Here is a 57,671-nt window from a genome sequence, read left to right as displayed (position 1 = left end):
CATTGACCGGTGACCGGGACACCCCGATTCGGTCGGCCAGAACACTCTCCGCAAGGTGATCGCCGGCGCGAAGCGCGTCCAGGCGCGCCAAGGCAACGATTTCCCGCGCCACGCGAGTTTGCAGTTGAGAGAGATTCATGGTTCGACCGGCGGTAAGAGGTAGGGCCACCGAGTCATTTTGGGCACCCGGCGTCATGGATTCAAATGGCATTTTGCCATGACAGCCGTCAATCGCCCACGCTCCCGCCGGATCAGTCAATGCGCATCCCCAATTGCTGGATTAGCTTAGACCACTTGTCGTTTTCTTTGCGAATCAGGGCGGCGAACTCGGCTCCGCCGGCTGCCGTCGGCTCGTAGAGTTGGCTCCGAAGCTTGTTCGCGTTCTCGGGGTCCTTCAGCGCAGCCAAAAGCGCCTGGCTCAGCTTTTGGCTTACCGCCGCAGGCGTGCCCTTCGGTACAACCGCACCCGCCCAGGAAGTTGCCTCGTATCCCGGGACCGCTTCTGCCATGGCGGGTACGTCGGGCAATGCGCTGGCCCGCTTTGCCGAAGTGACAGCCAAGGCCCGGAGTTTGCCAGACTTGATGTGCGGCAGTGCAGCAAGTGGGTCCGCAATACATGCGTCTACTTCTCCCCCCAGAACAGCCACGACCGCCGGGGCACCGCCTTTGTAAGGCACATGGACAAGGTCGATCTTTGCCAGCGACTTGAGCATCTCCCCGCCGAGGTGGTTGCCGCTTCCATTGCCGGCGGAGCTGTACGCGAGCTTGCCGGGCTTGGACTTTGCCAGCGCAATGAACTCCCGCAGACTCTTTGCCGCCACGTTCGGATTGACCACCAGGATGTTCGCTACCGATGCCATCCACACCAGGGGATCGAAATCGCTCACCGAATACCCCGGCCGAGAATAGAGATGTGGATTCAGCGCCATCGTGGACAGGTTGACGAAGGTCATCGTGTAGCCATCGGGTGCTGCACGGGCGCCAAGGACGGTTCCAATGTTCCCGGCAGCTCCCGGCCGGTTGTCGATCACGATCGGCTGGCCAAGCAACCCTTGGGCTTTGCCTTGGACCGTCCGACACAGCAAATCCGCGCCACCGCCAGCAGCCTGCGGCACGATGAACGTAATGGGTTTCGACGGAAAGGCGCTCTCTGCCATCGCAAGACGTGGCGACATCGATGCAATAGCGGCCAGCGGCGCTGCCAGGACACCCTGCACGAGAGCCCGACGTCGTTGATTAGGGACCGAAGTCATGTGTTGTCTCCTATTTGACCTTGTTTACATATCGCTTTTTATGATCATAGAATGCATAAAAACGTCTGACAACTCATTCATGGCCGTTGGATGCGACCGGCGTGGCCCTTGCGCCACGGAATTCGGCACATCTAGGGTTTACATGGGTGAAATCTGCTACATCCGTCCTTACAAGAGACGGATGTTCGGCGATCCCCATGCCGCTAGAAACGCAATGAGCTTTCTTACATTGCCTTTCAGGATCTATAAATGCACTTATGCGCACGGTTTGACGCGAGCGCAGATCAGGACGAGACATGCCAACGATTGCTTATACGGGTTGCCGCACGACGGCCAAACGCAATGCACGAGGCCAGGGAATCGAAGTGTTCCTCCTCGCTGCCGAAGGTAGGTGGACCCACCAGCAGAGCGTTGCGGGTCTGGTTAATCCATCGTATTTGTTGGTCGACCAGGCGCGGCATCGCCTTTTCTGCGTGCATGGCGACGAAAGCGAGGTCAGCGCATTTCGCATTGACGAGACAAATGGTTCCCTGACCAAACTAAATACCCAATCCACGCACGGCAAGAACCCCGTCCACCTTTGCTTGACTCGGTCGGGCACTGCCCTAGTGATCGCGAACTATGCGACGGGAACGGCTGTCGCACTTCCTGTCATAGACGACGGCCATCTGGGACCCGTTGCGAGCTCCCTCCAATTCACCGGCCAACCCGGTCCGAACGTTGGTGAGCAGCGCGGTCCGCACCCCCATCAAGTTTTGCGCTTGCCTGGCACAGACCGTTTCGTTTTCCCTGATAAGGGGACCGATGCCATTTGGTTTGCCGAGTTCGACGGCATCCGCGGGATTTGGCGGCAAGACTCTGTTCGGCGCGTTGCTGCTCGCCCGGGTGCCGGCCCCCGTCACGGGATCGTTCACCCTTCTCGCCCTTTGCTCTACATCGTCAACGAGCTAGATTCAACGCTCGCCACGTACCAGATCGACGAATTGGATTGCAAACTCGTGGGCATGTCGGACTTGCTGCCAAGAGGTTTTAAGGGACACAACCAGGCCGCAGGCATTGCTTTGGACCGGAAAGGCGAGCGTCTGTTTGTGAGCAATCGTGGGCACGAGACGATTTCGACGTTAGCCATCGCCCCTATGACCGGGATACCGCAATTGACGGGATGGGTGCCCTGCGACGGAAAGACTCCGAGGTTCATCGCTCTCGGCCCTGCACAGGCCAGTCTGGTTGTCGCACATGAGGGGTCGGACACTATCCGCAACTTTCCAATCCATGACGCTTCAGTCCGAAGCCCATTGGGAGCCTCCCAGCAAGTAGCCGTTACGGGCAGTCCCACTTGCGTGGCTTTTGTAACGATCTGACGCATGAAGCAAAAAAACGACCGCAGTACTTGCGGTCGAATAAGTGCCTCATGAAGAAGCTTCCCAATCAGACGATCTGTTCTTCCTAGAACCGATGCTGAATACCCATCGTCACGGCGAGTTGAGTGTTGGCGACGGGCGTACGATCCCCGGCGCGCATCACGCCAACCGGCGTAAAGGTTCCGTCACCATTTTTTTTCGAACGCGCGTATGCCACGGTCGTATAGACGCTCGTACGCTTCGAGAACGAGTACATTCCCTGGACGAGGAACATCATCGGATCGGATGCGGTGTCCTTCTTATCTTCGTAGTAGACGGCTCCCGTCAAGCGGAACGCCGGTGTCAACGCATAGCGGACGCCGGCCCACCACAGATCACTGCGCGCGCTGGCGCCTGTCGCCGGCTTCAGTTGATACCAGCGGTAACCACCCATCAGCGTCGCAGCGCCCACTGCGTAGGCACCGGAGACTGTCACGTCCCTTGCCTTCGAATAGTCGCCGGCCGTAGTGAGTGCACCGTTTCCTTGGTCATAGACAACTCCAACGCTCGCGGGCCCGTTGTCATACCGAGCGCCACCACCGAACGCCGCATTGGCCTGACTGCCGCCGACCTGCTCGCCGAGGCTGTAGTGCGCCATAGTGGTCACCGGGCCGAAGACACCAGTGTACTTCGCAGTGTTGTCCAGCCGGGTTTTGTAGCCGGTGGACGGCGAGGAGCCTGTACTGGTCACCCATGAATACTGCGGCGCATATCCCATCGGGTCGTGGGGAAGCACCAGGTCATACATCGAGGACGTTTGGCGACCCAACGCCACTTGCCCGTACTGGCTCTCGAGCCCAACGAACGCAAGGCGACCGAACAACCGTCCATCGGATGAGTTGCCGGTATCGGAGTCAATGCCGCTCTCGAGCGTGAAGAAAGATTTGAGCCCGCCGCCGAGATCCTCTTTACCGCGAATCCCCCAACGGGACGAGTTCATGCCGCCCGAATTCACACGATAGGCGTTGCCAAGCCCGGAAGCGGCAGACTTTCCGTCCTTCGCATTGTGGTTTGAGAACTCGATATTCGTATCGATCAAACCATAGAGCGTGACCGACGACTGCGCCAATGCAGGGGACGCCATCATCGCGATACTGCAGCCGAGCGCCACCGACGTCATGGTGCATGCATTGTGCAAATTTCTCTTCATTACTCCTCCGTTGTAGTAGGGGTTGGTTATTAGTTAGTCGTCCTCGGACAACCGAATGCCTTTACGGCGGAGGAAAACAGGGACGAGCAGAATCAGTGCTGTCGCCGCGAAGACCGCCGCTACGATGGGTTGAGTCAGAATTGCCAGCCAGTCGCCCTGACTGATCGAAAGCGCATTGCGCAACTGCTTCTCCGCCATGGGTCCGAGAATCATCCCGACAATGACCGGGGCGACGGGGAAGTCGAATCTACGCAGAAGTACCCCCATCCAACCAATAGCGAACATCAGCAGGAGGTCGAACCAGGACTGGCGCATGCCGTACACGCCGATAGAGGCAAACAGCAAGATTCCGGCATAGAGATACGGTCGTGGTATGGCCAGCAACTTCACCCATACGCGCACCAGAGGCAGGTTGAGCACCAGCAGAATGAGGTTGCCAACGTAGAGGGATGCGATCAGACCCCATACGAGTTCTGGTGATGTCTGGAAAAGCAACGGACCCGGCTGCAGGTTGTAGTTCTGAAAGGCAGCGAGCAGGATCGCCGCGGTGGCAGATGTGGGAATGCCCAGGGTCAACAGCGGCACCAGCGACCCGGTTGCGGTGGCGTTGTTCGCTGCCTCGGGACCAGCAACTCCTTCGATTGCACCGCAACCCTTGTTCGCCGCGAACTCTGCAGGGGACTTCGACAAACGCTTTTCGAGCGCGTATGAGAGGAATGTCGGAATCTCTGCTCCACCGGCGGGAATGGAACCAAACGGGAAGCCAATCACTGTTCCTCGCAGCCAAGCCGGGAAAGACCGGCGCCAGTCCTGCTTCGTCATCCACAGGGACGTCATCCGATTCATAGAGCTGTCGGCAGCTTGCGGGTACATCAGTGAGTAGAGCGACTCAGCGACAGCAAACAAGCCGACGGCGACTAGTACTACCTCGATGCCGTCGACAAGCTCAGGAATGCCAAACGTGTATCGAGCAATGCCGGAGATGGAATCCATGCCAATCAGACCGATGGACAGGCCGATGGCGAGACTGGCCAGGCCACGCAGCATCGAGGCGCCAAGCACTGCCGACACGGTCACGAATGCAAGCACGAGAATGGCGAAATACTCCGCAGGTCCGAACCGAAGTGCAAACTCCGCAACCGTCGGCGCAAACAACGTAAGGCCCACCGTCGCAAGCGTGCCTGCCACAAATGAACCAATCGCGGCGGTAGCAAGGGCAGGCCCCGCGCGCCCGTGCTTGGCCATCAGGTTTCCTTCCATCGCCGTGACCATGGAGGCGGACTCCCCTGGCGTGTTTAGCAAAATCGATGTCGTGGAGCCGCCAAACATGGCGCCGTAATAGATGCCCGCAAACATGATCAGTGCGCTGGTCGGTTCCAGCGAGGCGGTCACGGGCAACAGCATTGCGACGGTCAACGCCGGCCCAATTCCGGGCAGAACGCCAACGGCAGTTCCGAGGAGGCAGCCCAGAAAGCCCCAAAGCAGATTCATAGGGGCGAGCGCCGCCCCAAAGCCCTGTATCAGGGCATTCGATAGTTCACTCATGATGGTCCGGGAAGTGCTGCGCCCGACCGTGCGCAGCGTCAGTCGATCGCTAGATCCATTGATTTGATAGGCGAGGCAGCGAGACACCGAGCCCTATACCGAACGCCCAATAGACGGGAAGAGCAACAGATGCGGCCACGAGAAAGTTGGTGACCCATCGCCGACTGCCGAATCCACGAGCGGCGAGAGCGAATAGGAGCGTCCCCGCAAGTACGAAGCCGATTCGATCGATCAAGATGGCATTCAGTACCAGCCCAGCGGAAACCCACGCCACCCCCAAGCGGGAACCGCTTGGGACGGACGCGTCCACTGACAGGTTCCGAAAGCCTCCTGTCATGGCCTGCAGTAGCAAGCCAATGGACAGCATCCCTGCGAATGTCGCAATAGCGAACGGCACGACGCTTGGACCCATGACCGAGAACCCAGCATCTACGGGAAAACGCGACGCGCCGACCGCCAGACCGAGTGCGATGCACCCTAGGGACGCACCAATCACGATTTGCGACATTTGGATGCGAGGCGTCATCAGATCAACCCGACCTCGGCCAGCGTGGTGCTGAGCCGGGAATGCTCCTCTTCTACAAACTTGGAGAAGCCTTCGCCAATCTGCACATCAGGGGTCCACAGATTGTCCTTCACTGCGGTCTGCCAGACCTTGGTCTTCGTGGCCATCACCACCGCATCCGCAAGAGCCTTCTGCTGGTCCGCCGTCAGGCCTGGGGCACCATAGACGCCGCGCCAATTGCCGATCACCACATCGATTCCCTGCTCCTTCAGCGTGGGAGCCGAAACATCTGGCAATCGAGTCGGGGAAGTCACTGCCAAGGCGCGCATTTGTCCCGCCTGGATGTACTTGGCAAGCTCGGAATAGCCGCCCGTAATCACGGAAATGTGGCCGCCCAGCATTGCGGCCGTGCCCTCGCCACCGCCGCCGAAGGGGATGTAGTTGATTTTGTTGGCCGGGATAGCGCTCGCACGCGCCAGTTCGGCAACGCCGATATGGTCGGTAGATCCTTTGGAACCGCCGCCCCATTTGATTGAGGCGGGGTCTTTCTTGAACGCAGTCATGAGATCAGCCATCGACCGAAATGGCGACGCCTTGTTGACTGCAATGACGTTGTACTCGGTGAAGAGCTTCGCGATCGGTGTCGCGTTGGCAAGGGTGATTGGTGGCTTGTTCTGGACCACTCCTGTCACCATGATCGCGCCCATTACACACAGCGCATTCGCGTCCCCCTTGCTGCTGTTCACGAACTGGGCCAAGCCTAGCGTGCCACCAGCACCCGGCTTGTTCTCATAGATAGCTCCCTTCGCCTGCCCTGCCTCCTGCAGGGCCTTTCCCAGCGTCCGGGCGGTCTGGTCATAGCCTCCTCCCGGTGCGCCGGGAACCATGATCTTTGCGGTGTCCAGTGCCCAGGCGGAACCTGCCAGCATCAGCATGGCTACAGCATTGAACAGTGCGAATGATCGAGTCCAATCTCTCATTTTACGGTCTCCTTTAGCTTTTTATGATGATGTAGTGCAATGCAAAACCAAAAAAAAAGGCGGATGTACCGGCGGGTAATGTATTTATATGGAAACAGCCAGCCGCGTTGTGCCTTTTGTGATTATGAAGTGCAATTAAGGCAGCGAGCAACCAGTTCTTCACTAGGGATATCCCGAGGGCACAGGGCGCGCAAACATCGAGACAACAGTCTGGAACAGGACTGTTAGCGACCTCAAACCGGACGCTCAAAATTCGCCGGTCGATGGCAGGATCGGGTCGAGAGCCGTCGATTGAGCCGCGCTTGCCTGTGAATGTGGGCCGACGACCGGGTCAGGCTGGGGATTCAATCGGTCGATGCAACTCATCAAGAGTCTGCATCGACTCAAAAGCGGGCCGACGTCTTTGAGCACGAAATCGTGGTTGATCTCTTGGGCGCGTGATGGATGTCAGAGAGAAAAAGCCCCGTCGAACTTGCGGACCTTGCGCCTGGCGACTTGATGCTCATGAGCGCCCGCCCTCAGTGCAGGTCGTGGCTCGCCCCGTAGCTGAGATGTAGAAGCGGCTGGGTGACTCCGCTGCCTGGGTCGCGGGCGCGGGAACCCGGCTGGCCTCTTGTTCGGCACAGGTCAGCAGTTCCGCCTGCCGCCACTCTTCGCCATCCCATTGTTGGAACACCAACTCGGATACTGGGATGATCTCGAGCGTACCCGATCAGTCCGTGGGGCTGGCTCCCACTTGGAGCGCGCGGGTCACCAAGGCAATCGACTCAGGAATTGCCATCCCGGCGAGGCTGGTGATTGTCGGCCACGGCGCCAGCCGCTTGTCGCCTGCGGCGAGGCCGAAGCGGTACAGGCCTTGCTGTCTGGACTCGCGCTGTGTCGGCGGGAAAGCCTTCCCGGAACTGCGCTTCCACGACAGGGTCGCGGCCGCCGGCTCCCACGTCTGGGCCTTCGAGAGCCACAGGATCCGGCGGCCGGTGTTGGCATACGGTGCGGTCGTGGGCAAAAGCTTCATGGTTTGGGTAATGGCTGGCAGGTGCGTGCCCACGGTGTAGTGCCAGACCAATGGGGTCGACATCATTGCTCCTTTCGTTGTTTGCTCAACTTGAGAATGGGCTACACCGGCTTCCCAAACAAGCAAGGGCACGGCTCATGGCGAGCACGACAATAGAGCGTCGCGTCTAGTTCTGTGGGCGATAAGCGCATGGGCGCCCTGTTCCGATCCTCCCACAAGAATCCGCGACGCTACCAAGGAACTCTCCAGCAGAGCGCGCCGAATGGCCCTTCCCGACGCCGAGCATTCGACGCTGCGAAACGGACCGACATGCTGACTTGGTTTGGGCGGCGAACTGTTTTCAATCGCCTCGCTCGAGAATGCGTACGATTGCGCACATTCAACATCATGAGACATTTGCATACTCGCGGGGCAGGCTATGACCTAGCCTGCAGGCCCTTGAACGCCCCGCAGGTCCCCCGGCCGTGGGGCCTCTTTTTCGTTGCCCATTCATGACAACCCTGCTCACGCAAGCCAATGCCATAACGGGTTGCAGAATTTTGTGTAGTCAGATTGATGGACTACCATGCATGCGTCTCCAGCCCAATTAACTCCTCCATGATTGGGCCCTCCGTAGCTACGCCTGTTTCTGGGCGTAGCTTTTTTCGCGGAGGCTGCTGACCTCGCCAACCAGGGACGATCGTACTTTTGGTGCATGTATGGCCCCGACGCTTTTTGCAAGCTTCTTGTTCGTGATGTTGAAACGGTCTGCATGCATGTATCCGGCTTGCCCGATTGGCGCTTACCGAAGCACGCCCGCAGCCTTGATGAGATCCGCGCACCCTGTCCTTAGCAAAATCGCGGCATACCTGACAACTGTCGCCGGCACGAAAAGCAGGCTTTAGGATGCTGGTTCAACCAATTTCGTCATCGCTTTGAGAAGCTTCGCAAACCTGGGTGGGTATCCTCCTCCTTGCAAGCGGCTTTTCGGCTTTTCGGCTTTTCGGCTTTTCGGCTATGCGGCTATGCGGCTATGCGGCTATGCGGCTATGCGGTGGCGCAGCGCGTTACGTAGGTAGAGTCGCTGCTGAGTAGCACTTGGACGACGCGTGCGTTTTTGTTGGCTAGCGCAACCGCGGCGCAGTAGTATCCTCGTCGCGCGATCAATTGCTGTAGCCAGACGCTCTGCGGATCGGCCTTCTTCATGGCATAACGCAGGACGGCTCGGGCGCCATGGATGAGCAGGGTCCGCAAGTAGGTGTCACCGCGCCGGCTGATGCCGTGCAGCCGAGACTTGCCTCCCGACGAGTGCTGGCGTGGTACGAGGCCGAGCCAAGCTGCAAGATGCCGACCGTTGCGAAATTGCTTGGCGTCGCCGACGGCGGCAACCATGGCCGTGGCAGTGATTGGACCGATGCCAGGCACTTGCGCGATCTTCTTGCATAGCGTCGATTGCTTCATGAAGGACTGGATCGAGGCCTCGATTAGATGGACACGTTCCTCGATGGCCTTCAGGTGCTGCAGCAGTTCGGTTAGTAGCGTCTGGCAGAACGACGTCAGTTCATCGGCGCTCTTGCTAAGCAGATCCGGGATTGCACGCTTGAACGCCTCTGGTGAGCGCGAAATCGTGAGACCTCGCTCGCCGAGCAAGCCGCGCATCTGGTTGATGAGGGCGGTCCGGTGGCGGATCAGGATTGCGCGCATCCGGTGTGCGGCTTGGATGTCCTGTTGTTCGACCGATTTTATTGCAACGAAGCGCATGGCTGGCCGGCTGCCGGCCTCAACAATTGCCTCGGCATCGTTGCGATCGTTCTTGTTTGTCTTGACGAAGGGCGACACATACTGCGGGCTGATCAGCCGAACCTCAATGCCAAGCGATCGGAAGCGCCGTGCCCAGTGATGGGCAGTGCCGCAGGCTTCCATGATGACCATCCGCGGCTTCAGTGTGCGCACGGCCTCTAGCAGCGAGCCTCGCGAGATCTTCACTCGATGCACAGGCCGTCCGCGGCGGTCGGCGCCATGGAGCTGGAACACATGCTTCGCGAGATCGATGCCGAGGATGTCGATTTCCATGATGAACCTCCACGTGTCAGGGTATGCCGACAGTGTCCCCCGAAGGGAGGCGCCGGGTCCTCGCCGGTGATGGACCTGTGCAACGGTGAGATCTTGGCGTACCAGACAAGCCGTCAGCCTCACTTTAATCTGGTAGGGTCCATGCTCAGGAAGGCAATGGACCAGGCTGACTGGCTCCCAACGTCCACTGTTGCACTCCGACCAGGGCTGGCAATACCAAATGCCGGCCTACCGGCGGATTCTGGCCGAGCACGGCGTCAGGCAGAGCATGTCACGTAGGGGAAACTGCCTGGATAACGCGGCCATGGAGAGCTTCTTTGGGACGCTCAAGTCCGAGTGCTTCTACCTGAGCAAGTTCAGCAGTGTTAGCCAGTTGCAGGATGCACTGCGTCGCTATATCCACTATTACAATCACCAACGCATCAGGACCAAGCTGAAAGGGCTGAGCCCTGTGCAATACAGAACTCAGCCCTTCACGGCTTAGCCCACCGTTTCAACTGTCCAAGTTATTGGGGTCAGTTCACTTCCGCGCCGAAATAGCCCCCGACAATGGCCGCTCCCTGTTACAACGGAGCAAGCAATGTCCCTTCCCCCACCGCTCAGATGTTCGTCAACCTGGCCCGCGAACGCGACCGCGCAGAACTGCGGCAGTCCTACGTCAAATTCCCTGGCCCGCTCGGCGTGGAGCTCGGGCAGCCTAACCAGGCAGCGCAGCGTGCCCTCGAAACGGAAAAGCTCACCGACGAGGAATATGCACTGCGCCTCGGGGTTGAGCCACCTGTAACGGAAGCGGGCCGGCCGTCCCGCTCGTTCAACTCACGGCTTCGGTTCGACAATGGCAATGGCCGAGTTGCCTTGCATCGACGGGAAAGGACTTCCCGGCATGGGCGTCAGGGAACCTGTGTTGTTGTCTATCACGTACCCGGTCAAGAGGCCGTTAAAGCTTGCAGAGTACAGGAACCGTCCCCCTGAATCGATGCGCATTCGCCCCTCATTCTGGCCGCCAAGCCAGCTGTTAGCCATGGGGGCGACGGTGCCACCGCTCAATTGATACCCAACGATGCTGCCGTTGGCACTGCCCAACACATAGGCGTACTGTCCGGACGGCGTTATCACGACGTCGACAGGGCCACCTGCTGAAGATGGCAAGGTCGTAACGGCTAGCAATCGATCTGTTGTGGGATCTATATTCGCGATACCGAGTAAGTTATCGACTGTACTTGCGTAAAGCAGGCTTCGCCCATCTGGCGTAATGGCGAGCGAAGTTGGTCGTGTCACACCGGAGGCAAACTTCTGGCCGAGGGGCACCGATGCATAGGTTGCATTCGGGTCAAAGGCAAATAAGTCGATGTCTCCTTCGCTCGCATTGGCAGCGTAGATGTTGCGACCGCTGGCTGCCAACGCCACGCGCAGTGTTTGCCCGCCGCCTACGAAGATGGCGCCGCCGGTGGCACTCAAGCCGAAAGTAACGGGATCGGCGCGATAGGCCGCCACTCCGCCCTGCGTGCCCACCAAGACGTTTTGGCCGCTGATCGCAATCGTTTGCGGCAGCGTCCATAAGCTAGCCGCGTCGCCACCTTGCACTCTGGATAGTGCACCGGTGGAAGGATCCAGCTGAAACCTCGCGATGGCATTTTGGCTCGGCATGGTCGCGTACCCGACCATCCCGTTTTGCAGGAAAGCAATGTCGCTGAAACTGTCACCGCCGGCGAATGGACTCCCCGGCACGGCAGTGAGTGCGCCGCTCGCAGGATCTGCCCGGTAGACCGCGAGGGTATTGGTAGCGCTATTTGCCACCACCACGAATTGCGCTTGCACGCAGGTGATTACGATGCCCGCGACGTTGGCCGCAGCAACCGTGCCGGCGCCATTCGCCACCGTGCAGGTCTGCCCGGCCGGCTGCGCGGCCACGGTCACCGCATAGGAAGAGGCGGCCTGCCGCGGCGTGGGTAGGGTGAATCCGCCATTGGCGCTGATCACCTGGGTGTCGCCATTGGTGTCCGCGAGTTGCAGGCTCTTGCCCGTGGCGAGGCCCGACACCGTGCCGCCTACCCTATAGGTCGGCGGCAGCGCGGCATTGCGCGTCAGCGCCGCGTTCGCGCAGAGTCGGCCTCCGGCCGGGGCGTCGGCGCAGGTGGTCAGTGTCGCGGCGCCAGCCGCGGTGGCTGAGTTCGGACTCGCCACCTGGGCACTGCGGCCGTCGGCGGCCGGCGTCGCCACGAAGCTCGCGTCATCGCTGGTCCACGACCAGTGGGTGAGATCCGCTACCCCGTCCACGCCGTCCGACCGGCGCACCGCGACAGTCACAGTCTGTGCTGCGCCGCCCGCGCTCACGGCAACGGTGGCTGGACTCAGCACGAGGGTGTACGACTTGGCAGGCGCCGCCTGGACCACCAGGTGCGTGACGCTGGTGATGCGGCTGCCGTCGGCGAGCGTCGCCGTGGCCGTGATGTCGGCTGCGCCGGCGGCCAGGGTCTGGACCGTTGCATAGGTGCCGACCGTCGTCGGAGCGGCCGCCATCACCGACGCCGACACCGCAGCCGGCGCCTTGTCCGCGGCGGACACCACGGTAGCCACGGTTGGGTCGGAGGACGTCCACGCAAAGCTGGCGCCTTTCAGCTCGCTGCCATCAGCCGCCAGCAAGGTCGCCTTCAGGGTCAGCGTGCCGCCGGCCACCGGCGCGGCGCTGCCCGTGTCGACCACCAGGCGCGAGGCCGCCGGCGTGGCGGCCGGTGTCGGGGGACTGTCGTCGGAACCGCAGGCAGCGAGTAGCGCCGCGGTGAGCAAGGCGAGGCCGGCAGCGCGCGCGCCGGCAAGAGCGTGTGGAAACATGGACCCAACCCGTATTTATATAGAAGGGGCCGCCCTCCCTTTCCGGGGCGCGCGGCCAGTGGCGCCCTCGTCGGGGCGGCTTGCGCGCGACTGTAGCAGCGCGAGAGGGGCGGCACATCCCCCAGTTGGGGGTGACTCATCAACCACGTGCCCCTTACATCACTAGCCGCGATAAGACGCCGTTTTTACGGTTCTTGATAATCTTTCTTATCAAAAACTGAGCAAAGCGAGTACACGTCACGCGCGACCACATGCGCCCGATGTGGAAGATGAAGCCAGGCACAGTGGGTAGCGCGGTTGGCACCGTACTATGGAGAAGCCGGCAGGAGCTTATTTTGCCGCACGGCGCGGAGCCGGGAGGGCGTCGTTCGTGCTCTGGCGTCAATGCCTGCGATCGGTCCGGGCGGAGGCAGCCCCCCTGTGACCGCGGCTGGCCGCGTGCGGCCAACAGCAGCCGGTCGACATGCGAGATCGATTGCATACAAACTGCGGCCGTATAGCAAGCCAAAGTTCGACAGCCTAATCTAAGGTTGCCCCGGCCTCCTTCACGACCTCTCTCCAAAGAAGCAACTCACGCTCCTGCCTCTGCGCAAGCTGCTGGGGCCCATCTAGAAGCAGTGTGACGCCGAGCTGATCGAAACGCTGCTGCAATGCTGGCGAGGACGTTGCCGTCTTTACGGCTGCATAGAGCTTGTCGATTACCGACTGCGGTGTTCCTCGGGGCGCGTATAGCGCGACCCAGAGATCGCCGCTGAATCCCGGAATTTCCTCTCCGATCGCGGCGACCCCAGGAAGTAACGGTACCCGTTTCACGCTGCTCACGCCAATGGCTCGTAGCTTTCCGGCCTTAACCGCTTCCAGTGCGGAAGGCAGGCTCGCAAACAACATCGGCACTTGGTTGCCCAGCACGTCGGCCATTGCAGGCGAGACACCCTTATAGGCGACGTGCTGTAACTTCAATCCGCCCTTCTCTCGCAACATGACGCCAAGTAAATGATTAAGCGTGCCGCTTCCCGCGGACGCATACTGATACGCGTCCGGATGCGACTTGACGACGGCAATGAACTCCTTAAGATTCTTTGCAGGAAACGACGGGTGGACGCACAGGACGTTCGGTACCAGTCCAACCGCAGCGATAGGCACAAAGTCCCGAAGCGGGTCGAAGCCTGGATTTTTGTATACCCAGGGCACAATCAGTTGATTGCTGTTCGCGGTAAACAACAGATTGTAGCCATCATGCTGTTCGCGCTTTGCCGCTTGGGTGCCAACTATGCCGCCTGCCCCTGGCTTGTTGTTGACTACTATAGGTTGCCCGAGGGTGGCTCCTATTTGCTCGGCGAGGATGCGTCCCACAATATCCACCGTGCCGCCGGGCGCCGTGGGCACGGTCATCAGGATGGGACGTTCGGGGTATGCTGCCCGCGCCACAGGGTCCGCACCTATCGAGGCGGCTATGCACCCTAGTGTCAGGGCGAATTTGGTCAGCTTGCGTGAAATCGGAATCATCGCCGTCTCTTTGGTTACACTTCGTTCGTGGATGTTGCTGTCAGTCGCTGTCTCGCCTCTCGACGATCTATCCTCGGATGCAGCGCCTGCGCCCAGCGCAGTAGTCGGAGATCGGCGCCTGGCCTCGCGACAAGCATGACGCCCACCGGCAAGCCTGTCGGTGTAGCGGTCGTCGGGAGGTGCAAACACGGCCAGCCAAGTACCGACCATGCCTTGTTGAACCCCGACGATCCCGTGTGTTGTAGCCCGGAGGGTGCAGGGCCAAGTGCCCCGGTGGTCAGAATCAGGTCGCAGTCGGAGAAATTCTCGCTCCAGCTCTCGCTCGCCGCCGAGCGAAGTGCTGACGCCCGACGGTAGGCCGATAGCGACACGTTCCGGCCACATTCGACCGTCTCTTGCAGACGGGCACTCAGGCCCGCCCGCGCCGACGCGTCGAGCCGGGAAAGCGTCCGTGCGAGCTCGTACTCAGCAAGGATGCGATGCGCCTCTAGTAGCGCTTCTGGGTGATGCGGTGGTGGTACGGTGCCGAGTGAGAATCCCGCCGCGCACAGCCTGTCCCGCGCATCGTGCAGCGCCTGCAATGCCGACGGGGCCAATTGGCCGCCGGGATGCTCACTGATGACACCGATGCGATGCGGTGCCGAGGGTCCGTTGCACGTCGCGTCGCCAGGCAGCAATACCCTGCCAACACGCTCTGCTACCTCCACGTCTCGCGCGTGCCAACCAATTACGTCCAAGGACGGGCACATGACTCGCATCCCGATACGCGAGACGACGCCAAAAGTTGGCTTAAACCCGACAACTCCGCAGAATGATGCCGGTCGAATCATCGATCCGCCGGTTTGTGTGCCGAGCGCAAACGGCACCATGCCTGCCGCAACTGCTGCTGCCGACCCGCTCGACGACCCGCCAGGAGTATGCGACACGTTCGCAGGGTTACGCGTCGGACCCGGCGTCACGTGGGCGAACTCGGCCGTTACGGTCTTCCCAATCGGCACGGCACCCGCATCCCGCAGCATTCGGACACACGCCGCATCAGCCTTTGCGGCCACTCCTGACGTGATGTCGGAACCGCAGCGCGTTGGCAGGCCCGCGACGTCAATTACATCCTTGACGCCAAAGAAAAGACCAGACAGCGGACCAACGTTAAGGTCCTGCTGATGGATGGTCCCAGCAACGGCCACCCAGGCATGTAGTGCTCGGTCTGCTTTGATGATGGCTTCGCGCTTCGCCACCCAAGAGGCCACCTGACAAGCAGATGATGATGAATTCATGGCAAGGGAATAGCAATGACGGGAATGGCTGGATGTTAGTTGGTAGAATTACACATCGTCCAATTCATAATTCAACATCGATTATGACGAATCCCGACATACATTTCCTTGACGCGCACGGCCTCGCCTGTTTTTGCGCGGCGGCGGAAGAACTGCACTTTGGTCGCGCTGCGGCGAGGATGTTTATGAGCCAACCGCCGTTCAGCCAACAGATCAAACGACTCGAGCAGCAGGTCGGTGTTGCGCTCTTCGTCCGCACCACGCGTTCCGTCCGCTTAACCCCTGCCGGCATGGTGATGCTTCGACATGCGAAGAAGATCGCTGGAGAGACGGCCAGGATGTTGCGAGAGACAGAGATGGCGGCTCGTGGAGAAGCGGGTTCGCTGGTTATTGGATTGGCGCCGACGGTAGCCTATGCGCCCATTGCGGAGACGCTCTACCGATTCCGAATCGATCATCCGAGTATCGAGGTCGAGCTACGGGAAATGAATTCGGTCAGTATGGAAGCGAAGATTCAACAGCGGGACATCGACCTCGCCTTGATGCGCCCGATAGAGATGGACGCAACCATCACGAGTCACGAGGTGTTCCGAGAGCCATTGGTTGTGGCGCTCCGGGCCGACCATCCCTGGAGTGCCAAGCGCCGTATCGCTCCTGCACAGGTAGCGGAGTTGCCGCTACTTGGCTATTCTCCGACAGCATCGCCCTATTTCCGCGCGCTGCTGCACTCGATATTTGCAACTGCCGGAAGGCACCCGCGTTACGTTCAGGAAAGCATCATTCCCACGATTCTCACGTTGGCCGAGGTCGGCGTCGGTGCGGCGATCGTTCCTCTATCGCTCATGCAAAATCGTTCCCGCTCGCTAGTCTCGATACCCCTTCAAATCGGAGGAGAGAGCATGGCCCGGATCGTCGTTGCCTCGCGTACGAATTGCGACAATCTAGCCGCCCAGGCATTGATAACTAGACTGCAAAAGATGCGCCGCTCAGCCTAACTCGGTAGAAGGCCAGCCTTACGGTAGTTCCGGACTAGCGAATCATAAATCGTGATGTCCGAACGGCTTCTCGCCATGAGCTGCGCGCCAGCAATAGCCGCATAGATGGCGCCAGCCCGTTCTTCACTCTCTTCCTTTGACACCACGCTGCCCACTGGGACCGGTGGACAACACCGATACCGCAGTGACTCATTATCCCGTGAGCGATCGAGTTGCCCTGTGTCACTATCTGGAGCAAGGCCTGTCCAAAACGGAGATCGCGCGGCAACTGGGCGTGAGCCTGCGCACCCTCTACTACTGCGTCCGCCAGTTCTGTGCAAATTACGTCCGCCGCCCACAGCATTGGCATTTGCGATACGTTCGGCATCGGCTGCGAACGACGCGTCCGCATCCTCGCTGCGCGTTGCGCTCAAGCCAGCGGCAGGGGGTAACGTTCGCGCGCAGATACTGAAGCGCCGCGGCCCGGCGGCGTCTAACGTTTTGCTGCTGACAATTTCAGACGGTACCGCATCTGTCTTGCGTCAGGGCGGGCAATCGCAGGCAAGTCCAGTCCATCGCGGGAGCAAGTCAGGAGAAGGATGGTAGTCGCGTACACGTCGCGATTGGAATCCCTGAAGCACCTGCTAATGCGGGCGTCTGACTGACAGCATAAACGTCATGCCGATAAGGCACAGTTATCGGCATGGACACAGTTGGCGAAAAAGACCACCCGGAGGCGGCGTTCGTTCGCAAAGATAGGCTCGCACCGGACGGCGGCCGCTATTTTGATCGAGATCGGAGATGGTTGACACACGTGCTAAATAGAGGCACTCCGAATACCCCCCAGAAAAATCCTGTCACCAATAGCCCCCCGACACTCACCTGCTGCTCAGCACGGCCTGCCAATGAATGCCGCTCTGACTGGCAGGCGGCCAATTCCGCCTGCAATGCCTCGACTTGACTGAGAAGGCGCTCGTTCTCCATGCCGAGATCGCAGCGCGTCCTCGCTGACTCTTTCCCCGAAACATCGCAGTCCAGTTCGACCCTTCAGCACCACCGCTGCTCGTTCTCGCCTGTTCCGGAAAAAAAGCCGCCGTCCGCGCTCCTGCCCTGCAGCTCTACCAAGGCGTGATGTACCAGACCTACCGCGCTCACGTTCAATGCGGCGCGGCGCCGGCCGTCGTGATCTTGTCCGCCAAGCATGGGTTCGTCGCCCCCGACGAGGCGCTGGACCCTTACGACCAGCTGATGACATCTGCACGGGCTGACGAGATTCTGGGGGCGGCTGCATCAGTGCGTGGACCAAGTGGCTTGGCCTAGCCGAGCCAGTAGGGTGTTTCTGCCGGGCGGACAGCACTACCGGCGTGTGATGCGCGCTGCGATTGGCGTGGTCGGCACGCCGGGGCTTCCCATCGGCGAAGTCAGTGGAGGGATCGGCTACCAACGCTCCCAACTTGCCGATTTTCTTGACAGCCAGGCCCCTGCCCTTGCCGAACCAATTGGTGCCCTCCCAAATGGCACACCGATCTTCCGCCGACATGGCTGGATCGAGGTCGGCGCCACGACGCGCCTGGTCTACCGTGCCGCACCGCAGTTACCTGCCTGCAAGGCGCGGGTGATGTCTCTCTTCGCGGGGCCAACCGGACCTACAGCCGAAGTGGAGGTCGAGTGCGAGACGCGCGGCCGCCGGAGACTGAGCACGCGATGGGTGAGCGTCGCGGATCTGCGGGAGTCGTTATGAGCGATGCTGACAATCAGCGTGCGCTGCTTGAAGAAGCCCGGCGTCTTGCTGAAAATGTGGACGGCACCGCCGACCAATTGCTTGCCCTCGCACATGCGGGCTACCGGACTTGGACGCGAAACCGACGACTGCACTTTCCCGAGTCACGTCGCCACGCACTGCTGCTCGAAATCCTTCGCTACTGCGCTGCATCGCACCTACTGGAGTGCCCACCGTTCGAGCAAAGCCGCGTAGCCGTGGTTGAGGATGCAATGGATGCCAGCTATCCGCGCTATGCTCGCCTGCACCGGGCACCCTCAGGCTGGAGGGTACCCCTGCATCTGCAAGCAGTGGGCGGCGCAAAGCGCCGATAGTTGTATGGTGGAAGCGATGTTCAGTATATAAACTTCTATGGATAAACTCTGGCTCTCCGACCCCGCCAGGGCCTACGCCGACAGGCAGACCCGCGAAGCGGCCGGCGCAAACCGGCGGCCATTCTCACAGCAATCGATCGTCCAGCACCGCGCCATGTTCGATCGGTTCCACCGACACCTGGTCGGGCACGGTGCAACGCTGGCCAGCTTCGGTGCAGACCAGATCGACGCGTTTTGGCTCAGCGCAGAGGCAGCCACCTACACGCCGGCCACTCGTATGCGCTACCTGAAGCTGCTCGATCGGCTGTGCAGGCATCTGGTCGAGGCCGGCGTACGAAAATCGAATCCAGCTTCCGAGCTAGTCCTAGCGGGCCGCTGGCCGGTAGACGATCCCGAAGTCCATTTCCTTCCCGAGGACGTCGACCAGCGCCTGCAGAACTTCGTAAGGCCGCATAGTGGGGACTTGCCCGAAATGCTGCAGAGACGCGCGATCGTTGCGCTCTTTCTCGGGACCGGCGTCACGGCCAGCGAGGGGCGTGCCGCGCGCGTTCCGGACCTACACCCGAACGCAACCCCGCCATATTTGCACGTACCAGCACGCCCGCCCAAGATCTCCCGCACCGTGCACGTAGAGCCCTTTGCCATCGCCCCTTTGGCCGCTTGGCATGCTGTACGACGCGACTCGCCCGTAGATGGCGACCTGCTGTTCACGCTCAAGCGCACTGGCACACCCATCACGGACATGAGTCTTGGCAAGATTGTGCGTGAGGCCCTCGCTGCCATCGGCCAGGACGTCGGAAACATGAGCCCAAGGGTCTTGCGGGATACGTTCTGCCGGCGCCTGCTGATCCGTGGCGTTGCGCCTGACGCCGTCACGGAGCGGCTTGGCCTGGCCAGCAATCGGACGGTGGTGCGCATTGCCGCCACGATCGACGGGAATTAACCGCTCTTTCGCTTAGCACCAGGCAGCACAGTGAAACAAGACAGTCCTCAGTCGCCCCGCGCGCTCGCCGCCCTTGCCCGTCTACATGACGCCGCCAGGCTACAAGGCCTTGTCTGCCACGCGACGGCATGGCACGGCGTTAGCGCCACGATTCTCCTTGAATGCGCTAGTGGGCATCGCTTTGAGCGCAGGGCCTACGGTGTCCTATACAAGGCGCCCGGTTGTCCCGAATGCAGCCGAGCCAGCATCGCAGCGAAGTTCGACAAGATCGTGGCGGATCGCGGCGGCCAGTGTTTGAACGACGGTGGATTTCTCGGTTGCGCGGCGATCCATAGAATCCGCTGCCAACGTGGGCATGAATGGAATCCTGAAGGGCGAAGCGTGCTGGCGGGCTACTGGTGTCCCCGTTGCGCCGGCAAGCCAACGAAGCCAACGCCACACCGACAAGCCTCAAAGTACGGCTTGGACGACTTGCACGACAAGGCGGCCGAGCACGGGGGAAAGTGTCTCGCGGCCGCCTGGAAGACCGGCCGCGACCATTACCCATTCGAATGCGCGGCTGGCCACCGTTGGGAAGCGATGGGCTACAAAGTTCTCAAGCAAGGGAACTGGTGCCGGGTGTGCACCGACGCCCGACTAGGCGCACAACGGACCGATGCCGACGGCCTGGCGCGCATTCACGAAGCGGCCAAAGCACACGCAGGCCAATGTCTGAGTACCGCTTACCATGGAACCAACGCCTCATACCGTTTCCGATGCGCGGTTGGGCACGAATGGGATGCGCTAGGTAACAACATCCTCCAGGGTGGCTGGTGCCGCCGTTGCCGCAACGAGGGACAAAAGCTGGGCATAGAGGCGATGCGCGCGTCGGCACGGGACCGCGGTGGTATCTGTCTGTCCGACGTCTATGTCCACGGGAAGGCCAAACTAACGTGGCAGTGCCACCGTGGCCACGTTTGGGACGCGACGCCCTCCGGTGTGAAGGCGGGCCACTGGTGCCCGTCCTGCGCGATCCTGAACACCATCGCGGCAAAGGGCCAACGCAAGCGAAAGCGCTATGAGGCTGTGGGGAAAGCGCCAGACTAGCGATTTCCCCGTTGCAAAATGCGTGTCTTCTTCGCTAAGCTCTGCCGATCCGGCACCGTGCCGGCATTCTCGAAACAGGAGCTCCATGGCAACGAAGAAGACGGCCGCCCCGAAGACTGCGGCAAAGAAACCGGCAGCGCCGGCGAAGAAGGCTGCGCCCGCAGCGAAGAAGGCGGCCGCCGCACCCGTGGCAAAGCCGCTGAAGGACACGTTCAACAAGTCTAGTCTGCTCGCGCACCTGGTGACTCAGACGGAACTGGACAAAAAGACGGTACAGACCGTCCTCGCCCACCTTGAGAGCACCATCGCCAGCGCCATCCACAAGAAGGGCGCAGGCGAATTCACGTTCCCGGGCCTGTTCAAGGTCTCGGCCATCCAGGTGCCGGCGACCAAGAAGCGCTTCGGCAAGAATCCCTTCACTGGCCAGGACCAGTGGTTCGCCGCAAAGCCGGCGTCGGTGAAGGTGAAGGTGCGCCCGCTGAAGAAGCTGAAGGACGCGGCGCTCTGATTCTGTCTCCGCGCAAACACAAGGCCCCTACGGGGCCTTTTTTCGTGCCGTGACGGGCTGTTTGATATCCTGCGTGTGGCCAGGCGGCTGGTGACGCCGCTCCGGGCTTATCACAAGACCACACACAGCCATCCCCGCTTCCGGCGCCACCCGAACCTGCTCAAGGATGGGCCGCAGATGGTCGTGCCAGTGCGGCCGAACGAGTTTGGGTGGCCCGACATTACGTACCGCCCACGTACATGACAGCCTGCAGACCGAGCAGGCGAGCCAAGCGCTGAAGATGGCACTGCAGCTCGCGCCAGACCCGCCAACTCGATGACCGACGACTGCGATGGCTACCAGAACGCCATGGCCGAACGCATCAACGGCATTCTCAACGGCGAATTCTTGCTGAACCGACCAAACGACTTGCGGCAAGCGGCCCGCATGGTGAGGTAGTCTGTGCGGATCTATAACCGGGAACGGCCACATCGGGTCCTGAAATACAAGACGCCTGATGAAATTCATCGGGCGCCGGTCGCCTTGGCCCATTGGGCCCGGCCGCAGCCAAAAAGGCTGCCAGCCTATGTCAGGACTTGACACGAATTTCGGCGACTGAATTGCCACATTCCGTATCGTAATGGACCGTTAAGAAGGCTATTGAGCAACGGGAAATCCGGCAAGAGCCTATCGATCCGGGGTGTGCTGTGTCGACTCCGACCTCGCGGCTGGGCTCCTTCGGCTCATCGACAACCCTGCGAGCGGCAAAGGATGTCCGAGATCCTTTGTCCGGCGACGCGCCCTTCACTTCCCCCTCGCCCGGATGGACAACTGGCCAGCAGGCGTACGCTTTCCCCGATTTGGTGAGGAATTCACCGAAACGGCGCGAGAGAAGAACATCAGCGTAAATACCGATTTAAGTCAGACTTTCGCTGCACCAGAATCTGTCTTAAATCCAGTTTTCGCCCATCAATGTGCTGATCTGGTTGGCACGAGTCGTGCTTAACTAGCGCAACCGACAAAAAAAGTAGATTTAAATCCAGTTCACTCGGCGCGCAAACCGCCGATTGCGTCACACGCGGCTACCGACTTCTCGATGGACGGCAGCCGGCCCCGCTTTGTATTGCTAAGGAGAGTAAAGATGTACGCCCCTCAACATCGCCGCCCTGCAACGAAGATCCATCAGTTTTCTCTGTCTCTTGCGGTTACCGCTCTGATTGCATCGGCCAGCTTCAGCACGCTCGCTCAGGGACTCGATGCCAGTCTCACTCCCTCTGGAGCAGAGAAGGCGGGCACGTCAACCGGTATTCCTGCTTGGACTCCTCCTGAACCACAGGGCCCGGGTTGGTCATACGGTAAGCGTCGCGCGGACTTCTTCAAGTACAAAGGCGACAAGCCCGAATACACGATTGACGCCAGTAACCTGGAGAAATACGCCGACAAACTGAACGCCGGACAAATCGCGCTCATAAAGCAGACCAAGGGCTACACCATGCCGGTCTATCCTACCCGGCGGACGTGCGGAGTACCAGACTTCGTTGCCGAAAATTCGAAGAAGAACATCGGTTTCGCAAAGCTGAATGGCTCAGCACTGGCAGACGCATACCTGCCCGGCGTCCCCTTCCCGCAGCCGAAGTCAGGCCTGGAAGTTATGTGGAACGCTAAAACGCACTACAGAGGTGTCGGCATCGAGCTGCCCAACATCATCACGGTGACGTCCCCTCGCAAGGGCAGCAGCGAATGGATCCGACCGCAGTCGGATACGTGGTTTTACTTTCCGTGGGCTGAAAAATCCGGCACTACATTCGCCAAGGCGAACCAGGTGGAAGGGATGAATTACTTCAGCTACAAAGCGCCTGCAGCGCTCGCTGGACAGGGCATGGTGTTCGTCGCCTACGGCGAAGCCCAAGCCGAAGTGTATTACTACTTCCCGGGACAACGCCGCGTCCGAAGAATGCCGACGTACTCGTATGATGCGCCCCAGATTGGCTTTGACAACCAATACAACATCGATGAGTCCTACGTGTTTTCTGGTCTGATGGATCGATTCAACTGGAAGCTGGTCGGCAAAAAGGAAATGATCATTCCTTACAACGGCCTGGGTATGTATGACTTCAGCGCGAAGTTCGATGACGTCTACAAGGCCGATTTTGTGAATCCAAGCCACCGCCGTTACGAGATGCATCGCGTGTGGGTGGTAGAGGCAACAGTCAAACAGGGCATGCGCCATACGGCTCCTAAGCGCACCTTCTATATCGACGAAGACAGCTGGACTCTGGTTGGCGCCGTGGATTACGACGCTCAAGGCAATATCGCAAAGGTTCGCGAGGGCCATGTCGTCCCCGTGTACGAAACCGGCGCCTGTGACTCGCTCGCATTCGTTCAACATAACTTGGTCGATGGCCGATACGTCGTGGACGGCGCAATGATCGCTGCTGGTAAGGATGCGAAGTGGGTCGTGGACGGGGGGGGTGACACGCACTACAAGCCGAGTTTCTACAACGCCGAGAACCTTCGCGCACTCAGCGAACGCTAAGACGAGGATAACGAAAAATGGCCAACCGATCTGGCTCTCGCGACCCTGCTTGCGCCGCTCTTCGTACAGAGCTTCACGCAGCGGCTTGCGCACTGTTTGTCCTCGCATGCAGTAACGCCGAGGCCTTTACATTCTCCACCGACAACATCCAAGGCAGTTTCGACTCCACAGTTTCCGCTGGCCTGGGGGTGCGCACCGCTTCCCAAAGCGAAAATCTTGTCTCTCCAACATATGACGCGGCCACCGGCGCACGAACCGGTGGCGGCCGTCTGGGGCAAATCAGCGGCGTCAGCGATCAGGGGAACATCAACTATGACAAGGGCGACGCCTTCACGAGCTATCTCAAGGGCAGCCATGAGCTGCTTATGAAGATGCCCTCCGAAGGACTGGCCTTCATGGCTCGGGGAACCTGGGTGTACGACTATTCCGGCACGCATACGACTGGTGCCGCTAGTGGTCAGGACGCCTTCGCGTTCACTACCCCCGACATTAGCGGCGGCCTCGCCTCCGATGGGCGCAGCAACATCCGGTTCAAAGCCCGGCTGCTGGACCTGTGGGTCAGCAAGCAGTTCACGTTGGGAGACCAAACTGCACGCGTCCGGCTGGGCAACCAGGTGGTGAGCTGGGGCGAGAGTCTGTACGAAATCGGGGGCATCAACGCAACAAACGCAATTGACGTCAACCGGGCCTCGCAGCCGGGTGCCCAAGTAAAGGAGTTCATTCTTCCCGCACCGATCCTGAGCTTCGCATCTGGCCTCGGGCACGGCCTGAATGGCGAGGTGTATATCCAAAGCAACTGGAACCAGAACTACCTCCCTCCGGTCGGAAGCTATTGGTCGACGTCGATCGTTGGCCCTGGGCAAGGCGCCTACGGTGTTCGGAATACGCATGCGAAGAACGGCGGCCAATACGGCGTGGCTCTGAGATACCAACCTCCCGGCACTGACTTCAACTTAGGGCTTTATACGATCGCGTACCACGACAAGTTCCCGCAGACGTCGCTGGCAGCGGATGGTGCGACAGTCTTCAAGTACCCAGAGAATCGCCACATGATCGGTGTTAGCGCGAATTTCCCCTTGGGAGACCTGGCAATCGGCACGGAGCTCTCCTATCGTCCGCGCGACGCAGTGCCTCTCAACCCTGCAAGCGGTTGCGTCGCCCAAGGGGGAAATTGCTGGACCGACGAGAAAAAATTCCAGTGGCATCTGACATCTCTCTATGCGTTGCAACCTAGCAATGCCGGACCCTTCCTCAAGCTCATCGGCGCGCAAACTGCAACGCTTACGACCGAAACGGTGGTGATCGCTTACCCGGGTCTTCACAAAGACTACGGTGGCTCGCCTATCGCGGCCGGTGGGTGGCTATGGGGCAACCAGTTCAACGATCTTGTCAGTACCGGCGCCCTCAATAGTCCGGGTAGTTCCGCCGGAACGAAGTACTCAGGGGGTATTAACATCGACTTCAACTGGGTCTACGACGGCACCCTTATCCCAGGCTGGCAGGTCAATCCAGGTGTCTACGTACGCTACGGTCTGTTTGGCCAGACACCAAACATAAATTCGCAGTTTATGAAGGGCGTAGCTGCGATGAACTTGTACGTCAACTTTATCCAAAATCCTGCCAATTGGCAGATTGGTCTGAACTACACGCGTTTCATGGGCCCGACCAGCCCATTAGTCAATCCGCTGCGGGACCGAGATTTCGTAGCAATTGTCGCATCCCGCAATTTCTGAGGTACTCATGAAGTCATCGCCTGTAGCCGAAGCGGCTCGCCCTAGCGCGCTGTTGCGCATTCTCAATTCGCTGGAAAACCTGCTCTTCGGCCGCAGGCGTCTTGTCCTCGGTCTGCTGCTGGTGTTTACCTGTGTCATGGGGGCATTTGCAGTCAAGCTGAAAATGGATGCCGGCTTCGAGAAGCAACTTCCGATCGGGCATGAATACTCAAAGACGTTCAAAGAGTATCGCGACGACCTCCTCGGAGCGAACCGCCTCATTGTTGTTGTAAAGGCAAGAAAGGGGTCGATCTGGACGCCAGAAGGTCTGAAACGACTTTACGATGTGACGCAAGCGGTAACGTTTCTGCCGTATGTCTCCCGCAGTAGTGTCCAGTCTCTTTGGACGCCTAACTCCTTCGTGAACGAGATCACGGAGGACGGATTTCGGGCAGACCCGCTTATTGCCGGAACCGTGACGCCGGATCAACTTAACGCCGACACGGTCGCAAGCATCGCCCGTTCCACAGCGCAAGGCGGCTTTATTGGCAACCTTGTGGATCGGGATCAGACCAGCGCGATGATTACTGCCGATCTGAATGACGTGAACGCCGCCGGGGAACATCTCGACTATGTCGACTTCAACCACACGCTCGAGCAGAACCTCCGTGCCAAATTCGAAGACCCCAACTTCGAGATTCAGATCATTGGCTTCGCGAAGCAGATAGGCGACATTGCCGACGGTGCTTCGTCTGTTTTGCATTTCTGCGTGATTGCCTTGCTGCTTACGGCTCTTGCGGTGTATTGGTACTGTCGTTCGGTGCGCCTTACCTTGCTTCCGCTGGCCTGCTCGCTGATGTCGCTGGTGTGGCAGTTCGGCACGTTGCACCTCCTGGGATACGGTGTCGATCCACTCGGCGTCTTGGTACCTTTTCTGGTATTCGCCATTGGCGTATCGCATGGGGTGCAGCAAATCAACTTCATCGTCCGAGAGATCTCCCACGGAAAGAACGCCGAGGAGGCCGCACGATCCAGCTTTAGCGGCCTGCTTATCCCCGGCACGTTGGCATTGGTTACCGCCTTCGTGTCGTTCATCACGCTGGTTCTCGTGCCGATTCCCATGGTTAGGGAGTTGGCGATCACCGCGTCTCTCGGGGTTGCATACAAGATTGTCACGAATCTTGTGATGCTTCCCCTGGCGGCTTCATTGCTGAACATCGACCGCAAGTTCGCCGATGCCGCAGAACTGCATGCAGCGAAACGGGCCAAATACCTGCGCGTACTCGCTAAGGTTGCAATTCCACGGAACGCGGCATTGATCCTCATTGCAGCGCTAGGTGTATTGGCGACGGCGGCATGGCAGAGCCGGGATCGCGTGGTGGGAACGCTCCAGGCCGGCGCCCCCGAGCTGCGCTCCGACGCGCGCTTCAACAGGGATGCTGTATCCATCGCGAAGAGCTATGACGTCGGCCTGGACTGGCTAACCGTCGTGTTCGAGGCCCCTCCACAATCCTGCGACAACGTTCAACTGGGGGCGTATCAGGATCGTTTTGTTTGGGCGATACAACCTGTCGCCGGCGTCCAGTCCGTTGTGTCCTTTTCCTCTCTTCTGAAGCAATATAACGAGGGGTATAACGAAGGCAACCCGAAAATGTCGGTGATTCCGACCGACCCTGCCAACTATGCCGCAATGGCCGTGGAAATCGGAAGGCTCTCCGGCATCATGCGCAAGGATTGCAGCATGACCGCCGTCCACATCTACTTGGCGGATCACAAGGCCACGACGATTAACGGGGTCATTGCTGCTGTAAAGCGCTTCCGGGAAAACCACAAGCTCAATGGGGTTCAAATTCGCTTGGCATCTGGTAATGCGGGCGTGCTCGCTGCTGTCAACGAGGAAATCGAGCATAGCGAACTGCCGATGATGCTCTATGTATATGCGACGATTGTTCTGCTCGTCTTCCTGACATACCGTGACGTGCGGGCCGTGCTCGCCTGCTGCCTGCCTCTGACCATTGGTACGTTTGTCGGCTACTGGTTCATGAAAGAGTTGCAAATCGGCCTGACGGTTGCGACCTTGCCAGTCATGGTGTTGGCGGTGGGGATCGGCGTGGACTACGCGTTCTACATCTACAACCGTCTTCAGCTTCACCTCGCTAATGGCGTTGGGATCGTGAAGGCTCTTGAACAGTCGATCCTGGAGATTGGTACCGCCACGATTTTCACGGCGATTACCCTCGCTATTGGCGTCGCGACTTGGTCCTTCTCATCGCTTAAGTTCCAGGCCGACATGGGAAAGCTACTTGCATTTATGTTCATCGTGAACATGATCATGGCGATGACGGTCCTGCCTGCTTTCGCAGTTTGGCTGGAACAGCTTTTCCCCCGCCGCCGCCCTGCAAAGGCACCTGGACTGCTTGCACACTAATGAGTACCTAAGCTATGACTTTGCCTATTTTTGAACGCGGCCTGTGGAGTGTGGTGGTCGCGGCTGTAGCGTGTTCTCCATTGATTTGCAGTGCCGCTGACGCGGAATCATTGAAACCTGTACCGGCAGTTCAGTCTCCAATTGCAACGCAATCGCCGGTTCTGTCCGCCGCTTGGGCTGGAAAGCGGGTAGTTACCGTCGGTGCAAACGGCGTTGTGCTGTTGTCCGACGACGCCGGACGCTCTTACCGACAGGCCAAATCGGTTCCCGTCAGTTCAACCCTGACATCGACATCCTTTCCGACTAGCAATCTCGGCTGGGCGGTGGGACATTGGGGGGCGATCCTGAACACGAATGACGGCGGCGAGACCTGGAAGGTCCAGAGACTGGACACCTCCGAAGACAGACCACTGTTCGCTGTTGATTTCACTGACGAGCAACATGGAGTGGCAGTCGGCCTCTGGTCCCTCGTACTCACGACTGATGACGGCGGAAAGACGTGGCAGGAGAGGCAGATCTTGACGAAAGCGGGCAAGAAGTCTGATGCGAATCTTCTCGGCATCTTCTCCGACAGGAAGGGAAGCATCTATGCCACAGCTGAGAAGGGGCAAGTCTTCCGCTCTACAGATCACGGCCATAACTGGGACGCAATCGAAACGGGCTACAAGGGATCCCTATGGACCGGCGCGGTGCTTGAGGATGGCGCAATTCTGGTTGGCGGGCAACGTGGCACGCTCATGAGAAGTGCGGATGGCGGACGTACATGGGTGACGATTCCTCTCGGCACAAAGAACTCTGTAACTACGATCAGCGAGCAAGGCAAGGCCGTATTGGTCGGTGGACTTGACGGTCTCCAAATGCTTAGCCATGACCGCGGTCTTTCGTTTTCATCCGCACCCAAACAAAGCGGAGAGTCGGTGACGGTAGCTCTTCCTCGGTCTGAGAGTGAGTGGCTGCTGTTTTCGCGGCGGGGCGTCGTTCAGCAATGACACGCCTCTAGCGGCAAATGTCCTGAAGCAGCTTGTTGCGACGCCGAGTCGCGCAACACTCAAGAGGGGTGCGGCGTCCCGCAATGAGGTGCAATTCCGATCTTCGCTATCCGAACAATCGAGGAGGAGACTTTATGGAAGCACACGGCATCAATCGTCTTGACCAGGCGTATATCAATGGAAAGTGGGTGCGGGTCGATGGCAAGCGCATCGATCTAACCAATCCCGCTACTGAGCAGATTTACGGCACGCTGACATGTGGCGGCGAGGCCGAAATTGACATGGCGGTGGCTGCCGCACGGGCGGCGTTCCAGGAGTACTCACGAACCAGCCTCGAGTTTCGTGCGTCGTTGCTGGATCGAATCGCTGAGGTCTATGAGCGACGACTCCAGGATGTGGCGCAAGCCATCACAGTTGAGATGGGTGCCCCACTACAGAAGCTATCAATGGTTGCGCAAGCGCCCGTCGGTCTGATCCATTTTAGGACTGCAGCGGCGCTGACTCGCCAGCACGCGTTTGAGACGCAACTTACGTCGTCGAAGGTCGTCAAGGAACCAATCGGGGTGTGTGCGCTCATCACGCCGTGGAACTGGCCGATGAACCAAGTCGCTTGTAAGGTGGCCCCTGCCCTGGCCGCTGGCTGTACGGTCGTTCTAAAGCCTAGCCAGAACGCTCCGCTCTCGGCAGCAATCTTTGCGGAGATCCTGGAGGAAGCTGGTGTGCCACAAGGCGTGTTCAACATGATTCAGGGCGAAGGTAGCCGCCTTGGGACCACTCTCGCCGCTCACCCGTTGGTTGATATGGTCTCGCTTACTGGCTCAACCACAGCGGGTGCCCAAGTGACCAAGGCCGCGGCGGATTCTATTAAGCGCGTTTCGCTTGAACTCGGCGGAAAATCTGCAAACATCATTCTCGACGATGCTGATCTTCGCGCCGCCGTGACGCACGGCGTGCACCACATGATGAGCAACTCCGGGCAGACCTGTACCGCGCCGTCACGTATGCTCGTACCTGCACATCGGTTCGAAGAGGCGCTTGAGATCGCAAAGTCGGCATGCTCTCAGCTGGTCGTTGGTGACCCGCTGAGCGAAGAGACTACGGTGGGTCCGATGGCGAATCAACGCCAATACTCCAAGGTGCGGGAAATGATCCAGGCAGGCCTAGACGAGGGAGCGAGCTTGGTTGCGGGTGGCCTGGCGCCAGTGCTGGGACAAGACCGCGGGTACTTCGTCGGTCCGACCATCTTCGCTACAGCAGATAACAGGTCCCGTATCGCTCAGGAAGAGATCTTTGGACCGGTTCTCGTCATGCTGCCGTACAGGAGCGAGGACGAGGCGGTGAACATGGCCAATGACTCGATTTACGGCCTCTCAGGCTATGTATTCGGAGGAGACATCCGGAGCGCCGAGCGGGTTGCGCGTCGTATGCGTACGGGCATGGTACACCTGAACGGTGCGGGCTTTGATCCTACTGCGCCCTTTGGTGGGTACAAGCAGTCTGGCAATGGGCGCGAATGGGGCGCTGCGGGAATTGACGAATTTCTCGAGACCAAATCGATCTTTGGGGCCATGGGGTAACCCGTCGGCTTCTGTCTGAGGGGGGTGCCTTCGCGGGTTGCGAGGTCACCCCTGTCCGTACTGTAATTATTGCCCTCCATCGTGGCCAGCCCACTTCTAACGGTACCGGAATATAGCTGGCTGCGAACTCTCGACGCAGTTGACCGATACGGTTCCGTAGAGGCTGCGGCCGCTCATCTTGGTTTGACTGTGCGGGCTGTACGCCGGCACCTGGCGGCACTGAGACAGCGAGTTCCTGATCCCAGGCCGCCGCATCGGCTGTTAGATAGCAAAGCGCCCACTCGAGCGCCGGTGCGACTCTTGGAAGCGGCCAGGCCGCACTTGGAAGGCTTGTCTTCCATTTTGTCCGGCGATCACGCGCCCGTCAGGGAGAGGATTTTCGTCATCTGCCCGGTGAACCTGGCATCTCTCTGGCTGCTGCCCAGAATCGGTGACTTTTGTAGGCATTTTCCTGGCGCTACATTGAGCCTCTCGCAAAGGCCGCCCACAACGCACGAACATGGCCTGGTGCTTCATATAACCAACTTGCCGGTCACGACGTCGGATGTGCCATTCCTGGTCGACTATGTCGTTGCCGTTGCGACACCCGTGTTTATCAAACTCCGTCCACAGGTTAAGCGAGTTCGCGACCATTTTACGTATGCACTCATTGAAGCTGCAGAAGACGGGCCCGCCTCCTCAACGCGCGGATGGGCCGCCTTCGCAAGATCAATGGGTTATTCCGTCCAGGATGTTGAGCGACCTGGCCTTGATCGCACATGTGCCAATGCGGTTGAAGCTGCGCGGGATGGGCGAGGCATTGCGCTAGCCAACGCCACCGAGGTTTTCAGGGACTTAAATGAAGGAAGGCTTGTCGCTCTCCCTTTGTCAGCGACACCGCCCGCAACGCTTTACTACGCCATATGGGGTGGGGGCGACCCCGCAGCAGCGGGGACTCTGAGGGCGTGGCTGGAATGCGAAGGCAGCGCCTTCAACTCGGCATTTCGCGTGGTTCTTGGAGGCGGGCTGGCGAGCGCGCGGCTCTAATTTTCCTAAGCGCGACGATTAACCAATGTCCAAGCCATCATACCGCTGAGCGCCATAGCGAGGGATGTCACAGACAGCGCTACGGCCGAATGCATGACGAAAGGCGCGACGACGCCAGCAACAAGCGCGTTCGCGATACTGCCCACCGCCGTATGCAACGACGATGCCACACCCCTTCGTTGGGGCGCGAGGTCTAAGACCATTAAGGTAACAATAGCGACACTGATTGCCCACCCAAAGGCGAAAAGCCCGACGGGGAGAATTGCGAGAACTGAGGTGGGATGCCAGAACACGTTATATGTCACGTTCCAGACTCCCGCGATCAGCATTAGATAGAACCCCCTCCTCACTTGCGTGACGCGGTCGAGTTTTCCGGCGAGGCGCCCGGAAAGAAAAGATCCCAGCATCATTCCCGATATGGTTATGCAGAAGAATATGTAATATCGGTCGGGGGGGAGATGTAGAATTTCGCCTAGGAATGCAGGGGCGCACAGAACATATAGAAACAGTCCATTGAAAGGGATACCGCTGGCCAGTGATAAGGCCATGAATCTTGGATTGGCGAGCAAACGGGCGTACCCGGCTGCAAGGTTGCCCGGATGGAAGGATTGCCGCGCATTTCGATGCAGGGTCTCGGGCAGCCAACGCCAATCGATGATCCACAAGACCGCGCCGACGGTTCCGAGGAACCAGAAGACAGCTTCCCATCCAAAATGCAGATACAACTCACCGCCAACGATTGGTGCAATGGCGGGCGCGAGCCCGAAGAATATTGTGACTTGCGTCATCACTTTCTGGGCTTCTCCCGCTGCGAACATGTCGCTCACAATGGCCCGGCTGATCACCATGCCACAAGCGGCCGAGCTTCCCTGGAGCGCTCGGAATGCAATCAGCCAGCCCACCGAAGGAGATAGTGCGCAGCCGAAGGAAGAAAATGCGAAGACACCCAAGCCCCACAGGACCACAGGGCGACGGCCGAAGCTGTCCGCCAGGGCACCATGGAACAGACTCATGACACCGAATCCCAGCAGGAAAGCTGAGAGCGTCTGCTGCATTGCGGCCGGCGTTGCCTTAAGCGAGGCTTGGATCCCGGAGAATGCGGGTAGATATGTATCGATGGAAAACGGACCAATCATGACAAGGCCAGCAAGAAGGACCGACAACATCCAGCGCGGCTTGTCCCAAAGAGTGACAGTAGAGTGACTCACTTAGTACCCCGACAGCGATATCATTGTTCACTCTCGGAGATTGAGGCTCGCATGATCTTTGATCCACGGTCAAAGAAGGCACCGTATTCCGCCTGCGGAACGAAGAGACCGCCCGTCGTCCAAATGACGTGCGTGGCGTTGTGCATGTGTGCCTCCAAACCGTGGCGCTGTAGATAACCCCGGCCTTCACTTGAGGTGCACAATTGGTTCGGACCATCGAATCCAGCCGCGGCGGACGGCTCAATGCGAATGCCCTGACTAACCATTGCTCGGTAAACGTGGGCGAACAGATCGTCGTCCTCAACCGTGAAGATTCCGCTGAGCGTTGTCCGCATCACGTCAACCGCGCACTCAGAGGCGCGCGGTACTGCGAGCCCGTCTGCCTCAGTACGATTATCAAGACCGACGTCATAGACGCTTGGATGGCTGCCACTGGTGCTTTGGGCTGCAACCAGAAAGCACGGCGAAGCCACCGGCTCGGCAAAAAAACAGTGAACGTTCGGGCCAAAAAGAAGCGCCAAACCAAAGGCAATACCGCTGGGCGCCCCGCCGACACCGCAAGGAATATAGACAAAGAGTGGATGGGAGTCATCGACCAGAATGTCCTTTTCTGCCAATTGCTGCTGCAGTTCCTCGCCCGCTGCAGCATAGCCGAGAAAAAGCGATAGCGAGCTTTCATCGTCGACGAAGTGGCAACGGGGATCCTTCTCAGCGCCGGCTCTACCCGCCGCCACTGCCGCGGCGTAATCGCCCGTGTGCTCTACAACATTGACGTGCCTGTTCCGTAGCCGCTTCTTCTTCCATTGCTTTGCGTCAGCAGACATGTGTACCGATGCCTGGAATCCGAATGCGGAAGCGATGACGCCAATGCTCAGGCCGAGATTACCCGTCGAGCCCACCGCAACCTGATACTGACCAAAGGCTTCCCGGGCGTCTTGACTTAGCATCCCTTGCAAGTCGTCGGACGGGATCAAACCCAACCTGATGGCAAGGCCTTCGGCAAACTCGAGCACTTCATGAATACCCCCTCGCGCCTTAATGGAGCCAGCGACCGGAAGTTTATGATCGGCCTTCACCAACAACCGCCCGTGGTCTGCGGGGATGTTTAGGACGTGTTCGAGTGCCGGCGTAGAAAGCAAAGGCGATCGGATTGTACCGTTGCTGCTCTCGAGCTCAGCGAACAATTGCCGCAGCACGGGAGCAAACCGCTTGAAACGGCCCGCGGCTGCCTCGACGTCAGGTGCGCCAATGGTTCGACTTCCCCACCTCTTACCGGGCATCCCATCCCGAGATCGCGAGGGGTTGCACCAGAAAACTGGAATCTTCGACGATAGACGGTCGTCCAGGTCTGCTTGGGGCACAGGCGTGATGTTGCTATTCATAGCGTTAGAGAGTATGGCGCTGCCCGTCGACATCGGAAGGCGGGCAGGTAAGAGGAACGAGTATCCGATCAAGCCTTCAGTCGTTGCTCTGAGCTTTCCAGATGTCAGCGGCCTTCGCCGCGATCATCATGATGGGAACATTCGGGTTGCCGGAGATGATCGTTGGCATGACCGACGCGTCGGCAATTTTGAGTCCCTGGACCCCACGCACGCACAAGTCAGGCCCCACAACGGCGTGAGCGTCTATGCCCATCTTGCACGTGCCGACAGGATGGTACTGCTGGCTAGCCGTGGCCCTGATGTAGGCATCAATAACTTGGTCGCTCATCAGCTTGGTTTCAGGTGCAATCGGGGCGCCGCGATAATCTGAGAGTGCGGGTGAGTTTCCGATGCTCCAAACCTGGCGGTAGCCGCTGCGCATTGCGGCGAGGTCCTCTGGCGACGAAAGCGAGTTGTATTGAACGCTGGGCCGGTCTGCCGGATCGCGAGATCGGAGTCTTATCTCACCACGACTCTCTGGCCGCATTAGCTGGACGCGGGCGTGTAGGGTGTCTTGATACGCAGCCTTGACACCGGGCACCCAAACATTAGCGGTAGGAGGCGGAATCTGTAAATAGAAATGGAGATCGGGCTGGGACAGCTGCGGCGCGGACCTGACGAACGCAATCAATGCCGCGGGAAGGTTGGCGGAAGGCCCGCTACGAAGTAATGCCGCCCTGGCCAGATTCAGCGCAGCTTTGTCTATGCGAAGGGCGCTGTGCAAGGCTCCCGGTTCCTTGCGTTTCCACATGACCGAGAACGCAAGATGATCCTGGAGATTCTTGCCAACAGCCAAATCGACGATCGGGCGAATGCCCATCTCTCTCAGATGGTCGGCTGGCCCAACGCCGGACAACATTAAGAGTTGGGGGGTATTAATTGCACCAGAGCTTAGGACGACCTGGCGTGACTTCACAACCCGTCTGGTTTGCCCTTGCAGGTATTCGACGCCAACCGCCCTCGTGCCTTCAAAAATGATCTTGGTTGCGAGTGCATTCGTGCGAACTGTCAGATTTCGTCTGCCCAGCGCCGGACGAAGGAATGCAGTCGCTGAAGAAGAACGACGCCCGTTCCGGATCGAATACTGTAGGACGCCTAGGCCCTCCGGTTCTTTGCCATTGAGATCTTCGCTGAACGAGTACCCAAGATGCCGGCATGCAGCCATCCACGCGTCATAGACGCGATCGTCTACTCGTCCCCACGTCGCCCCAAGCGGACCGTCGGCACCGCGCCAACCGTCGTTCTCGCCATCCCACGCCTCGCAGAGCTTAAAGTACGGCAGAACCTCTTCGAAGCTCCAGCCAGTGGCGCCGCCACGAGCCCATCCATCGTAGTCGGCGGGGTGACAGCGGGTATGCGCCATGTAATTGATGGAACTTCCGCCACCAATGACTTTGCCATGCGGAATGTAGTTCTTGCGACCATTTAGTCCCGGGTCAGGCTCTGAAAAGTCATTCCAACGGAACATTCCTTTCTGCGTCATATGGCTGATGCCGACCGGGATGCCGATAAGGGGATGCTTGTCCCATCCTCCCGCTTCCAACAGCAGCACTTGCTTGGTTGCCTCCTCGCTCAGCCGATTCGCAAGTACACAACCGGCGGATCCAGCGCCGACGATGACGTAGTCGTATTGCTGCTCTTCCATCCCTGGGCCCCACCTTCTTGCGTCGCGCCGCTCTTCTCGCGCGCGCGCCTTGATCGATTCCGTCCTTGCACTTCCGTGCTTGGGCTCGCCTACCACCACACCGCCGGAGTGTCCTGCATTTTCCGATATTAGTCAATTTTCAAAGCGCCATCGCATAAGTGCGTTACGGTCCGCTTACACCAGTCGAAGTAGGAGTTTTAGCTTCCATACCGGCTGTCAACACGAGGATTCGCTAAGAACGTGCAGGCGAAGGCGAGCGTGAGCAGACCTTGCGTCTCGTCCAAGGTGCTGCTATAAACCGGACTTACATCGGCTTTATTTCAACTCACTATCGTGGCGAGTGCGCGAGGAGACTGAACCATGTTCACAAAGGTCGGACCCGTATTTCAGATTGGCTATGTAGTCCGAGATATCGACGAGGCGATTGCGCATTGGAATGCGATGGGGGTTGGTCCCTTTTTTCTCACGCGACGTCCCGCCTACGTCGAGCAGTCGTACAAGGGGCAACACACCGATTGCGAGATCAGCGCCGCATTCGCATATTCGGGCGACTTGCAGATTGAACTGGTCCAGCAAAAAAACACCGCTCCCTCAGCGTTTCAAGACTTTATTGAAGCTTATGGGTATGGTGCACAGCACCTCGGCATTCTCTCCGATGACATCTTGCGTGACACGCAAGCGCTCACTGCAAACGGCTTTAAGCCGTTCCACAGGATGCTCTCCGCTATCGGCGTAGAGACGATATTCTTCGACTCGGAACTCCATGGAGGGACGGTGCTGGAGCTGATCAGCGCAGTCCCGCTGGTTACCTCGGGCTTTGCCCAGATGAAAGCGGCCGCACAGAGCTGGGACGGTTCCGGCCCTTCTATCATCGAGTTTTAATCCGCAAACCTCATTTGACATTGCGTCTGCACAAGTCGCGGTGCCCCAGTTAGCTCCAGGAGTGTTCCCATGTTAAAGATTGGCGATGTTTCGTACCCCTCCCTAGAAGGAAAAGTATCCGAGGAGGAGTGGGACATTAGAGTCCAGACGGCCGCCCTCTATCGTCTCGTTCCCTTGATGGGATGGGACGACCTCTCGATGCAGCTGGTCTCGGCCAGAGTCGGCGACCACTACCTCTTTGGCCCGGCCGGTCCGCTCTATGAAGAAGTCACGGCATCCAGTCTCGTCAAGATCAATCTCGAGGGTGACGTCATCAGCGATACCCCGTTCGGGATCGTGAAAAGCACTTGGCACCCGATGCGTGCGGTACATGAAGCGCGCAAAGATGCAAACTTCGTCATTCACACGCACGACGACATCATTGCAGCGGTTGCCTGCAATTCGGCCGGCCTTCTGCCAATCTCGCAATCCGCTGCGTTTGCGATTGCAGACGGATTGGGTTATCACGATTACGAAGGCGCAGAGACGTACGCGGAGAAAATTCCGTCGTTGCAGCGCAGTCTGGGCCCGACGAACAACGCGGTACTTCTGAGGAACCACGGCTTGTTGACACTTGGCCCGATCGCGCGCGCAGCATTTATGCGCCACTACAACATTCGTAAAGCCTGTCACATCCAGATGATGGCCGGCGGCGCCACATATGGAAGTCTCGTGCATTTGTCTCAAGAAATGCTCGACTCCTTCAAGTTTGAGCTCGCCCGACTCGGCCAAGGCGAAGGCACCACTGATCCATGGGACGGCTTGCTGCGCAAGCTCGCCAAAATTGACCCCTCCTTCATGCATTAACGATCATGAGCGAACAAAAGCTTAACGGTGCACAATCGCTAATTCAGACCCTCGTCAACTGCGACGTCGACGTCTGTTTCGGCAATCCTGGCACGTCGGAGATGCATTTCGTAGCCGCCCTCGATTCGGTGCCCAGAATGCGCGGTGTCCTGTGTCTGTTTGAAGGCGTTGCGACAGGTGCCGCGGACGGTTACGGCCGCATTGCCGAAAGGCCGGCCGCGACGCTACTTCATTTGGGACCGGGCCTCGCCAACGGCCTCGCCAATCTCCATAATGCGCGACGCGCCAGCACACCTATCGTCAACGTGGTAGGCGACCACGCAACTTACCATCTGCAGTACGACGCGTTACTGACTTCGGACATCGTTGGCTTCGCGAGGCCGGTGTCTGCATGGATCCACGAGTCGAAATCTTCAAGGACAGTGGGCGCTGACGCGGCACGTGCCGTTCAAGCTGCCAAGGGCGCACCTGGGTCGATCGCCACGTTAATTCTCCCGGCAAATTGTGCGTGGGAGGAGGCCGACGCGCCAGCCAATGCCCTCCCCGACGAAGTTCCCTTCGCAGTAAGTGAAGCAGCTCTGCGGCGCGCAAACGAATGGTTGCGTAATGGCAAGAAGACCGCGATTCTTTTGGGGGGAGCAACGCTACGTGGCATCGGACTGGAGACGGCTGGGAAGATCCAGACGTCAACCGGCGCGCGGCTATTCTGCGATACGTTCGCGCCCCATGTTGAACTCGGTGCCGGCCGGGTGAAGGTGGAACGCATTCCGTACTTTGCGGAGCAGATCACGGCGGTCTTACAAGATGTCGAGCAACTGATTCTGGTGGGCACTCGCCCACCGGTTTCTTTCTTTGCGTATCCCGGCAAACCGAGTTGGTGTGCGCCCGAGAGCTGCGCCATCACGTATCTTTCGCACGCCCACGAAGACGCCGTTATCGCACTATCATCGCTTGCCGAGAGTTTAGGGGCGACCGCGCCCGGTTTGCAACGAAGTGAGAAGAGCCTTCCCGGCTGCCCGACAGGATCGCTCACGCCGCTGACGATTGCGCAGGCTATCGCCGAACTCACACCGGAGAACGCGATCTTCGCGGACGAGTCCTGCACCAGCGGCGCTGCCCTCCATTCCATGATGGCCACGGCGCGACCATTTACCCATCTGCCGCTCACAGGTGGCTCAATTGGTCTGGGGCTGCCACTTGCTATCGGGGCTTCGATCGCCGCTCCGGATCGCAAGGTCGTTTGCCCGCATGGGGACGGTGGGGCAGCCTACACGATGCAAGCACTCTGGACGATGGCTCGTGAAAAACTCGACGTGACTGTCGTCATTTACGCGAATCGATCATACGGCATTCTCAACATCGAGATGGGCCGTGTGGGCGTGACCGGATCCGGCGCAAAAGCGCTGTCCATGCTTGATCTTCACAACCCCGATATGAATTGGGTGCGTATCGCGGAAGGCCTGGGTGTAGAAGCGAGTCGCGCGAATACGGCAGAAGAGTTTGTGAGCCAGTACCGATCAGCCATGCACCAACACGGTCCCCGCCTCATCGAGGCAGTAATCTGAAAGTAAGCTCCAGGGTGCGCTGGCGGCGCCAGCAGATGTTTTAAAGCGAGCTGGCCTGGCCAGCGTTTCGGTGAGTCACTTCCTCAGGGACTCACTTTTTTTCCAAATTGGGAAAAAAGGTGCCTCCAAGTCGCTTCGCACACCTGACCCACGATTCATGTAGAAACAGAGGCGCCGCATGGGCAGCTTACGGTTGAAAGTGCGCCCCGCGACTTTCAACGGAATTTCGGTTCGACGCGAGCGATGCTGCAAAAAAGCAGGCTTACGCCAGCTTTAGAGTTTTTCGTTGGATTCTGTCTCGCGCACCATCAGTGTGTCTGGCAGGAAACATCGCAGGTAGGCGACCGTCGCCCGGAGGGACTCTGCGAAGGTTTCGTCATCAATGGTACCGTTCGTGGCATAAGCGCCGGCCCATAACCCCTCACTAATCTCCGCGGCAAACAGATAAACTCGTTCCAAATCGGGGATCTCAGGCATGACGAATCTTTGCCGCGTCACAGCCAAAACAGATTGAGCGAAAAATGCATTCGTTTCGCGATTCTTAGCACGACTACTTCTGTGCAATGCCGGTCCCAGCATGATTTCGCTCATCGCGCGATGACCATTTAAGACAGCTCGCGAGGTCTCCATATGCGCTCTTGTGAGTTCCTGCCAACTGCTATTTTTTGTCGTCAGCTTGTTCCGGTTCGCCTCCAAGACTTTTGCGGTCAGTTGCTCATTATAAAGTCGATTCAGCTCCACGTGTATTGCCGCCACGGTGCTGAACAGATAATGCACAGAAGCCGGAGCGATCTTTGCTTGCTTGGCAATATCGTAGAGACTCAAGTCTTCGATATTATTTGTCTGCAGTAGAGTTTCCGTGGCCTCAATAATCGCTTGATAACGACGACGACTGCGCTCTTGGGAGGGCATTCGCGCCTCCAGGCGCACTTCTTCCGTCCGCCCCTTTCGATGGGAAGCTTTTTGGCGTACCGCGCCACTAGGTTTGGATACAGAGTTTGACAATGTTAATTTCGTCCGTAAACGTGATTGCCTTCGACGAGACTCCGCTAGGAAATACCCGCCAGGACGCGATTGGCGGCTCGCATGCCGCTTCGCACTGCTGACTCCATATGCACACCGTCGTAATCGTTACCGGCGAAAGAGATGCCTGAAAACGATTCGGCGTCCTTTTTGAACTTCAAGATTTTAGCATGCTGGCCCACTGACAAGCGCCCAACTCCCCACGGGTGTCGCTGCACACGCGCTTCCTCGACATATTCCGCAACACCGGGGAAGAACGCGTCGATGTCCTTGAGCGCCAGGTTGATCAGCTCCGTATTCGTGAGCTGATCGAAGTCTGCTGAGTTTGGGTAACACGGCCAAGCAGATAGAATTCCTTTACCGCTCGGGACCATATGCGGGGTCTTCACACTGTGGTTGATCGCCATATTAAAGACCGTGTCACGGTATGCATGCCCAAGATACACATATGCGTCCGTCATCAGAGGGCGGTCAAGAAAAAAGTAGACGAGTCCGAATGGCGCATTAGGAAACCCTCCCAGGAAAGTTCTGGCGTTCGCGAGATGATCCGGCATCAATTTGGCGGCATAACCTACTGGTGTCGCAACGATAACGTGATCCGCCTTTATTGATTCGCCACTCGCGAGTACGACACCGTCCACCTTTCGTCCCGAAAACGAGATTTTTTCTGCAGGGCACTCGTATCTAACACCGACCGCCGCGGCGATTTTTTCGGGTAATGTCACATTGCCCGTTCGCAGCGTCATAACACTGGTTGTGGCGACCAACCTCATCAGGTTCATATAGTGATAGAGATTAGTGTGTTCCGGAGTCGTGTTGGCCATCGCATGGGCAGACGGCCGGAGAATGAAATCTCTGAAATCCTCGCCCGCCCAAGAAAAGGCTTCGGCAGCCGAAAGGTTATCGTATCCCGGCAGATCGAGGGCGGTTTCGAACAGATCAAATTTCTTGCCAAACGTCATGTATTTCGCGGCGAACCAAGCGAAATCACGCTTGCCGCGTGCGTTCATCAGTTTGGTAATTCCCGTGCGGCCCTGCGGGTACCGCAAATTGCCCGCGCGGTCAAGGTACGCCGGTTGGTGGTTTGTTTGAGGGATTAGATCGCCCTCCAGTCCGTAAGCACCCGCCAGCCTGATCAATTCTCGATAATTTGAGTGTATGCCCTGCCCGCCCGCCTCTGCAGAGTCGTTACCCCGCTGCATCCGTACTAGACGGCCTCCTGGGCGCGAAGAACCCTCCACTACGATAACGTCTTGTCCAGCTGCTTTCAGCGTATGCGCTGCAGCCAGGCCGGCAATACCGGCGCCAATCACGATAGTGGTCTGTTTCATCGTTGGTAGTGTGTGTGCGCTATTCATCCCTCCGAGAAGGGCCTCCGAAGCGAGTGTACGCCAAAACTTGACTAACGTCAGGTTTAGCGTAAAGTTATCGGGACCGCGTGCTTCGCGGCTCGCTCACTCACACGTTGGAGATTTCCATGCAGAATGCCGCCCAGCCTCGCCAGCAAGAGGCTTGGTTCGAAACGTCAACGGGCGCTAAGCTCTTGGTTCGTAACTTCAGTCCTCTTGAGCCCGCAGAGACCGTGCCCCTGCTGTGCCTTCACGGCTTCATGCGCAATTCGCGGGATTTCTGTGAACTTGGTGAGCTCCTGGCTTCTCAAGGCGTGCAGGTAATTGCGCCGGACCTTCGGGGGCGCGGCTTCTCGACTCGATTTACGGATGCAAAGGACTACCATTACGACTTGGTCAAGGGGGACGTATGGGATCTCCTTGATCATCTGCAGATTGAGCGCGTCGCCGTCCTCGGGATTGCACTGGGCGGACTGATCGCCATGGACATGGCCGCAGAGCGACCTGGACGAGTGTCCGGAATCGTTCTGAATGATCTGGGCGCCGAAATCGTCGAGAGCTCGTCGAAGCGAATGGCAAACAATGTGGCGGCCGCTGACTTTTCCTTCGACGAGGCAGTGGAAAGGATGAAGCTGCATTTTGGTGAGACCTACCCTGACCTTACCGACGAGCGATGGAAGGATCTGATGTTGCGTGCGTATCGGGAATTTTCCCCCGGTCGCTATGCGCGGGACTTCGATATGTTGTCCCTTGTCGACGCTAAACGCATGAAAGAAGAGCGTCCAGATGCTTGGTCACAGTTCCTAGCAACGCAGGAGATTCCCGTCGCTATCCTTCGCGGAGAGACATCCGACTTCTTCACTGAAGACTGCGCACGCCGCATGGTGGCCGCACATCGGAACGCCACCCTCACAACGGTGCCGGGGCGCGGCCACCCGCCCCTTCTCGACGAACCAGAATCACTGTCAGCCGTGACAGCGCTGCTTCGGGCGGCCAGCCTGTAGCGATCGAGTGGGGCGACTTTCACTCACGAGCTAATTACAAGAGTTCAAACGCATTCGTTGCGCAATACATCCCCGACACTACGTCAGCCACTGACAGCAGGAAATGAAAGAGCCCCAAGCTACTCGACTCGTAAAGTACCCCTTGTACACGGTAGGTGACCTGTCTTCCGGCATCTACGCTGTAACTCCCAGCATTCTTCTGATGTTCTATATGACGAATGTTCTGGGTATAAGCGTCGCTCTCGCGACTATCGCGGCCGCATTGCCCAAGGTTGTTGACCTGATATCTAGTCCCTTGGTCGGAGGAATGTCTGACAACACCTCCAGCCGCTTTGGACGCCGTCGCCCCTATCTCCTTTTTGCCGGCGTGACCATATTCCCTGCATTCTGTGCAATCTGGTTCGCTCCCTTCAAGGATCCTCTCTATTCCGCGCTGTTCATCATAGCAGTCTTCAGTATTTGCGCATTCTGCTATTCCACCTTCTTGGTTCCATACTGTGCGCTCAACTGCGAGATTGCTACGGACTACCACGACGGCACGATCCTCAACTCGTGGCGGGCGGCATACTCCATGTCAGGATGTTTGCTGGCCGGGGCGGGCGCACCATTGATTGTCGAACACTTTGATGGGGGTCGTACTGGCTACCTGACTATGGGCGCCACGATGGGCGGGATCATGGCGGCTGGCATCATGGTCACCTTCTTCGCCTCCAAGGAACCGCCGCGGAAGGTTGACGTGCCGAATATCAGTTTGAGGGAGATTCTCTCGGCCATATTTCAAAACCGACCTTTCTCTGTCCTCTTGGCGGCCTACTTCGTGCACGTAGTCGGCTCAGGCGTCATCAGCGCCGCCCTGGCTTACTATGTCACCTATGTACTTCGGCGCGGCACGGATTCCCTTTCGTTGCTTTTCCTGTTGATGTTTGCAGCTTCGGTCGTGGCTATTCCGATCTTTGTCTGGCTTGGAAAGCGATTCGGGAAATTTGTGACTTTTGCATTATCAATCGCTCTGGCTGGAATCGCCGTAACAGGCTATGGACTGCTTGACGCATCTGCGCCCTTTGCGCTCGCCCTGCTAGTCGCAACAGTAGCGGGCGCGAGCGAAGGAGGTGTGCAAGTGTTCGCATACTCTATGCTGGTCGACAGCATCAAGTTTGGCGACAAGCGCCGGCAAATCACACCCCCGGAAGCCGCACTAAGTGGTGTATTCCTGGCAGGGGAGAAGCTTGGGTACGCCGTTGGGGCTGTTGTGGCCGGCCTGATCTTTACTCTCTACGGCTTGGTTGAGACCAATACCGGATTCGTTGACCAACCGGCATCTGCACTAGCCGGAATTAAGCTCGCGACATCGATTGCGCCAGCACTGCTCAATGCGGTCTCCTTTGCCATATTCTGCTTGTATCGGCAATTTGATCGGAGCTTGGACCTTAGCCAGAAGGCGTCGACGGTGGCCGAACAAGAAGTCGCGCTGTAGCACATCTACACATAGCGGAGACCAGAGTAAGGACAATAAGGCGTTATCACACAACGCAACGAAGTCCTTTTCACCTTCTGCCGACGCGGCGGCGAGTCCCGTATCGTGCTACTTCCACCGCGCTTCATCAATGTGCCAGCGAAGAAGCCGCATCGTCAACAACAACTTGCGGCGGCGTGTCCTTCAACGATAATAGGATTCTGACGGGGGCGTCGAGGTGCATATCGCACCAACGTGCCCCGCCAAGTACACCAACTTTTAGGCCCAGTTGCAACCGCTTCCGTTTCATGCGGTGCGACGGCTGGCCAACCTCGTATCGAGTACGGAAGCCGGCTCTTCTCGATGCCCGCGCGCAGCACGGTCGTTTCAATCCGCAATATGTTCGTGACGACCCCAAGACATACGACAAATGGATGAAGCAAATCCCGCTTCGTCGGCACGCTGAACCCCACGAGATGGCCGGGACGGTGCTGTACCTCGTTTCGGACGCAGCAAGCTATACAAATGGCGCGTGCATTGTGGTGGACGGCGGGCTCACTATCTGAAGCCTTGAAAAGTAACCCTAGCCGCGTGGCGGGAGCGTGCCGGCCACAGCCAGCGGCTTCGGATCCGAGGGCCATTTTCTCCTCGAGGCATAACAGAGAACGCAATGAATAATTCGACGACAGATTTCGAGGGCACACGGCCGGTGACGCCTCATAGCTTTGACGTCGGGTCACTGGAAGAATGGTTGAGACACCATGTCGAAGCCTTCACAGGCCCCGTGACCGTCGAGCAGTTCAAGGGCGGCCAGTCCAACCCCACGTTCAAGCTGATCACGCCGGGCCAGACCTATGTGACGCGCGCCAAGCCGGGCCCGAAGTCGAAGCTGCTGCCGTCCGCCCACGCCATCGAACGCGAATACCGCGTGATGAAGGCGCTGGCCGGCACGGACGTCCCCGTGGCTCACACGTACGCGCTGTGCGAGGACGAAGACGTGATCGGCCGCGCGTTCTTTATCATGGAATTCGTCAGCGGCCGCGTGCTGTGGGACCAGTCCCTGCCCGACATGACCACGGCCGAACGCGGTGCGATCTATGACGAGATGAACCGCGTCATCGCCGCGCTGCACTCGGTGGACTACAAGGCCATCGGCCTGGCCGACTATGGCAAGCCCGGCAACTACTTCCAGCGCCAGATCGAACGCTGGAGCAAGCAGTACAAGCTGTCGGAGACCGAATCGATCCCGGCCATGGACCAACTGATTGCCTGGCTGCCCGAACATATCCCGCAGGAAGACCTGGACCTGACCAGCATCGTCCACGGCGACTACCGGCTCGACAACCTGATGTTCCATCCGACGGAGCCGCGCGTGCTGGCCGTGCTGGACTGGGAACTGTCCACGCTGGGCCACCCAATGGCCGACTTCGGCTACCACTGCATGAGCTGGCATATCGCGCCGGGCCAGTTCCGCGGCATCGCCGGGCTGGACCACAAGGGCCTGGGCATTCCCGACGAGGCCAGCTATCGCCGCATGTACGAGCAGCGCACCGGCCGCCAGATCACCGGCGACTGGAATTTCTACCTCGCTTTCAGCATGTTCCGGATCGCCGGCATCCTGCAGGGCATCATGAAGCGCGTGGTGGACGGCACGGCATCGTCGGCGCAGGCGCTCGACGCGGGGAAGCGTGCAAGACCGATCGCCGAAATGGCTTTGAAGTACACGTCGATCTCAAGATAATCCAACGGAAATTTTCAGGCTGGCGTATGTGCCAGCCCCGACGATATTTCGGTACGGTCTGCTATTCGTGAACTGGTGCATCGTCGCCTCACTCAATGCAACTCATTGCCGCCTGAATCGAGACCGCTAAGGAGAGCAGCGGTTTGGGGAGCATCGCCTCGACCTCATAGGCGCCGCAACTGCCACCACCTGCGGCTGCCACGAGGCTACGCAATCGCCGTATTCTCGCACTGACTGAACCGCCCAGTTCGTCGATCACCGAGTTCATTGAAGGGGAAAAGGCAGGGAAGCAGCTTCTACCCGGCCAAGCCTATGCAAGCATGGTGCAAAGAGGCATGCGATGCTGAACGAGGGCGCCGGGGCATAAAGAAGTACAGCCTCAGGCGGTCTGCGGCTCGGTTACGGTAGACCGCCTATGTATAGACTCCGCGATAGTGCTTACGATACTCTCCATCGCTGTACCCGGACCAAATACACACTGCACCCCGCACTTGTGTAGCGAATGCTCATGATCTGTTGGAATGATACCTCCGACAAACACCGGAACATCCAGTCCAGTCCTGCGCAATGCTTGTAGAAGTCCCGGCACGAGCTCCATATGCGCGCCGCCCAACGAGGAAATACCGATAGCATCGAATCGGCCGACCGACGCAGCGGAGACCACGTCCATTGCCGACTGAAAAAGCGCAGTCATTTCCACGAAGAATCCCGCGTCATCCAGCGCAGCGGCAACCGCCTTCGCGCCGCGGTCATGCCCGTCCTGTCCAAGCTTGGCAATGATGATGCGTGGCGTCCTGCCAAGCCGCTCGCTCAGATCGCGGACTCTTTCGCAGGCCACCTTCCATTGCGCACTCATACCTCGGGCGCCGCCATACAATCCAGCGTCGTAGGATGGGCGAACGGCATGCCTAGGCCAGACTTTGAGCAATGCAGCGGTGCACTCGCCAACGGTCGCGCGACACCGCATCGCGTCAATGGCACAAGAAAGCAGATTGCGATTACCGCTATGGGCTGCGTCAGTCAGTGCAGCCAGCGCATTTTTCACTGCTACTTCATCGCGGCACTGGCGCAAAGCAACCAATCGGCGAGTCTGCTGTGCGCGAACATGAGCCCCGTCAACATCAAGGCGTTCCTGGGCGTTCTCTTCGGGCTCCTGGTAGCGATTAACGCCTACCACTACCTCTTCCCCCGCATCAAGACGCGCCTGTGTTCGAACTGCTGATTGATGGATGCGGCTGTGGATCCATCCTGATTCGAGCGCCTTCAAGATACCGCCCTCTTCCTCTATCTCTACAAGGATCGCTTTCACGCTCGATACCATCTGTGCGGTCAGCGACTCCACTAGGTACGAGCCAGCCCACGGATCTGCTACATCGCAAAGACCAAACTCGTGCTGAAGAATCAGTTGAGTGTCGCGCGCCAGGCGAGACGCTTGTGGACTAGGAAGTGCCAGCGCCTCGTCGAAACCGTTGGTATGAAGCGATTGGGTGCCACCGAAGATCGCAGCCATGGCTTCTACGGTGGTACGGGAGATGTTGTTAAGCGGCTGTTGCGCCGCAAGCGTCCAACCGGAAGTTTGGCAATGCATCCGCATCGCTGTGGCTCGCACACTCGTTCCACCTTGCTCGCGCACGATGTCATGCCACAGGATCCGGGCGGCTCGCAGTTTCGCGATCTCAACGAAGAAATTCTTCCCTACACCGAAGAAAAAGGACAAGCCTGCACAGAACGCGTCAATATCCAGACCGCGCTTATTCAGCTCGCCAACATAAACGGTGGCATTGGCTAGCGTCAGCGCTAGTTCCAACGCTGGATCAGCCCCAGCCTCCTGAAAGTGATACCCGGAAATCGACATGCCATTGAATTTCGGCGCGTGCACTGCAAGCCACTCCACGACGTCAGTGGCGATGCGCAGCGATGGCTGCGGTGCGTGAATCCATGTATGGCGAACCATGAATTCCTTGAGAATGTCGTTCTGAATCGTACCGCGCAGATTTTGGAAAGGCACCCCACGTTCCTCAGCGGCCGCCAGGAAAGCAGCCAATACGGGCAGAACGGCACCGTTCATCGTCATGGATACTGAAACTTGCTCGAGTGGAATGCCCTCGAAAAGGCGGAGCATGTCCTCGACTGAATCGATGGCTACACCCGCCATTCCGACGTCAGCCTTCGCCTCATCGTCATCCGAGTCATATCCACGATGTGTAGGCAGGTCGAACGCCACTGAAAGACCTTGGGCGCCTTGCCGCAGCGCTTCACGGTAGGCCAAATTGGAAACAGCAGCGTCGGCAAACCCGCCGTACTGGCGCACTGTCCACGGTCGCTTTGCGTACATCGATGCGTACGGCCCACGGACAAATGGTGCCTCTCCTGGCAAACTGCCGAGGTGCTTGAGCCCGGCTATATCCTCGGGGCCATAGACCGCTTTGATCTCTATACGCGTTCCGCCCCCTGCTCCGGACGATCCCGTCATCTCACCCTCCAGCGCTTTCTCGTCACAACGTCGGCGATTTTTTCACCGTCGCGCATCCGGCGAATCTCACACCAGTGCCCAATCCCGTCCTCGTTGCGCTGCGATGCAGAAAAATTCAGCTCCAATGTTTCGCCAACATTGACATTGCCGTGAAAAAATATGTCGCGTTCACAGATAACCGGAGGGTCTGCATCAGACCTCCATTGCCACTCGGCACGATCCACCATCGACTGAAAGCTCGCGAAATAGAGCAGATCTGCCCCGTTAAAGTCCCCGTATGGGCAGGGAAGGAATGCAACTGTATGGCTGCTCGCATGCTGTGCTTGGTCAAGCCCCAAGTGCTCAACCCAGTCTCCAGTGCGGAAACGGCGTGCCAAGGCAGACAGGTGCAGACCACCGACTGCCTCGGAGGACGTGCTTCCGTCCTGGACCGCCGTCGGCATCGCCCGCACGACTGACCGGTTGTCTCGCTCACGGGTGCGACGAATGAACGTTGAGAGCATCGTGACTCTGGCACGACACGCTCCGTGAGCCACAACGACGTGTTCGCTTAGGAATTTCGCGCCGCCAGCCGGCTTTAGAAACGAATCAATGGTAAAGGCGTCGTTTTCGCCGACTTCTTCCAACGACGCATCCTTAATGCGGATAGCAGTGAAGGCAGCATAGATTTTGTTCCCATCCGCGTCGCGGAAGTCCGGCGTCGACAGACCCGACATGGCTGCAAGCTGCTGCCAGTGTCTATCGCCGCACGTTTTCAGTAGCCAATTCTCTGAGAGACCGGCAAAGGAAAGTGCAGGCATGCCCGCGACGAATTGCGAACGGGTTGCCTCCATGTCAGGCAGCCAAGGCGTCCGGCCGATTCGCCGATGCAATGGCGTCCGCGAGATACGCGGCGTCGCGTGCGATTCCCGAGAATCGACCAGATCCCCAAGTGTGCAGCCACGGCAGGCCCAGGAAGTACAAGCCTGGCTGCGCCGTCATCCCGCGCTCGTGCCCGGGATAACCACGCCCATTGAATACTGGTACCTCTAGCCAGCTGAAATCGGGCCTGAAGCCAATGCACCAGATGATGCTGCCAATGCCGGCAGCTTGCGGGTCTAACAATTCCCGCTCGGTGGCCGGTTTCCATACCGGTGTATAGGTGCTGGCCGGCGGTGCGTCGATACCGCGTTCCGCGATGTATTTGTCAATACTGGCGTTGATGCGGTTATACGTTGCGTCGGCGTCGTCCAGTGCCTCGTTCAGATTGGGAGCAAAGCGCATCTGCCCATCACGATAGTCTTCCAGCACCCCGTACAGCTCCATCCCCTCACTGGCGAACTTCCGGAGGTCAATATCGCGCCCACCGTCCCGTCCAGTCACGTAGTGATTGGTGTTGTCGCGCACACCTTCGCGTAGCGGGTGCTCCGTCACGGGGAGGTCGTAGTACTTCATATCCGCCAGCCAGTCCACGACATCCCGCCCGCGGTAGAACCGTGCGCAGCGCGGTGCCTCGCCCACGGCGAGATACACTTTGCGGCCTGCCAGATGCAGATCTTCAGCGATTTGTGCCCCTGATTGACCGGAGCCCACGACGAGGACAGCGCCTTCAGGTAAGGATTGCGCGTTTCGATAGTCCGCCGACTGGATCTGCTTGATGCTGGCTGGCAGTCGTTCGGCCATGCGCGGCACAATAGGTACGTGGTATCCGCCGGAAGCTACCACTACCTGGTCGGCCGAAAACACTCCCTGGGTCGTAGCAACGGTGTAACCCCCCTCCGCGCGGCACTTTACGCTGCGTACCTCCGTGTTCTCCCGCACAGGTGGCGCCACCATGCTGATAAAGCCGTCCAGATACTCGACAATCTCCTCACGCTTCATGAACCCATGGGGATCATTGCCCGCGTATGGATAGCCTGGCAAGGCACACTGCCAGTTCGGAGTCACCAGGCAGAACTCGTCCCAGCGCTGTGTGCGCCAGGTGTGAGTCATTGTGTGCTTCTCCAGCACGAGGTGCTCGATGCCCGCACGCTGAAGGTAGTAGCTCATCGACAAGCCAGCCTGTCCGCCGCCAATGATGATCACGGGAAAGTGCTGGGCCTCTGCACCAGCAGAAGTGGCATTGTTGCTGTATGACATGATTTCGTTTCCTTTTCAAATGCGGGAAGGCGTGGCAACAGTGCCGCGCTGTGGTCTAACGGTCAAAGCCGAGAAACTCGACAGATGCACCGGACTGGCCCGCAAAGCGGGTGGCCTCGTTCTCAATCGCCTGCAACTGGTCCTGTGCGGCCGAGCATGCGTACCCGTACTTCCTCCGGACGCGTTCAGAGGCTTCGCCAAGCGCGCTCCGTGCACGGTCGAGGAACTCCTGTACGGGATAAATGGCACCGATCTCGAAATGCTCGGTCACGACTGATGAAGGGGAGTAGTAGCGTCCTTCCCGCTGGTCCGACCATCGCACGTGTATATAGGTCACTGGCATGGTTCGCCCTTCTTGTTCAGTAAGGGCGTTCTCAATAGACGGCGACGGCAAAATGAATGGGGCGGCGCCATAGTCCCAAACTTCGGCGGATTCCCCTTGGTATGAGATGCGGAGGGTGTGAGACGCGTCGAGTTCCCCGACATCAGCGCACGAAATACCGCGGGCATGAAACCGAGCGCAGATCTCGTCAGTCCGATCTGCGTCGGCAGCAAGCACAAAGCCGTAGCTCGGGAAGGCGGCAAGCCAGCGTTTAATGGGAACGCCTGGTGGGATAGGCATCGCATCTATGTTGATGCTGCCCCCCACTCGGGAACACTCCATTAGCATCAGTGCAGTGCCCACTGGCCCGGCCATGCTGATGTCTTTTGCGGCATGGCACAACGCATCCTCTGCCAAAGACGGCAGCACCTCCAAATCCCCACGCAAGCGCTCTGCCGGAGCGGAGGTTGACGCGTTCCAATAGGGGTATGGCTCCATGAAGCCACCACGTAGATCCACCGCCATCAGCAATCGTTGTCCTGGAGACGCTGCAAAGCTTGTCAAAAGCCGCTTTGCACGACCAAGAATAGCCACCGCTAGTTGCGCGTTGTCACTGCGGGCGTTGCTGTGGCCCCCTACGAGCGGTACGCCGTAGGCCACAGCGGCAGCCGCCATTCCCTTCATCACCTCGGCTGAGCTGCTAAGGTCTTTGCTCCAAAGCGCATCCACGACTGCTGTCGGGCGACCACCCATCGCGTAGATATCGCTGATGTTGACCATGACAGCGCTGTATCCGGCAAACCACGGCATGGCCCGGATGAAGTCCGTCACCATGCCTTCGATCGCGAACAGCAAATGTCCCTCACCGTCCGGTATTGCTGCACAATCATCGCCCAACAGAATTCCGGCGTCTTCCGCACGTTGGCCCAGCGGCAATGCACACTGGAGTTGGGACAGAACGCCGGCGATGTCGGTCTTGTGACCAAATCCGCGGCTCTCACGGAGCTCGCGCGCCAGTTGCGTCGCGTTCATACCCCTCTCCTTGCATCGATCTCGAAGCCGACAAGTGGGGTGTGGCAGGGAGGGTAGTAGTTCAAATCGGCAAGCATCAGATGATGCGGCCGGTCCAGCAAGACCTCCTCCGCCAGAGTACTCCAGTGCAATCGACGGAAAAGGGGGACGTTCTGGCTTTGCACGTGGGCAAGAAATCGGCTGCAACCAAGTGCATGAGCACTGCTTACAGCTAGGCGAATAAGGGTCGCACCGATGCGCCCCTGCCGTCGATGCTGCAAGGCCACTGCCAAGCGGGACCCATACCAGACCCCGGGTTCGCTCTCATGAATGCGTACTGTGCCTACAACCTGACCTTTTGAATCAACCTGTCCGTCACTAATTTCGACGGCAACCAGGAGCTGCGCGGCATCGTCGACAGCATCACGATCGTCGCCCTGGAAAATCCCCTGCTCTTCACAGAACACCGCTCGACGCAGCGCGTACGCCTGCTCGAATTCCCATTGTTCTTCCGCCCAACGAACCCGATACATTGGAATCGCCGGAACTTCAACGCAAAGGTCACGGCTCATCCCAACGCTCCTTCGTAAGCCGACAACGAGGAACAAGCACCGCACTTGCCGCATCCAGCCTTAATGTCAGCTGAGCGCATGCCTGCTGCGGTGACCATTTCGCCAAGCGGACCCAGGATTTCGCGCATGAAAGTCGGCGTTGGGGCAGCATGATCTTCGAGTGGCGTGCCGGAGATAGGGACAAACGGCACAACAAACGGATATACGCCAATGTCAACTAGCTTGCGCGACATCGAAAGAATGGCCTCCGCCGTGTCGCCCAGCCCAGCAAGGATGTATGTACTGACCTGACCTCGGCCAAATACACCGACGGCACTGCGAAATGCCTCCATATAACGTTCGATTGGTACCGATGCTTTGCCGGGCATGACACGCTCCCGAACCGCCGGCGTGACCACCTCCAAGTGCATGCCGAGCGTGTCAACCCCGGCGGCTCGCATACGCGAGAACCAACGGTCGTCGTCTGGTGGCTCGCATTGCGCCTGTATCGGCAGATCAACGGCCGCACGAATGGCGAAGGCGCTGTCGCACAGAATGCTGGCGCCCCGGTCAGGCGTGGGCGGCGTGCCAGTGGTCAACACCATGTGCTTGACGCCATCGAGCAACACTGCCGCACGGGCCACTTCGGCTAGTTGCTCAGGCGTCTTGCGGGCAATTGTCCGCCCCGCGGCCAAGGACTGGCCGATCGCGCAGAACTTGCAGGTCTTTCGCCGGCTTTCGTAGCGGATGCAAGTTTGCAGAACGGTCGTCGCCAGCACGTCGGCGCCATGCAACGTCGCAATATGTGAATACGGGACACCGTCCAGCGTCTGCATTCCATAGAAGCGCGGCGCCTTCGGGAAACTGATGTTGGCAATCTGAATCGTGCCGTGCTTGAGCGAACTCTTTCCCCCCGCGTCTGGCGCGGATGCGACGAATGGCGAATGCCATGCCGTGCTTGTATGCACCGGCACCATGATTGTCACGCCATCAATTGTGACTGCCTTGTGGTCCGATGGTCCCGCGCCACCCCGACGGCTAGCTGCGCCAGCACGTGGATCTTCCAGGCGAAGGCCAACGGATTGAAGTTCAGTCATCAACTGCCGGTTCGAGACCGACATCGAATCGTTGGAATGCATGGTCAGAACTCCATGGAAAGGTAGATGCGGGGGACGGAACATCTCGCATTGCGGAGACGGTGCAAGCAGGACGGTCGTTGATGGCAAGGCTCAGAAGTTCCGGACGAGCGTAGTGTCCAACCGAATCCATCATCCGCTTACGCTTCGTTATCAAACCCATATCGAGGTCTGCGATGACCATCCCCTCGCCTTCGCGCAATGGGGGAGCGAGATGCTGACCTTCGGGTGAGACAATGGCTGTGTTGCAGCCGCCGCGCAGTGCTTTCTGCAAGGCCGGGTCCGTTGTGACAGATGCAATCTGAGCGTCGGTAAGCCACCCGGTTGAATTCACGACGAAACATCCGGCTTCGAGTGCATGGTGGCGAATTGTTGCCTCAACTTGGTCAGCGAAGATTGGACCGACAAGCGAGCCGGGGAACTGGCTGCAGTGGATCTCCTCGTGCTGAGTCATGAGGGCATAACGGGCCAGCGGGTTGTAGTGCTCCCAGCACGCCAACGCGCCAACGCGACCGATCGCGGTATCAGCGACCTTCAGACCTGCAGCATCGCCCTGCCCCCAGATCATTCGCTCGTGGAATGTCGGGGTGAGCTTACGGCGTTTCACTGCGAGTTTCCCTTCGGTGTCGAAGATCAACTGCGTGTTATAGAGGCTGCCGTGATCGCGTTCATTTACGCCTAACACGACGACCATGCCGTACCTGCGCGAAAGCTCGGCTACGGCATGCGTCACGGGACCGGGTATCGTCACGGCCTGCTCATACAACCTGAGATGATCGCCCCCCGACTGAACAGGCGGCCGCACGAATGAAAAGTACGGGTAGTACGGCACGAAGGTTTCGGGGAACACAATGAGCTGCACCCCATCTCGTGCGGCGCGCTCAATGGCGTCCACGACCTTGGCAAGCGTGCCTTCTCCGCTTTCCAGGTCGGGCGCAATCTGGACTGCTGCAGCGCGCACCATTCGTTTTGCTGTCATGACGATAGCCCTCGCGCGCTTACACAGTCCAGGTGTCGATGATGAGTGCGTTCTCCTTGCGGTGAAGCAGCTTCAGGTCGAGAACATCCAGCGGATTAATGGGGCGAACACCTTCGATCAGCGACGCCTCGCCGTGACCATAGAGTGCTTGCAGCGCGAAGCGACAAGCGTAGACCTTGCCACCCTCGGCCATGAATTTCTTGAGCTGCTTGTTGAAGTTCAGGTGGCCGGGGAACGCTTCATCACCCAAAGTGGGGAAGCCACGCTGCAGACCGAGAGTGACGCCCGGACCGTAGAGCAGGATGCTGGTCTCGAAGCCCTTGCGCTGCAGGCGAGTGGCTTGCAGCATATTGACGAAGCCGATGGAGCCTTCAAAGGCGACGGTGTGAAAGGTCACCAGAGCTTTCTCGCCAGGTTCGGCTTTGACGTCCTCGAACACCTTCTCTTCGAAATCGACCAGATAATCTCCGTCCTTGTGAGCAGGTTTGTTGACTGCGGGCATGCTTGGCTCCAATGCTTGGTTGTGGATGGCAGACCCTCGTTATGCAAAGGATCCGGTCCGGAGAATCACTCCCAGACGCCATCCACAGTGCAACCGATATGCCACCAAGCCCCCTCAGCTATCCAATCAATGCCCGATCAACCAGTTGGCAAGGACTTTGTCGCATTCTTGATTGCATGACCCCTGTCTTGCCAACATCACAGCTTTCCCCGTCACAGCGGCATTACCAAGCCGATTGCATGCACCGCTAACAGGCTATCGAACGACTCAGAGCGCGTCAGCATGGGGAATATCGCCCCACTTCGGACCATTTTCCGGCAGACCAAATGCGATCACTCTGGCACGCTAAATGCACTCAATGCGGAGTCTGATTACCATCAACCTGCATGGAGAAAAGCCGTGTCCGGCCTTACCGTCCACTGGGCAAAACGCGTCGCCGACAGCGCGAAGCCCGCGTATCTAACCATCCCCGACCTCATAGAAGAGGCGTTGGCGAATGGGCAACTGCAAGTGCGCGACAGGTTGCCTGGCCTTCGTGACATGGCCGAAGCATTGAACTTGAACTACTCGACGGTGGCCCGCGCGTACAGTGAGGCCCGCAAGCGGGGGCTCATCGACGCCAAAGCTGGCGCTGGTACCTATGTGCGTGGGCGGGCGCCATCCCTCCCGCTGCGGGCGGGGACAAGCGCCGAGATGACGATGAATATGCCACCAGAGCCCCCAGAACTGGTGGCACGCTTGCGCGAATCGGCAGCAACGCTTGTCGGTGCGGCCGATCCATACATGCTGCTGCGGTACCAGGACTTTGGAGGTACCCCTGCTGACCGTGCGGTGGCCAATATTTGGCTGCGCACGCAAGTACCAGCCTCCTCACCGGACCGCCTGCTCATATGCCCTGGAATCCATAGCGCTCTGGTTGCTCTTCTATCCCAAGTGGCGCGCAACGGCCAAACACTGTGCGTGGAGGACCTTGCCTATCCAGGCATCAAAGCAATTTCCGCCCAGCTCGGGCTTCAGGTCCAGCCCCTACCCTGCGACGAAGAGGGATTGATTGGCGCTGCGTTCGAGAACTTCTGCAAGGCGCAAGAGCCGGCAGCTCTCTACTGCAATCCGACGATTCAGAATCCGAGCACACGGACAATGTCGCAGACACGGCGCGAAATCCTCGCCGACATCGCTCTGCGCTACAGCGTTCCGATTATCGAAGACGATGCATATGGAATGCTGCCCCGTCAGCGACCTGACGCGTTCGCGACCCTGGCGCCCGAGCTGACCTACTATGTCACCGGATTGTCGAAGTGCTTCGGGGCTGGTCTACGCATTGCGTTTGTATTGTCCCCTACCGCGCGACAAGCCCAACGCTTGGCTGGCACCCTTCGCGCGACCACGGTAATGGCGAGTCCGGTTAACACTTTGCTCGCCTGCGCGTGGATCAAGAACGGATTAGTTGACGATATGTTGGCCGCCGTGCGCGAAGAGAGTGCCGCGCGCCAGGCAATAGCCGGACGCATTCTGACGGGCCACGGATTTGCGAGCGATCCGGCCGGCTTTCATCTTTGGCTGCCCATTGGCGAAACATCTGGCTGGCGCCCCTCGGAGCTAGCACTACACCTTCGCTCCCGTAGCATTGGAGCCGTCTCTAGCGCCGCCTTCTCCACGGATGGAAACCCACCAAACGCCGTTCGCCTCTGTCTTGGGGGACCGAGCGACCGAGAGGAAATTGAAGAGTCTCTTCGAATCGTGGCGGATACCCTAGATGACCCTCATCATCTTCATTCGGCGATGCTGTGAGACGAATGAAGAGTTGCATCACAACGTATTGAGGATCCTCCCCCAAAGAACACCGTTATTCTTTATGCTTGGCGGTTTCAAGTGCGAAGTGCAACACCCCTCAGTTATTGAACAGGAAGCCGGTCCGTGGGATTGTCCAGAACCTGAGCGTGGACTTGTAGCGAGGAGTGCCAGTTCAGGGTTTTGCGCGGGCGGCCGTTGAGGCTGTCGGCGATGGCGTCAAGTTCCTCCTGCGAGTAGACGGACAGGTCGGTGCCCTTGGGTAAGTACTGGCGCAGCAGACCATTGGTGTTCTCACAGGTGCCGCGCTGCCAGGGGCTATGCGGGTCGCAGAAGTACACGCGCACGCCAGTGGCGGCGCTCAGTTCGGCGTGCCGGGTCATCTCTCGACCCTGGTCGTAGGTCAGGGTCTGGCGCAGCGGGGCCACCAGGGATTGCAGCTTCCCGGTGAAGCCGGCCAGAGCCGATGCAGCGGTGGCGTCCGGCATCTTGACCAGCAGTACGGCGCGGCTCATACGCTCGACCAGCACACCTACGGCGGATTGGTTGCCCGCACCCTTGATGAGGTCGCCCTCCCAGTGAATGAAATGAGCGCCTCCCACCCGTGAGTGGTGGAGACTGACTGAAAACAGCGCCTTCACGCGGCGGCATCGAAGTGCCCAAAATGCAAGATCATGAAGATGTTCAAGACCCGTCCGGAGGGGCGATCATGAAGCTTATGCCAGTGGGAATCGACATTGCAAAGAATGTGTTTCAGGTGCACCACGCAGACGCAGAAACTGGAGAGATCGTGAACCGCCCGATCAGGCGCGCGAAGTTCCTGGAGTACTTCGCGAACCGCCCGCCGTGCTTGGTCGGGATGGAAGCATGCGGCGGTGCTCACCACTGGGCCAGGCAACTGACACAGATGGGGCATGACGTCAGGCTGAAGCACCACGCCCCACAGTACGCCATCAGGAGCGAGCTTGGCGACTGGACGGCTGGCCTTGAGGCGTTGCGTACGGCAGGCTTGCGCCCTCATTGCGCCATAGCCGCCACGGGCGGTGGCATTGCGGCGAAGCTCACGCATCAGTGTCGAAGGCGCGCGGCCAAGCATGCGAGCCATGGCTCGCAGGCTGACATCTTCGGCCTTCCAAATCTCGATGCGCAAGCGTTCTTCAGGTTGTAGTTGTTGGTACTTCGTTCTCGTCATTGGGGGTGCGGCCGAAAACTTGGACTACCTGGAGGTAGTTCATGTACTCGTATGAAGACCGTCTGCAAGCGGTTCGGCTGTATTTGAAGTTAGGT

Annotated in this window: 43 protein-coding genes and 8 pseudogenes (1 of these 51 running past the window's edge); 23 read left to right on the top strand and 28 right to left on the bottom strand. The window is 58.8% G+C overall.

All coding sequences use genetic code 11. The features are described 5' to 3' along the window. Positions 1–259, bottom strand: partial view of a GntR family transcriptional regulator gene (locus BLQ58_RS26720; protein ID WP_254776189.1) — the beginning only. Its footprint begins 761 nt before the window's first position; 259 of the gene's 1,020 nt are visible here — the first part of the coding sequence; the start codon lies at positions 257–259; its stop codon lies beyond the left edge, outside the window. Next, the gene (locus tag BLQ58_RS26715) at positions 252–1,253 is read right to left on the bottom strand and encodes a Bug family tripartite tricarboxylate transporter substrate binding protein (RefSeq protein WP_092603356.1); all 1,002 of its coding nucleotides are present in this window, start codon (positions 1,251–1,253) and stop codon (positions 252–254) included. The genes BLQ58_RS26720 and BLQ58_RS26715 overlap by 8 nt, the downstream gene beginning before the upstream one ends. 296 nt (positions 1,254–1,549) lie before the next feature. On the opposite strand from BLQ58_RS26715, the gene BLQ58_RS26710 reads away from it, so the two are divergent. Beyond that, positions 1,550–2,614, top strand: coding sequence for a lactonase family protein (locus BLQ58_RS26710; RefSeq protein ID WP_092603354.1), 1,065 nt, complete (start codon positions 1,550–1,552; stop codon positions 2,612–2,614). Between the two features lie 85 nt (positions 2,615–2,699). Here BLQ58_RS26710 and BLQ58_RS26705 read toward each other — a convergent pair whose 3' ends face one another. From BLQ58_RS26705 to BLQ58_RS26680, 6 genes are all read right to left on the bottom strand, one after another. After that, complete coding sequence (locus tag BLQ58_RS26705) at positions 2,700–3,803, bottom strand: porin (RefSeq protein WP_092603352.1); 1,104 nt, start codon at positions 3,801–3,803, stop codon at positions 2,700–2,702. Positions 3,804–3,836: 33 nt separating this feature from the next. Further along, a complete protein-coding gene (locus tag BLQ58_RS26700) occupies positions 3,837–5,348 on the bottom strand; it encodes a tripartite tricarboxylate transporter permease (protein ID WP_092603350.1) in 1,512 nt (503 codons plus the stop codon). Between the two features lie 49 nt (positions 5,349–5,397). After that, complete coding sequence (locus BLQ58_RS29775; RefSeq protein WP_368086176.1) at positions 5,398–5,856, bottom strand: tripartite tricarboxylate transporter TctB family protein; 459 nt, start codon at positions 5,854–5,856, stop codon at positions 5,398–5,400. A gap of 17 nt (positions 5,857–5,873) precedes the next feature. Further along, positions 5,874–6,833, bottom strand: a complete 960-nt coding sequence (locus BLQ58_RS26690) for a Bug family tripartite tricarboxylate transporter substrate binding protein (RefSeq protein WP_092603346.1) — start codon at positions 6,831–6,833, stop codon at positions 5,874–5,876. A gap of 712 nt (positions 6,834–7,545) precedes the next feature. Next, positions 7,546–7,914 carry a hypothetical protein gene (locus BLQ58_RS26685; RefSeq protein ID WP_092603344.1) on the bottom strand — a complete coding sequence of 123 codons (369 nt, stop codon included), beginning with the start codon at positions 7,912–7,914 and terminating at the stop codon, positions 7,546–7,548. Between the two features lie 960 nt (positions 7,915–8,874). Beyond that, positions 8,875–9,900: an IS110 family RNA-guided transposase gene (locus BLQ58_RS26680; RefSeq protein ID WP_092603380.1), complete on the bottom strand. Its 1,026-nt coding sequence runs from the start codon at positions 9,898–9,900 to the stop codon at positions 8,875–8,877. 60 nt (positions 9,901–9,960) lie between these two features. Here BLQ58_RS26680 and BLQ58_RS26675 point away from each other — a divergent pair. Continuing rightward, positions 9,961–10,384 (top strand): annotated as a pseudogene (locus BLQ58_RS26675) (IS3 family transposase); the annotation flags it as partial. 332 nt (positions 10,385–10,716) lie between these two features. On the opposite strand, the gene BLQ58_RS26665 reads toward BLQ58_RS26675, so the two are convergent. From BLQ58_RS26665 to BLQ58_RS29770, 3 genes are all read right to left on the bottom strand, one after another. After that, positions 10,717–12,732 carry a lactonase family protein gene (locus tag BLQ58_RS26665; protein WP_092603342.1) on the bottom strand — a complete coding sequence of 672 codons (2,016 nt, stop codon included), beginning with the start codon at positions 12,730–12,732 and terminating at the stop codon, positions 10,717–10,719. 519 nt (positions 12,733–13,251) lie between these two features. Further along, entirely contained in the window at positions 13,252–14,238 is a 987-nt protein-coding gene (locus tag BLQ58_RS26660) for a Bug family tripartite tricarboxylate transporter substrate binding protein (RefSeq protein ID WP_092603340.1), read from the bottom strand. A gap of 14 nt (positions 14,239–14,252) precedes the next feature. Beyond that, the gene (locus tag BLQ58_RS29770; protein WP_092603338.1) at positions 14,253–15,512 is read right to left on the bottom strand and encodes an amidase; all 1,260 of its coding nucleotides are present in this window, start codon (positions 15,510–15,512) and stop codon (positions 14,253–14,255) included. Here BLQ58_RS29770 and BLQ58_RS26650 point away from each other — a divergent pair. Further along, a complete protein-coding gene (locus BLQ58_RS26650; protein ID WP_254776188.1) occupies positions 15,497–16,507 on the top strand; it encodes a LysR family transcriptional regulator in 1,011 nt (336 codons plus the stop codon). The genes BLQ58_RS29770 and BLQ58_RS26650 overlap by 16 nt on opposite strands. Here BLQ58_RS26650 and BLQ58_RS29615 read toward each other — a convergent pair. Next, positions 16,504–16,656: pseudogene (locus tag BLQ58_RS29615) on the bottom strand (TetR/AcrR family transcriptional regulator); the annotation flags it as partial. The gene BLQ58_RS26650 and the pseudogene BLQ58_RS29615 overlap by 4 nt on opposite strands. Positions 16,657–17,512: 856 nt before the next feature. Between BLQ58_RS29615 and BLQ58_RS29765 the strand changes: the two are divergent. The 11 genes and pseudogenes from BLQ58_RS29765 to BLQ58_RS29760 all read left to right on the top strand — a co-directional run bounded on the left by BLQ58_RS29765 (position 17,513) and on the right by BLQ58_RS29760 (position 31,364). Beyond that, the gene (locus tag BLQ58_RS29765; protein ID WP_368086175.1) at positions 17,513–17,806 is read left to right on the top strand and encodes a DUF6884 domain-containing protein; all 294 of its coding nucleotides are present in this window, start codon (positions 17,513–17,515) and stop codon (positions 17,804–17,806) included. 417 nt (positions 17,807–18,223) lie between these two features. Next, positions 18,224–18,580, top strand: a complete 357-nt coding sequence (locus tag BLQ58_RS26640; RefSeq protein ID WP_092603334.1) for a hypothetical protein — start codon at positions 18,224–18,226, stop codon at positions 18,578–18,580. A gap of 37 nt (positions 18,581–18,617) precedes the next feature. Next, on the top strand, positions 18,618–19,523 hold the full coding sequence (locus BLQ58_RS26635) for a tyrosine-type recombinase/integrase (RefSeq protein WP_254776186.1): 906 nt from the start codon (positions 18,618–18,620) through the stop codon (positions 19,521–19,523). Between the two features lie 1,171 nt (positions 19,524–20,694). After that, on the top strand, positions 20,695–21,117 hold the full coding sequence (locus BLQ58_RS26625; protein ID WP_029051541.1) for an HU family DNA-binding protein: 423 nt from the start codon (positions 20,695–20,697) through the stop codon (positions 21,115–21,117). Positions 21,118–21,147: 30 nt separating this feature from the next. Then, positions 21,148–21,630 (top strand): annotated as a pseudogene (locus BLQ58_RS29610) (integrase core domain-containing protein); the annotation flags it as partial. A 607-nt stretch (positions 21,631–22,237) separates the two neighbouring features. Further along, positions 22,238–23,632, top strand: a complete 1,395-nt coding sequence (locus BLQ58_RS26620) for a DUF1329 domain-containing protein (RefSeq protein WP_092603330.1) — start codon at positions 22,238–22,240, stop codon at positions 23,630–23,632. 17 nt (positions 23,633–23,649) lie between these two features. After that, positions 23,650–25,365, top strand: a complete 1,716-nt coding sequence (locus BLQ58_RS26615) for a DUF1302 domain-containing protein (protein WP_092603328.1) — start codon at positions 23,650–23,652, stop codon at positions 25,363–25,365. A gap of 7 nt (positions 25,366–25,372) precedes the next feature. Continuing rightward, complete coding sequence (locus BLQ58_RS26610; protein WP_092603327.1) at positions 25,373–27,772, top strand: efflux RND transporter permease subunit; 2,400 nt, start codon at positions 25,373–25,375, stop codon at positions 27,770–27,772. A 14-nt stretch (positions 27,773–27,786) separates the two neighbouring features. Beyond that, complete coding sequence (locus BLQ58_RS26605; RefSeq protein WP_049815977.1) at positions 27,787–28,761, top strand: WD40/YVTN/BNR-like repeat-containing protein; 975 nt, start codon at positions 27,787–27,789, stop codon at positions 28,759–28,761. A gap of 134 nt (positions 28,762–28,895) precedes the next feature. Then, a complete protein-coding gene (locus tag BLQ58_RS26600) occupies positions 28,896–30,338 on the top strand; it encodes an aldehyde dehydrogenase family protein (RefSeq protein WP_049815978.1) in 1,443 nt (480 codons plus the stop codon). A gap of 81 nt (positions 30,339–30,419) precedes the next feature. After that, positions 30,420–31,364 carry a LysR substrate-binding domain-containing protein gene (locus BLQ58_RS29760; RefSeq protein ID WP_175460019.1) on the top strand — a complete coding sequence of 315 codons (945 nt, stop codon included), beginning with the start codon at positions 30,420–30,422 and terminating at the stop codon, positions 31,362–31,364. A 5-nt stretch (positions 31,365–31,369) separates the two neighbouring features. On the opposite strand, the gene BLQ58_RS26590 is transcribed toward BLQ58_RS29760, so the two are convergent. The 3 genes from BLQ58_RS26590 to BLQ58_RS26580 form a co-directional block, all read right to left on the bottom strand. Next, positions 31,370–32,530 (bottom strand): multidrug effflux MFS transporter, encoded by a 1,161-nt coding sequence (locus BLQ58_RS26590; protein WP_092603325.1) that lies wholly within the window; start codon positions 32,528–32,530, stop codon positions 31,370–31,372. 62 nt (positions 32,531–32,592) lie between these two features. Then, entirely contained in the window at positions 32,593–33,954 is a 1,362-nt protein-coding gene (locus BLQ58_RS26585; RefSeq protein WP_092603376.1) for a D-serine ammonia-lyase, read from the bottom strand. A gap of 76 nt (positions 33,955–34,030) precedes the next feature. Then, positions 34,031–35,638 carry a GMC family oxidoreductase gene (locus tag BLQ58_RS26580; RefSeq protein WP_092603324.1) on the bottom strand — a complete coding sequence of 536 codons (1,608 nt, stop codon included), beginning with the start codon at positions 35,636–35,638 and terminating at the stop codon, positions 34,031–34,033. A 360-nt stretch (positions 35,639–35,998) separates the two neighbouring features. On the opposite strand from BLQ58_RS26580, the gene BLQ58_RS26575 reads away from it, so the two are divergent. The 3 genes from BLQ58_RS26575 to BLQ58_RS26565 all read left to right on the top strand — a co-directional run bounded on the left by BLQ58_RS26575 (position 35,999) and on the right by BLQ58_RS26565 (position 38,931). Then, the gene (locus tag BLQ58_RS26575) at positions 35,999–36,520 is read left to right on the top strand and encodes a VOC family protein (RefSeq protein WP_049815940.1); all 522 of its coding nucleotides are present in this window, start codon (positions 35,999–36,001) and stop codon (positions 36,518–36,520) included. Positions 36,521–36,589: 69 nt separating this feature from the next. Further along, entirely contained in the window at positions 36,590–37,366 is a 777-nt protein-coding gene (locus BLQ58_RS26570; protein ID WP_049815941.1) for a class II aldolase/adducin family protein, read from the top strand. A 5-nt stretch (positions 37,367–37,371) separates the two neighbouring features. Next, the gene (locus BLQ58_RS26565) at positions 37,372–38,931 is read left to right on the top strand and encodes an acetolactate synthase large subunit (RefSeq protein WP_029051407.1); all 1,560 of its coding nucleotides are present in this window, start codon (positions 37,372–37,374) and stop codon (positions 38,929–38,931) included. A gap of 273 nt (positions 38,932–39,204) precedes the next feature. Here the strand turns inward: BLQ58_RS26565 and BLQ58_RS26560 are convergent, their stop codons facing one another. Together BLQ58_RS26560 and BLQ58_RS26555 are read right to left on the bottom strand one after the other, a co-directional pair. Continuing rightward, positions 39,205–39,843, bottom strand: a complete 639-nt coding sequence (locus BLQ58_RS26560) for a TetR/AcrR family transcriptional regulator (RefSeq protein WP_029051408.1) — start codon at positions 39,841–39,843, stop codon at positions 39,205–39,207. A gap of 137 nt (positions 39,844–39,980) precedes the next feature. Beyond that, on the bottom strand, positions 39,981–41,285 hold the full coding sequence (locus BLQ58_RS26555; RefSeq protein WP_175460018.1) for a protoporphyrinogen/coproporphyrinogen oxidase: 1,305 nt from the start codon (positions 41,283–41,285) through the stop codon (positions 39,981–39,983). 146 nt (positions 41,286–41,431) lie between these two features. Here BLQ58_RS26555 and BLQ58_RS26550 point away from each other — a divergent pair, with 146 nt between their 5' ends. The 4 genes and pseudogenes from BLQ58_RS26550 to BLQ58_RS26535 all read left to right on the top strand — a co-directional run bounded on the left by BLQ58_RS26550 (position 41,432) and on the right by BLQ58_RS26535 (position 45,501). Next, positions 41,432–42,307, top strand: a complete 876-nt coding sequence (locus BLQ58_RS26550; protein WP_029051410.1) for an alpha/beta fold hydrolase — start codon at positions 41,432–41,434, stop codon at positions 42,305–42,307. 103 nt (positions 42,308–42,410) lie between these two features. Next, entirely contained in the window at positions 42,411–43,781 is a 1,371-nt protein-coding gene (locus BLQ58_RS26545; protein ID WP_092603320.1) for an MFS transporter, read from the top strand. A gap of 386 nt (positions 43,782–44,167) precedes the next feature. Beyond that, positions 44,168–44,326 (top strand): annotated as a pseudogene (locus BLQ58_RS26540) (SDR family oxidoreductase); the annotation flags it as partial. A gap of 104 nt (positions 44,327–44,430) precedes the next feature. Then, positions 44,431–45,501 (top strand): phosphotransferase, encoded by a 1,071-nt coding sequence (locus BLQ58_RS26535; RefSeq protein WP_092603318.1) that lies wholly within the window; start codon positions 44,431–44,433, stop codon positions 45,499–45,501. A gap of 379 nt (positions 45,502–45,880) precedes the next feature. On the opposite strand, the gene scpA is transcribed toward BLQ58_RS26535, so the two are convergent. From scpA to BLQ58_RS26495, 9 genes and pseudogenes are all read right to left on the bottom strand, one after another. After that, positions 45,881–47,974, bottom strand: coding sequence for a methylmalonyl-CoA mutase (gene scpA / locus BLQ58_RS26530; protein WP_049815992.1), 2,094 nt, complete (start codon positions 47,972–47,974; stop codon positions 45,881–45,883). Continuing rightward, on the bottom strand, positions 47,971–48,807 hold the full coding sequence (locus BLQ58_RS26525) for a Pnap_2097 family protein (protein ID WP_029051673.1): 837 nt from the start codon (positions 48,805–48,807) through the stop codon (positions 47,971–47,973). The genes scpA and BLQ58_RS26525 overlap by 4 nt, the downstream gene beginning before the upstream one ends. Before the next feature lies 1 nt (position 48,808). Continuing rightward, positions 48,809–50,092 (bottom strand): MSMEG_0569 family flavin-dependent oxidoreductase, encoded by a 1,284-nt coding sequence (locus BLQ58_RS26520; RefSeq protein ID WP_092603316.1) that lies wholly within the window; start codon positions 50,090–50,092, stop codon positions 48,809–48,811. Between the two features lie 55 nt (positions 50,093–50,147). Next, a complete protein-coding gene (locus tag BLQ58_RS29255) occupies positions 50,148–50,435 on the bottom strand; it encodes an MSMEG_0570 family nitrogen starvation response protein (protein WP_175460021.1) in 288 nt (95 codons plus the stop codon). Between the two features lie 48 nt (positions 50,436–50,483). Continuing rightward, positions 50,484–51,446: pseudogene (locus tag BLQ58_RS26515) on the bottom strand (sll0787 family AIR synthase-like protein); the annotation flags it as partial. Further along, positions 51,443–51,997: an MSMEG_0567/Sll0786 family nitrogen starvation N-acetyltransferase gene (locus BLQ58_RS26510; protein ID WP_092603312.1), complete on the bottom strand. Its 555-nt coding sequence runs from the start codon at positions 51,995–51,997 to the stop codon at positions 51,443–51,445. The pseudogene BLQ58_RS26515 and the gene BLQ58_RS26510, both read right to left, overlap by 4 nt. Beyond that, positions 51,994–53,115, bottom strand: a complete 1,122-nt coding sequence (locus tag BLQ58_RS26505; protein WP_254776182.1) for an MSMEG_0568 family radical SAM protein — start codon at positions 53,113–53,115, stop codon at positions 51,994–51,996. The genes BLQ58_RS26510 and BLQ58_RS26505 overlap by 4 nt, the downstream gene beginning before the upstream one ends. Next, on the bottom strand, positions 53,066–54,091 hold the full coding sequence (locus BLQ58_RS26500) for a Nit6803 family nitrilase (RefSeq protein WP_092603310.1): 1,026 nt from the start codon (positions 54,089–54,091) through the stop codon (positions 53,066–53,068). Before BLQ58_RS26500 ends, BLQ58_RS26505 begins: the two co-directional genes overlap by 50 nt. A 19-nt stretch (positions 54,092–54,110) precedes the next feature. Continuing rightward, positions 54,111–54,593, bottom strand: a complete 483-nt coding sequence (locus tag BLQ58_RS26495) for an MSMEG_0572/Sll0783 family nitrogen starvation response protein (RefSeq protein WP_092603308.1) — start codon at positions 54,591–54,593, stop codon at positions 54,111–54,113. A 399-nt stretch (positions 54,594–54,992) separates the two neighbouring features. On the opposite strand from BLQ58_RS26495, the gene BLQ58_RS26490 reads away from it, so the two are divergent. Next, positions 54,993–56,384 carry an aminotransferase-like domain-containing protein gene (locus BLQ58_RS26490; protein WP_092603306.1) on the top strand — a complete coding sequence of 464 codons (1,392 nt, stop codon included), beginning with the start codon at positions 54,993–54,995 and terminating at the stop codon, positions 56,382–56,384. A gap of 104 nt (positions 56,385–56,488) precedes the next feature. On the opposite strand, the pseudogene BLQ58_RS26485 reads toward BLQ58_RS26490, so the two are convergent. Further along, a pseudogene (locus tag BLQ58_RS26485) lies at positions 56,489–56,965 on the bottom strand (IS30 family transposase); the annotation flags it as partial. A gap of 128 nt (positions 56,966–57,093) precedes the next feature. Here BLQ58_RS26485 and BLQ58_RS26480 point away from each other — a divergent pair. Beyond that, a pseudogene (locus tag BLQ58_RS26480) lies at positions 57,094–57,312 on the top strand (IS110 family transposase); the annotation flags it as partial. 3 nt (positions 57,313–57,315) lie between these two features. On the opposite strand, the pseudogene BLQ58_RS26475 reads toward BLQ58_RS26480, so the two are convergent. Further along, positions 57,316–57,576 (bottom strand): annotated as a pseudogene (locus BLQ58_RS26475) (helix-turn-helix domain-containing protein); the annotation flags it as partial. Positions 57,577–57,671: the final 95 nt, after the last annotated feature.

Origin of the sequence: Ralstonia sp. 25mfcol4.1 (assembly GCF_900104095.1) — a bacterium.
Lineage (GTDB): Bacteria > Pseudomonadota > Gammaproteobacteria > Burkholderiales > Burkholderiaceae > Cupriavidus.
The sequence above is the reverse complement of the archived record's forward strand: the minus strand, read 5'-3'. Positions and strand labels throughout refer to the sequence as shown.

Excerpts from the sequence above, each read along its gene's own strand:
- BLQ58_RS26700 (WP_092603350.1), bottom strand. The coding sequence starts at position 5,348 with ATGAGTGAACTATCGAATGCCCTGATACAGGGCTTTGGGGCGGCGCTC.
- BLQ58_RS26585 (WP_092603376.1), bottom strand. The coding sequence starts at position 33,954 with ATGAATAGCAACATCACGCCTGTGCCCCAAGCAGACCTGGACGACCGT.
- BLQ58_RS26625 (WP_029051541.1), top strand. The coding sequence starts at position 20,695 with ATGGCAACGAAGAAGACGGCCGCCCCGAAGACTGCGGCAAAGAAACCG.
- BLQ58_RS26610 (WP_092603327.1), top strand. The coding sequence starts at position 25,373 with ATGAAGTCATCGCCTGTAGCCGAAGCGGCTCGCCCTAGCGCGCTGTTG.
- BLQ58_RS26560 (WP_029051408.1), bottom strand. The coding sequence starts at position 39,843 with ATGCCCTCCCAAGAGCGCAGTCGTCGTCGTTATCAAGCGATTATTGAG.
- BLQ58_RS26635 (WP_254776186.1), top strand. The coding sequence starts at position 18,618 with ATGGATAAACTCTGGCTCTCCGACCCCGCCAGGGCCTACGCCGACAGG.
- BLQ58_RS26510 (WP_092603312.1), bottom strand. The coding sequence starts at position 51,997 with ATGAGCCGTGACCTTTGCGTTGAAGTTCCGGCGATTCCAATGTATCGG.
- BLQ58_RS26525 (WP_029051673.1), bottom strand. The coding sequence starts at position 48,807 with ATGGAGGCAACCCGTTCGCAATTCGTCGCGGGCATGCCTGCACTTTCC.
- BLQ58_RS26685 (WP_092603344.1), bottom strand. The coding sequence starts at position 7,914 with ATGATGTCGACCCCATTGGTCTGGCACTACACCGTGGGCACGCACCTG.
- BLQ58_RS29770 (WP_092603338.1), bottom strand. The coding sequence starts at position 15,512 with ATGAATTCATCATCATCTGCTTGTCAGGTGGCCTCTTGGGTGGCGAAG.
- BLQ58_RS26690 (WP_092603346.1), bottom strand. The coding sequence starts at position 6,833 with ATGAGAGATTGGACTCGATCATTCGCACTGTTCAATGCTGTAGCCATG.
- BLQ58_RS26545 (WP_092603320.1), top strand. The coding sequence starts at position 42,411 with ATGAAAGAGCCCCAAGCTACTCGACTCGTAAAGTACCCCTTGTACACG.
- BLQ58_RS26495 (WP_092603308.1), bottom strand. The coding sequence starts at position 54,593 with ATGCCCGCAGTCAACAAACCTGCTCACAAGGACGGAGATTATCTGGTC.
- BLQ58_RS26715 (WP_092603356.1), bottom strand. The coding sequence starts at position 1,253 with ATGACTTCGGTCCCTAATCAACGACGTCGGGCTCTCGTGCAGGGTGTC.
- BLQ58_RS26505 (WP_254776182.1), bottom strand. The coding sequence starts at position 53,115 with ATGCATTCCAACGATTCGATGTCGGTCTCGAACCGGCAGTTGATGACT.
- scpA (WP_049815992.1), bottom strand. The coding sequence starts at position 47,974 with ATGACGGGATCGTCCGGAGCAGGGGGCGGAACGCGTATAGAGATCAAA.
- BLQ58_RS26520 (WP_092603316.1), bottom strand. The coding sequence starts at position 50,092 with ATGTCATACAGCAACAATGCCACTTCTGCTGGTGCAGAGGCCCAGCAC.
- BLQ58_RS26590 (WP_092603325.1), bottom strand. The coding sequence starts at position 32,530 with ATGTTGTCGGTCCTTCTTGCTGGCCTTGTCATGATTGGTCCGTTTTCC.
- BLQ58_RS29255 (WP_175460021.1), bottom strand. The coding sequence starts at position 50,435 with ATGCCAGTGACCTATATACACGTGCGATGGTCGGACCAGCGGGAAGGA.
- BLQ58_RS26500 (WP_092603310.1), bottom strand. The coding sequence starts at position 54,091 with ATGACAGCAAAACGAATGGTGCGCGCTGCAGCAGTCCAGATTGCGCCC.
- BLQ58_RS26620 (WP_092603330.1), top strand. The coding sequence starts at position 22,238 with ATGTACGCCCCTCAACATCGCCGCCCTGCAACGAAGATCCATCAGTTT.
- BLQ58_RS26660 (WP_092603340.1), bottom strand. The coding sequence starts at position 14,238 with ATGATTCCGATTTCACGCAAGCTGACCAAATTCGCCCTGACACTAGGG.
- BLQ58_RS26650 (WP_254776188.1), top strand. The coding sequence starts at position 15,497 with ATGATGATGAATTCATGGCAAGGGAATAGCAATGACGGGAATGGCTGG.
- BLQ58_RS26640 (WP_092603334.1), top strand. The coding sequence starts at position 18,224 with ATGAGCGATGCTGACAATCAGCGTGCGCTGCTTGAAGAAGCCCGGCGT.
- BLQ58_RS26710 (WP_092603354.1), top strand. The coding sequence starts at position 1,550 with ATGCCAACGATTGCTTATACGGGTTGCCGCACGACGGCCAAACGCAAT.
- BLQ58_RS26705 (WP_092603352.1), bottom strand. The coding sequence starts at position 3,803 with ATGAAGAGAAATTTGCACAATGCATGCACCATGACGTCGGTGGCGCTC.
- BLQ58_RS29775 (WP_368086176.1), bottom strand. The coding sequence starts at position 5,856 with ATGTCGCAAATCGTGATTGGTGCGTCCCTAGGGTGCATCGCACTCGGT.
- BLQ58_RS26535 (WP_092603318.1), top strand. The coding sequence starts at position 44,431 with ATGAATAATTCGACGACAGATTTCGAGGGCACACGGCCGGTGACGCCT.
- BLQ58_RS26680 (WP_092603380.1), bottom strand. The coding sequence starts at position 9,900 with ATGGAAATCGACATCCTCGGCATCGATCTCGCGAAGCATGTGTTCCAG.
- BLQ58_RS26605 (WP_049815977.1), top strand. The coding sequence starts at position 27,787 with ATGACTTTGCCTATTTTTGAACGCGGCCTGTGGAGTGTGGTGGTCGCG.
- BLQ58_RS26615 (WP_092603328.1), top strand. The coding sequence starts at position 23,650 with ATGGCCAACCGATCTGGCTCTCGCGACCCTGCTTGCGCCGCTCTTCGT.
- BLQ58_RS26570 (WP_049815941.1), top strand. The coding sequence starts at position 36,590 with ATGTTAAAGATTGGCGATGTTTCGTACCCCTCCCTAGAAGGAAAAGTA.
- BLQ58_RS26575 (WP_049815940.1), top strand. The coding sequence starts at position 35,999 with ATGTTCACAAAGGTCGGACCCGTATTTCAGATTGGCTATGTAGTCCGA.
- BLQ58_RS26580 (WP_092603324.1), bottom strand. The coding sequence starts at position 35,638 with ATGGAAGAGCAGCAATACGACTACGTCATCGTCGGCGCTGGATCCGCC.
- BLQ58_RS26565 (WP_029051407.1), top strand. The coding sequence starts at position 37,372 with ATGAGCGAACAAAAGCTTAACGGTGCACAATCGCTAATTCAGACCCTC.
- BLQ58_RS26550 (WP_029051410.1), top strand. The coding sequence starts at position 41,432 with ATGCAGAATGCCGCCCAGCCTCGCCAGCAAGAGGCTTGGTTCGAAACG.
- BLQ58_RS26555 (WP_175460018.1), bottom strand. The coding sequence starts at position 41,285 with ATGAAACAGACCACTATCGTGATTGGCGCCGGTATTGCCGGCCTGGCT.
- BLQ58_RS26665 (WP_092603342.1), bottom strand. The coding sequence starts at position 12,732 with ATGTTTCCACACGCTCTTGCCGGCGCGCGCGCTGCCGGCCTCGCCTTG.
- BLQ58_RS26600 (WP_049815978.1), top strand. The coding sequence starts at position 28,896 with ATGGAAGCACACGGCATCAATCGTCTTGACCAGGCGTATATCAATGGA.